We start from the raw sequence: 57,671 nt of genomic DNA, 5'->3' as shown, positions 1-57,671 counted from the left end.
TCTGCGCTCACCCTGACAGCTAGCTATTTATTTGCAGTGCTTTCGCCCTGTCGGCGACATCCTTTCTTTTACCAGAAAAGAAAGGATGCAAAGAAACTGGCCACCGGAGCACTTTCTTATCCAAACGCTAATTGCCTTTCTTAACGCACCAGTTCATACAGCACATCCATGTGCTGAATGAACTTACAGCAAACGTCCTGTTTGCTGTTGCTGAAAGTCATTTATCGCTTGGGAAAGCTTTACGGTGGGGAAGTTGTAGCCACATTAAGCATCGTTTTTCTTGGGATTTGGTGGAAAGTTTTTTAAAAGTCAAAAAGCAAGGTTTGGCCCTTTTATAAAAACCGAGTTATTCTACAGCCTCAACGCTCTGTTTTAGCATCTGATTTCAACGCCTTGTTAGTTTTTCCTACGCAACGATCTACTTTGACGGACTTTATTCAGTCGAAAGAAGCTAAACGAATTAAGACTAAAGTTTCCACTTCCTAGGCTTTTAGCAAACACAATTAGGTTGTTATTCTCTTGTTTTTTTGTCGTCATTTTTAGACAACAATGAAATTGATCTGTGTCTACAGAAATCAGCGTGAAAATAAATGAATAGGTTTGATTATGAGAAAATATTGAAGTATCAGTTTTACAAATAAATTCTTCAATTTCACCAGGTTTTAAAAGCTTTTGTATATCTACTCTTTTACTTTCAACGTTAATGGAAGTGTCATTGCCTTTGTTTATAAAGAGCTTATCAATATATAGATTTTTATTCCCTGAGCATGAAATGAAAAATTTACTCTCGCAGAAGTTATCATCGTTTTCAATTTTCCAACTAAACGAAACTAAGCGACAATTAAATTTAAACGAATTCCAAATATGGGTTTTAAATATACTGAATAGTGACAAAATAAATGCGGACATTGATATTAATACAGCCCAACTTTTTGCATCCATGTAAATCCCTTTTGAAAATTGATTCCCAACGTCTACGATAAATTAACGGGGTTAACGAGGCTGTAGAATTTCTCTTTTTTCAGAAAAACATACTTTATAGTATTCCTAAATATACTTATACATAAGAATATTAAAGCACTTGTAATTACCCACTAAGAACGCTAATCAGAATATTTTGATTAATATCCATGAAACTCTCCAGGGTAAGATAGCATCACGTTAAGTGGCCTAAAATAGTTGGTTATTATTGTGTGAGGAACGAAAAAACCAAACTATTTTTTGTCCGATTTAAAGTCCTTGTTATAAGCCTACTTCCACTTTACAACAGCATCTGCTTGGCATGAAGTGATACCAGAAAAACCATTACGCCCCATAGAAATACGAATACGTTGCTCATTCATAGGTTGAATTTCTTTACCTATTTTATCTGAGTGTTCCCAAGCAATGGCAGTTAGTTGACTTTTACAAGCAGTAGCCACTGCATCGCTTTCTGGAATAAATTGGTATCTAGAATAGTAAACTGTAACTCCAAAGCCATCATCTCGTTTTTCTATACCATACTCAGTATCTTTATCGTACGTAGACAAGGCTATATTGGTGTGACTTACTGGTGTTGCACACCCTAACAATAAAAGACTTAAAATTATTAAAATAGTAAATTTCATCGTAACTCCTTTTTAGGCTTATACAGCACGATTAAGTAGAATAATTCCAGATTTTGCCAGAAATACGGAATATGTTAATTTGTTAAAAATTCTTTCAACGATACGTTGCTGCAACTATAAATCAAACAATTAAAGTGACCAATAGACAAAAGTCAAATATTAATCATGTTGATATATAGAATAATTTGGTATTAACAACGGAAAGGCAAAATAACGTTAATTTATTTAGCGTTAACCTAGTTTTAAGCGCCTGTTATTCGACAAGCAATGCGGCTACATCAATTTCCCATTTTTTTCTGAATCAATCACTGCCTTTAGCAAGGTAAGGCAGCGAATTATACGACAGTATTGTGTTATGAACAGGCGTTGCTAGTTCAGATCGCCACAGGGATGTGGCGTATGAACGGTGTGTTAAGAAGGCAGTTATTGATTCAGATTAAAAAAACGATATGGGCGAGTTTCTTTTGGTTCTGTTTTCTTTGTTCGTATAAAGAAAATGAACACGCCGACAGGGCGGAACACCAAATTACAATTATTCATTAAGCTAAGTTGAGCGCAGACGAGTTCTGATGCTAATTAAATAGGACCTAAATTTGAAAAAAGCACACTGTTGTTGCGACAACAAAAAGGCCATCTATATTTCTATAGACAGCCCACTAATTTATCACCTATTTCAGCTTTAGACCTTTTAGCGACCTAAAACTAAACCCAAAACTAAGCTACTTGCTCAGCTTGAAGATAATTCACTAAATCATCAATACTCATTACTGGAATATCATGCTGTTGCGCAAACTTCACCACTTCTGGTAAACGTGCCATTGAGCCATCTTCATTGCTTAACTCACAAATCACACCTGCGGGAGCAAACCCTGCTAATGTTGCTAAATCAACTGCAGCTTCCGTATGTCCTCTTCGCACTAATACACCGCCTGCAACGGCTTGTAGCGGGAAAACATGACCTGGTCGAGATAGATCATCTGCTGTTGCATTGGGTGCGACTGCGGCTTTAATAGTAGTCACACGGTCTGCAGCTGAAACGCCTGTTGTCACACCATGCTTTGCTTCAATACTGACAGTATAAGCGGTGGTATTTTGGCTAGTGTTGTTGCTGACCATTTGGGGAAGTTGAAGCTTTTGCGTGGTTTTTGTAGGTAAGCATAAACACACTATACCACTGCCTTCACGGATCATCATCGCCATTTGTGGGGTTGTTAATGTTTCAGCAGCAAAAATAAAGTCACCTTCATTTTCCCTGTCTTCATCATCTACAACTAACACACCTGAACCGTTTTGGATTGATTGAATGGCATTTAATACACGAGAATGTGCATCACCGAATAAACTTAATAGAGACTGACTCATGGTATTTCCTTTGAATAGTTACCAGAATCAGGGCATTGAGAATCACATCATCCAATTATTAGATGATGTAAATTAGCACTACACATGCAGCACTTTGGTTTCTCTTTCATCCGGACTTTAACCGTCGGCTCTGGAATTAAACCAGATCTGCTGACCTTTATTGCTACTATTACTACGTTAAATAATCAATAAAGCGCTCGCGGGCTCACCTATTAGGTTTACCGCCGGTGGGGAATTTCGCCCCGCCCTGAGAATTGCTAAGTTAAATTAGCGTGCGGATTTTAACCCTTACTCATTGAGGAAGATAGTTGAAAAAGAAGATAGTTGGAAAAATTGAGATAAGACGAAACTCAATGCGACTACGACTCCTCATCGTTGAGTTTCCTCAAGCAATTAATTCATTTTAGTAAAACCAAACAGGATGTTTGGGTTAGTTGAGACTAGTGCATGGAGCGATTTATGCGACAGCATAGTTATATGAGCGGGCTAAGCTCTGCGTGCCCTTTGCCGTTATTAGCTCAGTGTAGAAGACATCATATAAACGGTACGTTTAAAATGCGTTGATTGTTTGGATAAGAAAGCGACTCGGTGCCAGTCTTTTTGCCTACTTTATTCTTCTGGTAAGAAAAAGTAGAGTCGCCGACAGGGCGAAACCAAAGTTAATAAATATCAAACAGCCTCAATGAGCGTAGACGAATCTTACTTTACTAAAATACAAACTAAATCCAAAAACACCAGTTGTTGCGACAGAAAAAAAGGCCACCTATATCGCTATAGATGGCCTTTTTAATCGTTACTTAACAGCAGTGATTAAAGTTCGATAGTCACTACTTCGCCATCAATTGTTAGCTCTAATGTATTACCCACTAATTTATAGCTAACATCCGTTTTAGGACCATTGATTTTGCTTGGCACTAACAGCGTTAAAATATTATGCTCTTTCTTCGCTTTAAATTTAGCTTCAACATGGCGGTGAACTTCAAGGTCTGCAAATTCAGAAGGGTCAACTTCTCCAAAGCCTTCAACATTTTCAATGGATAAAAGATCATTCTTACTCTCATTGATAAATGACACGTCTAATAGCGCGATGTCACCGATGATTTGGAATGAGTCTTGAGCCGTTTCTGTTTTGAATGTGGTGTGTAATAACCAAGTCAGATCTTGCTCTGTTGTTAACGTCGCGGTATCACGCATTACAAAGACTTTACCTTTAGCAAACCAAATTTTACGTTTGTAAGATTCTAAATCAGGGTTATGGAATTGGTACGATGTTGATGCATCGCCTTCCACAAATAATACGTCAGATTCTGTATCGTAATCACTTATTTTTCCGCCTGCTTCAACACAGTAACGATCTTGGTGAACACCTTCAAACTTAGTGGTAGTGTTTTCTGCGTACTGACCTTTACCACCAAATAGCGGTAAGTTTTTAGAAAAGGTACGACGACGCCATTTGATATGCATATCAACACCAAAACCACCGTAATAACCTGTGATTGCGGCTAAAGTATCGCCAAAGGCATGTAATGTGTAAGCATTTTGGTCACCGTGTGAATGGCTGATAGAACCAAATGGACTACATTTATAAACCATGTGAATGTGTTCTTCACGGTTAGTCATGTTACAGTGAAATGCTGCCCAGCCTGTGGTTGGGAATACTTTAAGTAATGGTTTATCTGAAGGTTTAACCTCAGGCATGTCATTCCATAGGTAATCAAAACGTAGGTCATCGTAACCAAAGTCCCACCAACCAAAGTTGTAGAATTTAGTATGCGCTTCAGTATCACGTGCTTTTAATTGGTTGTAGTACCAGATGTACTCAGGTTTGTTGTTAACACCGGCAAAATGTTTGATGTTGTAAGCGAGTTTAAGGCCTGGGAAATCGCCAATACTTGATTGGTCACAAAAGCTTGCTCGTTTTGAGTGAACAGGCATGCAATACAGCGGGAAATCACCGGTATTTTTATAGAACTCTTTATTAAACATATTGATAGAGGTGTAGCTTTTCAGTAAATCAAAAGACTCACCGAGGAATGCCATTTGCGTGTTCCAGTAATCAGGGCCTTCTGCCCATGCGCCATCTTTGCCGCCCCATGGTGGGTAATGCACTGCGTAATATTCAATACCGTATTCAATATACTCGCGCGCTTTAGGGTATTCATTGTAAAGCGCAATACAAGTAGGAATAACTGCTGAACTGATACTACGCACACCGTGACTATTTAGTGGGTTCGCCAATAGGTCAACGGTGACTTGGAGGTGATGCATGATCTCTTCTAAACGCACAATTAATGCCGCTTTTACAATTTCACGCTCTTCTTCTGAGAAGTAAGCGTGTAGCCAGTCATAACCCCAAGCCATTGCTGCGATAACACGGAATGCCGCTTCATCGTTATAACCGCGAGACGTTACACCTTCAGGGGCGTAAGAAGCTAATTGTAATGTCCACGCTTTTGCTTTTGCGATCATCGCTTGGTCTTCTAACACTACACCAGCAATTGAAAGATTGCGGGTTGCATTGAACGCTTCTTGACAGCTAACGTACATTTGACGCCAGTAAGGACGCCATAAAGAGGCCTTGCCTACGGTTTCTTCCGGATAAGCTTTTGGCTCTGAATAGGGTGTTGTCTCTAGGAACTTGTTTGTTGAGTTATTCAGGAATGCATCAAATTTACAGTAACCAGCGTCATTTTTAAGTTTAGTTCTGAATGCTGGAAGGTCTTTGCTTTGAACTAATAGACGAGGGTGCTCAACACTTAAATTATCAAGGAAAGACAGGTCAATATCTGCTTTTTGAACTTGAACTGGCATTACATCAAGTAGATTGCCAGCAGACTTGTCATTCTCTAGTTTGATCGCTTTTATTGCATCAAAAGACTTGTTAGACATTTAATACCTCTAATTTATGAAATTAATAAATCTATGTAATAGCCTCGTTCAATGTCACTTATTTACTGTGCTGAGCAAGGTATGTTAAATAATGCCAATGCTTTTAAGTCGCTTTATTATCTCGCAGGTTAATCGCGTTGAGCTAAAATATTGAGCTGAAATAAGGTAAATCATTCATTTGTAATGATTTCACCGTTTTATCACTCATTAGTATTGGTTGTATTGCAAGTGTGAGAGTTATTCAACACTTCATAGTCTGTATTTTATATCATTTGTATTACTTAATTACAATATGACTAGGTCGGCAGGGTGTTAATTTTAGGGCTAGCTCACAAGCTATAAAAGTCATTTAACAAATTGAGTGTTGATTAAAAGGGAGTAGGCAATAAAAAAGCGACGGGATAAGCGTCGCTTGTGGTTTTTAGCGTTAAGACTGTGTAGCAATAAGTTGTTGCTTTGTTATTTTGTAACTACTCAGGCCGTTGCTATTTAAGCCTATTTCTTCGTTGAAAAATGCTCATTTAAACCACTAAACTGCGCTTTTTCGCCTTGAACTAAGCATAAATAGCTTAGCCCTGAGCATTTACGTTTTTATTTTGGTAAAAAGCACTCAGTTTTAATGGGGGCTGAGTAGTTACGTTATTTTTACGTAAGGTTTATAGCTTTTCTATTTTTTTCTCAATCTCTGATATTTTGCTATCTACCACTAATTGTAAATGTTTTAGATCCGACAAAATTTGTTGTTTAAGCTCTTTTTCTGAACTCTCTTGTAGGCTAAGGCTATCTAGCTCTTGAATAATTTTATGTAATGTTGGATTGATTTCAGATAAGTCAGTAAACCTTTCTGTATTCTGGCCTCCACTCACTCTTTTAACTTGGCGCTGAAATTTAAATTTACTGCTTCGACCGATTAACATACCGCTATGTTTACGGAAATATACTTTTAAAATATCTTTTTCACCTTCCTGACGTAATGAATAGCGTTTGATATTCTCTGGATTACGGATGCCGACATCTTTAAGATTTGGGTACATTTTTTCTCCTTTCAGGCTAATGCTAATAGTATTTAAAATATCATGACTTTCAGTGTGGACTATCGAAAAAAAAGATCAATTCATATTATCTCTAATTGTTTAGTTATCCCGATCCAAGTCAATTTATAATTTTTACTATTGGTTTTATCTTTTATACTTGAAAGTTATTAGTAAAGTTTATTTACAGTTTGAGTGGCAGTGCGAGAAAAGTATTCATTGAAGGAGGGAGTTAAAAGTACTGAGAGAGAAAATAAACAGCTCCAAAATAAGGACTTATTTTGGAGCTGTTATAGATTTGAGCTTGTTATAGCCTTGTATCTGCCATAAAAGCTACTTTATTTTTTTACTTCCCAAACACCTGGTTCGATTTTTTTATCTAATTCAGGCAGTTTAGTGCGATCAAAAGTAGGTATTTTTCCGGCATCAAGTTGCTGGTTGTAATCTTTTGCTAATTTAATCACTTCATTTGAAAGCAATAGAATAGCAATCAAGTTGACGATTGCCATTAACCCCATTGAAACATCTGCTAAAGACCAAATAACGCTATTACTTTGCGTCGCACCAAATAGGATCATGGCCAATACCGTAATACGTAAAACAATCAAACCGCGTGTATTTTTATGCTGTAAAAATACAAGGTTGGTTTCTGCGTAAGAGTAATTCGCAATAATAGAAGTAAAGGCAAAGAACAATAAAGCAATGGCCACAAACGAACCACCCCAATCACCTACTTGTATATCCAGCGCGCGTTGTGTTATTTCTACGCCACCCATGCCAGTGAATGATTCTAATCCACCTGATAATAGGATGATTGATGCCGTTGCTGTACAAATGATGATGGTGTCGATAAACACACCTAACATTTGTACATAACCTTGTGATGCTGGGTGTGGTGGGTAAGGAGATGCGGTTGCTGCTGCATTAGCTGCACTACCCATACCCGCTTCATTAGAGAATAAACCACGTTGTACACCGGTCATGATCATTGCACCAAAAGCACCACCTGCCGCTTCCTGCCATCCAAAAGCAGAGTCGATAATGAGACCAATGATTGCAGGTAACTGAGTTATATTAGTCACCACAACAAACAATGCGATCAATAAGTATACAAAAGCCATCGCAGGTACAATTCTTTCTGCTACTTTAGCAATACCACGAATACCGGTAAAAATAACCGCACCAGAAATAATGGCTAAGACGATACCAACTGTTAATTTATCAAACTGGAATGATTCATGTAATGCGGCGGTGATAGAGTTTGCTTGTACGGCGTTAAAGACTAAACCAAAGGCAATAATGAGGAAAATAGCAAATAGGCTACCCATCCAACGTGCATTTAACCCTCGTTCCATATAATAAGCTGGCCCACCTCGAAAGTTGCCATCTTCATCGTGCACTTTATAAGCTTGAGCGAGTGTACTTTCGGCGAAACTGGTTGCCATCCCCAATAAGGCGATCACCCACATCCAAAAAATAGCACCGGGACCACCAACAGTGATCGCGATTGCAACACCTGCTAAGTTACCTGTTCCCACACGTGCGGCTAAACTGGTTGATAATGCTTGAAAAGAAGAAATACCTTCTTTGTCTGATTTACGGCTGCCTTTCATGACAGTGAAGGTATGAAAGAAATGACGGAATTGGATAAAACCTAATCGTATAGTGAAGTAAACCCCTGTACCGATCAGTAAATAAACGAGGATTTGTCCCCATAATAAACCATTGATGGCGTTAAGTAGCGTTAACATAAAGATACCTTTTTAATAGATTGCGCCGATCCTTTTAAATAATTAACACGCAATAGGGTGATGTATAAGGGCGGGATATTATCAAATATTAGTTTTCTTTTCTTATTTTTATGAACTGGCTTGCAGCTTTCAAAAAAATGCTTATTTTTTCTTCAGTTTTAGCGTGTTGTGCCGATAACGCTTTACATTATTTAGATTGATGAAGGTGTCTATGCAAATTAATTCGCGTCAAGCTTATGTTGAAGTTGAACAGAGTGATAAAAACCCTAAAAATGAATCTGTAGCGGCTAACAATGAACCGGCTAGTACTGAAAGCTTACAACAAATTAATAAAAAGCAGCTCAATGCAGCGATATTACAAAGTGCCATTGATCAGTCTAATAAGACGAGTAGTAGTATCAAAGATCAACCCTTAGCCCTTGTTTTAAAAACCGCATTACAAGGTATTAATGATGCATTAAAAGAGATTGAGCCAGCTCAATCACTGCAACAAAGTTATGAGTCTGAAGTCGACTTTAGTCCCGAGGCAACGGCAGAACGTATTGTGACTTTTAGTACTAATTTTTTTAATGCTTATCAAGAGCAACATCCAGAATTAGATCCACAGCAGGCTCGTGATACGTTTGCTGATTTAATGTTAGAAGGTGTTGAGGAAGGAATTGGCGAAGCAAAAGATATCTTAAAAGCATTGTCGGTGCTAGAGGGCGATGTTGAACAAGATATCGACCTAACCATGTCATTCATTCTAGAAGGATTTGAAAAATTTAGAAACCCTGAGCCTGCGGTAGAAAGCGAAGCTGCCGAAAGTAAGGTCGTTTAAGGTAAGGTAATTTAAGGTGGTGTCCGGAATGTAGATTCCAGTCATTTGATGAATGCTGGGATTTTCGCTCGCCCCTGTTAATAAGAATCTGTAAATAAGCCCCTGTAAATAAGCCCCTGTAAATAACTCTGCTAGTTAGCCTATAACTAATTTATTGAGTATAGCTTTCTCATTTTCCTTACCTCTCCTGAAGCCCTGTCAATCCTGGCAGGAGTATTTTTTTATTGCTTTTTAAAGAAATAATTCACAATACTTTTATCAATTAAATTAATGTTGTCATAAAACTGTAACGTAACACGAATTTTGACTATCTACTTTCTTCTATTGCATCGAATCTGTTTATATTTCTTGCATAATATGAGTTAATATAGGGCTGTTTTTATTTATTGTTGATGTAGTCAATTGCGTTAACCTTTTTCAGATTGAGCGTATATATGGCCCGGCATGATTTTTTTCGTAAGTTAACCTTTTTTCATCTGTTTTCTTCTGTACTTTGTTTTTATTTATTAATGACTAGTTTTGCTTTTGCAATTGAAAATGAACAGTCGATTATCGATCCTGAAAAATTACATATAGGCCTGACTTTAGAGCCTACTTCATTAGATCCGACCACAGATGCTTCCGCCGTTATTCAACGTATTACCTATCAAAATATTTTTGAAGGCTTAACTCAGATTAATCAGAAAGGGCAAGTTTTACCTAGTTTGGCAAAAAGTTGGGTGGTCAGTGATGATGGCTTAACTTATACCTTTCTATTGCATGAGAATGTGTATTTTCATAATGGTGTTTTGCTTACTGCTGATATTGTTCGATCCTCTTTATTACGTCTAACGAGTAAGGATAGTAAAAACTCCATCAAGCATAAATTTACGCATATCAATACTATTACTGTAAATAATGACAATGAAGTAGAGGTGCAACTGCAATGGCCAGACATCCATTTTTTGTTTAACTTAGGTTTGGGTTGTGCGGTAATTCAAGAGCCAACGAGTTATTCGACTAATAGCCAAAAACCAACGGGGACTGGACCTTATATTTTTCAGGAATGGGAAAAAGGAAATTTTCTAAAGCTTAGGGCTAACCCTAATTATTGGCAAACCTTACCCTCCATCAAACAAGTGCTTATTACTTTTGCGCCTACACGCTCAGAAGTCGTTGAGTTATTAGCGCAGAGTACAATTGATGGTTATGACAATATGTCGGAAATTAATTTTTTACAGACCTTGAGTACACAATCTCGTTATCAGCAAGTGTTTGGGCAGACGCAAGGTGAAATTATTATCGCCTTTAATCATGCTAATAAAATGTTAGCTTCTTTGCCGATCCGCAAAGCCATTAGTTATGCGATAGATAAAAATAAAATAAAATCTAATTTGTATTTTGGTGAAAGTGAATTGATTAGTAGTTTTTTTCCTGCTTCTCACGAAGCTAGTTTACATTTGTCTGAAGGGTATTCATTCAATTTAGATAAAGCAAAATCGTTAATGGGAGGCAATAAAGTAGCGATAAAACCATTACGTTTAATTATTCCACCAACCACCTACGCACGTTACATAGGGGTATATATTCCACAAATGTTAGAACAGATTAATATTCCAGTGACTGTGGAGTCGTTGACTTGGGAGGAATGGACAAAAAGAGTGTATATTGACAAAGACTATGATTTGTCAGTCGTTGCACATACGGAAGCGAATGACTTAGAGATTTTTGCTAAAGACAATTATTATTTTAATTATAGTAATGTTGAATATAAGCAGCTTATGAAAAAGTTAATGCAAACAACGCAGCAGTTACAGCGCAACCCTCTGCTGAAAAAGGCACAAAGGTTATTAATTGAAGATGCCGCTAGTGTTTTTTTAATGATGTTGCCGAAAACAGGTATTTGGGATAGTCGTTTGCAGGGATATTGGATAGATGAGCCATTACCGGCTCTGATTTTTTCACAAATTTCTTGGAGAAGTAAGACCATGAATGTAGTAGTGCAATAATAATATGGTACGCATACGAGACAGACTAAGTTTACGCGTCATTACCTTGACCATCGTTTTAGCTGCAATGAGTGGCATTGTTGGGGTTTCTGGCATTCTCTCGCTGCAAGAGTTCAAAGAGGATTATCAAAAAGTAAAAGATGATCACTTTGAAACACTACTCGATATAACAGAGTTAAAAGGCCAAGCTAATGAGATGTTAAGAACTACCAGTGGTATGTTTTTGGCTGAAAATAAAAATGATCTGCAATGGGATGTTTTGCATGTCACGGATAAAAAACAATGGACGGAAAAATTATTTAAAAAAATTGCTGATGCAACCGATAATTACCAAGACTTAGATAAACTGAAACGTAGTCTGTATGAGCAGACTGATGATACCTTGGCTGCGATGTTGAATAAGTATGATATAGCCGATGATTTTTATATCCAATATACAAAAGTAGAAGCCTACAAGCATCAAAAAATGCAGCAAGGTGACCATACGTTAGTGAGTACGACTGAAAATATCCTATCTCTTTTTAACCCTATGAATAATAAAAATTTAGCCATAGAACAAACGGTGAAGTTGGATGATGTCAGCGCACTGATTAATGAAATTAAAGATAAGATACCAGAGCAAGAGTATGCCCAGTTAACGGCTTTATTTATTGCCGATGATTCGCTTTTTTCTATCTATTCAAGCTATGTTGCGCAACTTGAACGTATCAAAAAATTACGTTTGGATAATAGACAGTTGAGTTATTTAATTGCCTCTGTCACCGGTAAGAGCATTTTATCAATACAGAAAAAATTCCTGATTAATCTCCATAAAATAGAAGAAGAAATAGCAGTACGTAAAACGCGTTTGTATATTCTATTATTTATTTGTTTTTCAACGGCATTGGTTTTAGCTTTATTACAAATTGGATTTTTAAAACGCGTAGAGCTGATCCGTAAAGTGATTAACGCAGGATATAATAATACCCAGCATGAAATCCCAATTAAAGGTAAAGATGAGTTCAGTGAAATGGCTATTGCCGTTAAAAGTTATATCGATGAGCTGTTAAAAAAAGAACATGAAATATCTGAGAATAATAAAAAATTAAAACATTTAGCAACCCATGATGGTTTAACTAATATCTATAATCGTCGTTATTTTGATGCGAATTTTTTGAAGGAGCATGTACGTTATTTACGCTACAAAGAGGCTTATTGTTTAGCAATGTTCGACTTAGACCATTTTAAGCATATTAATGATGTTCATGGTCATGATATCGGAGATAGGGTGCTAATTGAGTTTACTAAGCGAGTATCTGAAAAAATGCGTAAAACAGATATATTTGCGCGTTTTGGTGGTGAGGAGTTTGCATTATTAATGCCACGTACTAATAAGCATAATGCGACGATATTAATGCAACGCATCATTGAAGAGACTAATTCTACACCCTGTATTATTGGTAAGTTAAAAATTAGCTTTACGACCAGTATCGGGTTAGTAGAAGTGCAAAAAATCGAAGATATTCAAGATGCATCAAAACAATTGATATTTGCCGATAAAGCACTTTATCAAGCTAAGCAGACTGGGCGTAATAAACTTTGTGTGTACAGTCCTGACATTGAGGATAATGAGTAGCGGTTGTTTATGGCATGAATTCATAACACACTTTATGACATGCGAGCATTCAGGTCGCATGTCACTGTCTTATTCTACTGCTTTGCTTTTAAATTTTCTTTAAAAGCATTTAGCGTTTTAAACAATAATTCAATCTTAACCACAATCGCTGGCAATTGGGTCTTGTAGTGTTCTTCGTTATCCGTTTGAATAGCTTGTAAGTCTGCCGCTAATTCTTCTACGTAGGGTAAAAAAGTATCTGAGTGGTTAGTAAACGGCGTATCATTAGTGAAAATATGAGCAAATCCCGCTGTTTTTTGTTTACGTAATTCAGCTAGCGCTTTATCTGCATCTACTGCGCGGTGATAAATGATTTTAATATTCTCTTGAAGCTGTGCTTGTACGTTTTCTTTGCTCATCAGATTCTCCTGTGTGAACTTGTCGATATCAAAATCGATCTTATTGAGTGTTATTAATTCGTTGTGATTAATTCGTTGTTATTAATTCATTGTTATTAATTCATTGTTATTAATTCATTGTTATTATTTATTATAACGAATGTATTAACGTTTTACTTTGTTGTCCTGCAATTTCTCTGCTTAAGCGCGGTACTAAATAACCGGGTAGCTCTACTTGCATCGCATTATGTAGCTTTTGTGCATCTATTTCATCAATATCAAAATGTGCTGCACCTTGTACCTTATCTAATAAAAACAAATAATAAGGCAAGATATTGACGGAAAATAGTGCTTCGCTCAATGCCACTAATTGACTTGCGTGATCATTCACACCTTTTAATAGAACGCTTTGATTTAATAGGTGTATGCCTGCCTGATGACAACGCTGCATTGCATTTGCAAAGTCTGCATCAATCTCTTGCTGGTGGTTGATATGTAATACCAAAACGATGTTAAAGCGGCTTTTTTGTAAACGAGTCACTAGGCCTTGCGTGATACGAGATGGGATCACCACGGGTAAACGAGTGTGTATACGTAAACGTGTTAACTGTGGCAAGGCTTCAAGTTGATCAAATAACTCAAATAGCTGTTTATCCTTAGTCATTAACGGATCTCCACCACTGAGAATGACTTCATTCACATCAGGATTATTTTGGATATAAGCAATAATATTAGCTAGCTCTGATTTGTTAATGCTATTTTCAGCATAAGGGAAATGTCGTCTAAAGCAATATCGGCAATTTACCGCACAACCTGTTTTTAAAATGAGTAAAACACGGCTTTTATATTTATGTAATAGCCCTTGCTGTTGATTATTTTGCTCCACCAATGGGTCGGTAGTAAATCCCTTAACAGTCAATTCTTCATCGCTAATGGGTAATACTTGCTTTAATAAAGGATCATTAATATTGCCTTTTTGCATCTTCTTTACAAAGGGCATGGGCACCAGCATCGGGAATTGTTTTCTCGCAAGTTGACTGATTAGGTCATTTTCCTGCTCAATCTCCAATATTTCTAACAGTTGTTGCGGATTTTTCACTGCTTCTGCTAGTTCCTTTTGCCATGTTGGCAAGTCAGCGGTATTATTCACGTTAATAATTTTGGGCATTTTTTATCAGTTTAGTAATAGAGGTTATAATGGCAACATATAGTACCAGTGATTTTAAAGGCGGGCTAAAATTCATGCTCGATAATGAACCATGTGTGATCATGGAAAATGAATATGTTAAACCTGGTAAAGGCCAAGCATTCAGTCGAGTTAAATACCGCAAACTTATTTCAGGTAAGGTAGTGGATAAAACATTTAAGTCAAATGAAACAGTAGAATCTGCTGATGTAATGGACTTTGATCTTGCTTACTTATACAACGACGGTGAATTTTTCCACTTTATGGATAACAACACATTTGAACAAATCGCTGCAGATGTTAATGCAGTAGGAGATATGGACAAATGGTTAGTAGAACAAAATATTTGTACTATCACTACGTGGAATGATTCACCGATTGCGGTTATGCCTCCTAACTTTGTTGAATTAGAAGTGACTGAAACAGATCCTGGCTTAAAGGGCGATACGGCTGGAACTGGTGGTAAACCTGCAACGTTGTCAACTGGCGCGGTTGTACGTGTGCCTTTATTCATTCAGATTGGCGAAACAATTAAAGTGGATACGCGTAGCGGTGAATACGTTGGTCGTGTTAAAAAATAAGCGATTGAATGTATTGAATATTTAGCGTTGTTCATACTACGTTTAAACAAAAAAACCAGCATCTGCTGGTTTTTTTATAGCTTTAATTAAAGTAATAATAAGCCCAAATTAAACACTATTAAATAGTATTACAGACTGAGCATTTGTAATAATAAAGTAAAAACAAATACACTGACCGCAAATGCAAACCCATAACAAATTACCTGTTGCCAATCTCGACCACGTTTAATACCTAGGTCATGTAATGAATGGAAGATACGGTGTAGGGTATGCCACAAAGGTAGTGCCACTAATACCAATACGATTGGTGCGCCATACCAACTGCTTACAAACTGATGCAGTTTTTCATAGCTTAGATGCTCAGCATCAATCAGTCCTAGTGGTATTAATAGCCCTGTGACTAATACCATCACAGGTGTTAAGAAGGCCGTTAACATGCCTCCCGCGCCAAATAATCCCCAAAATATCGGTTCATGGGAGCGAATATATTTTTTCTCTGGTAATTGATTCGTTGTTGTTTGTTGAGCGTTCATGAAACCCCCTCTAGAGCATGATCAGCACTAGGCAAAAGATAGTGACAATAATGAATGAAATGTAATGACCCGCAACAATGAATTTTGCATCGAGTGGTTTACCTTTGATGTAGAGATCCACGGCTTTAGGCGCTAATGAGAACCAAGTAATGGTGTGGTAAAGGGCAATCAATAAAACCAATAAATGGAATATGATTGAAATAGGGTGTTGTAAGGCACTTAACCATGCGTTGAATGCCTCTTCACCTTGGCTCAAGCGAAACACTCCCCAAGCTAAAATAAGGCTGTATACAGTAATTAAAATACTGCTGCCTTCGCGGATCATATATTTGCTATAGAAGGCATTCTTTAACCACCAGTCATTGTTCATTTCACGTTGATACGGTTTACGTTTACTCATTTTACTTACTCCAAAATAACTGATAGCAAACTTACTGTGATCGGCATGAATATTAATACGAGTCGATATAAATAGTTTGCTATGACCTGATCAATGTTTTGTATCGTGTCTTTAGTCCGGTTTAAACATACCAATTAAGTAATCTTTACTACTTTCCACTTTTAATAGCTGGATAGCCGCTGCAGGGTCCACGCCTTTAGGGCAAACCACGGAACAATAACCAACAAACGTACAAGACCATACACCTTCTTCTTGATTGACTATTTTCATACGTTCAGCGCTACCTGCATCACGGCTATCTCGGTTATATCGCGCTAATAATGCGAGTGCCGCAGGACCGGTGAACTTACTATCAAGGCCATACTGAGGGCATGCTGCATAACATAAGCCACAATTGATACACATCGAGTATTGTTTATATTTTTCCATTTGTTCTGGGGTTTGTTTGTAAGTACCTTCCGACAAGCATTTATCATCAGTTGCAGGAATAATATAAGGTTTAATCTCTTCTAACTTTTTAATGAAGTCACCCATATCGACTACTAAATCACGCTCGATAGGAAAGTTAGCTAATGCTTCAAGTTTTATTTTTTGTGGATAATAGTCTCGTAGGAAAGCTTTACAGCCGAGTTTAGGGACATTGTTAACCATTAACCCACAACTGCCACAAATTGCCATTCGGCATGACCATCTAAAACTGACGGTACTATCAAGATGATCTTTAATATATTGCAGTGCCTCTAAGATTGACATATCAGGGCTATAAGGCACTTCAAACAATTGTGGAAATGGCTTTTCATCTTGCTCTGGACGATAACGAAGGATCTCGACTTCTATTACTTTATCTGACACTGCTTGTTGAGTAGGCATAGTTTGCGCTGACATAATCATTTCTCCTTCGCTTCAGAAGCTGCACCATACACTCGTTCTGCTGGTTGGCTTTTGGTGATAGTGACATCTGCATATTTAATCACCGGTGCTTTATCTGCTTGGTAATAAGCTAGTGAATGTTTTAAAAAGTTGATGTCATCACGGGTTTGGAAGTCATCAATTCGTTGATGTGAGCCGCGTGACTCTTGGCGTAAAATCGCACTATGCGCCATTGCTTCTGCGGTATCTAATAAGTAGCCTAGTTCAATCGCATATAAAAATTCAGTATTGAATACACTGGATTTATCATTGATTTGAATGTGTTTGTAGCGTTCTTTTAACTCCGCTAATTTATCAATAGTTTGCTGCATTGATTCCTGTGTTCGGTAAATCCCAACACCTTGCTCCATACAGTCGCCCATTTCTTGGCGAATATCTGCCATTTTTTCTGTGCCATTACTGTTTAATAATGCTTCGGTGCGGGCAATGACTTGCTCTGCTTGTTCGCGTAGTGGGGCGATATCTTGGTGTGTGGTTTGTTGTGCATACTGCGCTGCCTGTTGGCCTGCTAATTGGCCAAATACCGCGAGTTCACTTAAAGAGTTTGAGCCTAAACGATTAGCGCCGTGTAATCCTACCGATGCACATTCTCCAATCGCATATAAACCCGTTAAGCTAGTGGCTGTTTTGGCGTCGGTAGCAATGCCACCCATGGTATAATGCACGGTTGGGCGTACTGGAATCGGTTCGTGCACTGGGTCAACACCAACATAAGCTTTAGCAAGTTCTCTAATGAAAGGCAAACGTTCGTTGATTTTCGCTTCACCTAAGTGGCGTAGATCTAAATGCACCACATCACCTCGATCACCACTGATCACATTACCTTTTTGTTGTTCTTGCCAAAAACATTGGCTAATTTTATCGCGCGGACCGAGCTCCATATGTTTATTTTTAGGCTGACCAATCGGTGTCTCAGGTCCAAGCCCATAATCTTGAAGATAACGGTAACCATCTTTATTGATTAATACACCTCCCTCACCACGACAACCTTCGGTCATTAAGATGCCAGAACCAGGTAAGCCTGTTGGATGGTATTGTATAAACTCCATATCACGTAATGCCACACCATGGCGGTAGGCTAGTGACATTCCATCACCAGTTACTATGCCACCGTTGGTATTATAAGTATAAACACGTGCTGCACCACCAGTGGCCATGATCACTGATTTAGCTTGAATAAGTTTCGCTTCGCCTTCTGAGATATCTAAAATCACAACGCCTTGTATTTTGTTATCTTCAACAATTAAATCTAGACAAAAGTGTTCATCGAATCGTGTGATCTTAGGATGTTTAATGGAAGTTTGAAAAAGCGTATGAAGAATATGAAACCCGCTTTTATCGGCAGCGAACCAAGTGCGTTCTTTTTTCATACCGCCGAAGGCACGTACGTTAATGCTACCGTCTTCTTTGCGGCTCCAAGGGCAACCCCAATGCTCTAATTGTGTTAATTGCTTGGCTGCATTTTCAACAAAGTATTGCACCACATCTTGTTCACATAACCAGTCTCCGCCAGAGACAGTGTCATCGAAATGTTGATCTAATGAATCACTATCTTGAACGACACCGGCAGCGCCACCTTCTGCGGCAACGGTGTGACTGCGCATGGGATAAACTTTTGAGATCAGGGCTATCTCAAGTTGGGGGTGATTTTCTGCAATTTCGATGGCCGCTCTTAACCCTGAACCGCCTGCACCAATAATTGCAACGTCTGTTTTGATTATCTGCATAAAACTCTCCAACAAAATGAAATATTTGTTCGAAAATCAGTCTATCAGTTTGATCCTTAAAAACATTGATCGAAACATGGTTAATTAACGTGAAATTAATATAAAAACAATGTATTAAAAATACGTCTTAAAAAACCTAATAAATGAGTTTAAATTGTTTATAAAAGTGTGTGCTTGGTAATATCTTTTTCGTAAAATTTATGAGCTTGTTTTTATGAATGGCAAGATCAAAATCAAGCCATGTTGATAAACGTTAATCGCTTTAATCTTTCTTATAATTGTTTCCTTTTTAATGTTTTTAAAGCACTATTTATGAGTCTCATTACTATCAAGCTTGCGCTCAAAAAAGGAAACAAAATGAATTGGTTACCAAGTGCCTCATTAGCACAATTACAGGCACGTGCCGATATGCTAAAAACAATCAGAGAGTTTTTTAGCGAACGGCAAGTATTGGAAGTTGAAACTCCTTCTTTAAGCCAAGCAGGCGTTACGGATGTACATTTACAATGTTTTAAAACAAAGTTTGTAGGCCGTAATATTAGTGATAAACCTCTGGTTGATGGTGGCGTGGCTTTGTATTTACAAACATCACCCGAGTTTCATATGAAACGCTTACTTGCTGCTGGTAGTGGCTGTATTTATCAGATCTCAAAAGTTTATAGAAATGAAGAATCGGGACGTTTTCATAACCCTGAATTCTCTTTATTAGAATGGTACCGAGTTGGCTTTGATCACCATCAGTTGATGGATGAAATGTCTATCTTGCTCAGTGGTATTTTACACTGTGACACGCCGCTACGTTGCACTTATCAACAAGCCTTTTTAACGCATTTAAATGTAGACCCTTTAACGGCAACAATTACCGAACTTAAATCTGCTGGGGCGCATCTGCAACTAGGTGAAGTACTGGATAATGAAACCGATAAAGATACCATTTTACAATTGTTATTTTGTATTGCCATCGAATGTAAAATAGGCCAAGAGGTGCCATGTTTTGTTTATGACTTTCCTGCTTCACAGGCTGCATTAGCAAGAATTAATAAAAAAGATCCACGTGTTGCTGATCGTTTTGAGGTGTATTATAAAAGTGTTGAACTCGCGAATGGTTTTTATGAGTTAAATAGTAGCAAAGAGCAACTAAGCCGTTTTCAAGCTGATAACCAATTACGACAACAAATGAAGTTAGCTGAAATGCCGATCGATCATAAATTTGTTGCTTGCTTAGATCATTTGCCTGACTGTGCCGGAGTGGCGTTAGGGTTAGATAGGTTGTTAATGTTATCGAGCAAACAATCTCATATTAATGATGTATTGAGCTTTAGCGTTGATAATGCTTAATCTTAAAGCACAAAATAGCTTGAACAAAATACAGGGAATAAAAAATGGCAAAGTTATGGTTAACCGATAAGAGCTATCCTATTTGGTCTTATCTGTTACGTATTATTTATTGGTTACTTGCTATTTATCTATCGAGCTTATTTTTACAGGCTTATGGTCAGGAAAGTTGGTCTAAAGTAGGGCTTATTGTGTTAAGTATTCTGTTTGTGATCATCTTTTTAGTATTTGCTCGTTTGATTGACCATTTTTTAAAGGTGACGGTAAAGGACTGATGCTACACTGAAAATAAGTCCTGTATTTATCTATTATTGAAAAAGAGGTGTCTATGCCAATTAAAAAAGTGCAATCCGAATTTGATAAATTGTCAGAAGTCTTAGCTGATGGTGTGGTGGCTGACGAATGTACGGCCGGTGAATTACAAAAAGTACATGACCAATTACAATTAGCTATCCGCTCTCGTGATCCTGCACAATTAATCAGAGATAAAAAAATAACTGAACAATTACTTATGTTTGAAGAAACTAATCCAGTGGTAGGTAAAGTGGTTAAAGATTTAATTAATGCTTTATCAGGAATGGGTATTTAATCAAACTCTGTGGTTACTCGGCACGTAAATAAAAGTGAGTAAAATTTACTAAGATAAAGAGTGAATGCTCAGGGCTAATTTATTTATATAAGTACTCGTGTAAATTATTTATGCGAGTTATTTATGTTTAGCTCAGGTGAAAGAGGGCAATTTAGTTGTTTAAATGAGCATGATACGAATTTTAGTTATAAAAAAACCGACACTAGGTCGGTTTTTTAATAAGCTTCATAAAGAGCTAATTCTTAAATAAGAATTAAAGCGCTTTAATTTTAGCAGAAAGACGACTTTTCTTACGAGCAGCCATGTTTTTGCTGATCAGACCTTTAGTTGCGTAAGCATCTAAAACTGATTGTAATTTAACGAACTCAGCCGTAGCTAGTTCTTTGTTTGCAGCTTCGATTGCAACAACAACTTTCTTGATGAAAGTACGCATCATTGTACGACGACTTGCATTATGTTTACGGCTTTTTTCAGATAATAAAGCACGTTTTTTAGCAGACTTGATATTAGCCAAGACCTTAACTCCTAAATTCTGTATAACAAGGGATAATCAAAGGTCGTGGAATATGCCCTGTAACACGTATATTGTCAAATGGTTTTTTATTAACCAATAAAAGAACTGGCAACAAACCAGGTGGATGGTTAAACTGCGCGCATTTTATACTCAACCAATTACAGATGCAAATTTAGAGTCGCATGATTGCTTGATATATCGGCAGTTAACGCTATTAAATTTAATTAAAAGGTGTATTTTAGCACCCTCATTAACATCTCTTAATTAAATGAGTTATATCTCATCCAAGCGCGTAGGAATTAAAGTGTGAGTAAAAAGCTAATAAAATCAGGCATGATCGTCAGTTCAATGACATTAATTTCGCGAGTTTTGGGGTTAGTCCGAGACATCGTAATAGCTAATTTAATGGGCGCGGGTGCAGCCGCTGATTTATTTTTCTTCGCGAATAAAATTCCAAACTTTTTACGTCGTTTATTTGCAGAGGGTGCATTTGCACAAGCTTTTGTTCCGGTATTAACTGAATATGAAAAAACACAATCACGTGATCAAGTAAAAGATCTAATTTCAGCAGTTTCAGGTACTTTAGGCACAATTGTTACCGTTATTACTATTTTAGGTGTTTTAGGTTCCTCTGTTATCACTGCGTTGTTTGGTTTTGGTTGGTTTCTAGAGTGGTGGAACGGTGGCGCAGATGCGTTTAAGTTTGAACTTGCCTCCGATATGCTAAAAATTACTTTTCCATATTTATGGTTCATTACTTTTACTGCACTTTCTGGTGCCATCCTGAATACGCTTGGTAAATTTGCGGTGGCCGCTTTTACACCGGTATTTTTAAATATCGCTATTATTGGCTGTGCTATTTTCCTTTCTCCACAACTTCAACAACCTGAAATCGGTTTAGCGGTTGGTGTGTTATTAGGTGGCGCGATTCAGTTTTTCTTCCAAATTCCATTCTTGAAAAAAGAAAAATTATTAGTTAAACCTAGTTGGCAATGGCACCATCCTGGGGTGGTTAAAATAAGAACTTTGATGATACCTGCTTTGTTCGGGGTGTCTGTTAGCCAAATTAACTTATTATTAGATACTTTTATCGCCAGTTTTTTACAAACAGGCTCCATCAGTTGGTTATATTATTCAGACCGTCTATTAGAATTTCCATTGGGTTTATTTGGGATCGCCATTGCAACGGTAATATTACCGAGTTTATCTTCCTCGCATGTTAATCAATCACCACAAGCTTTTGCTAAAACCATCGATTGGGGGATCCGCAGTGTATGTTTCTTAGGTTTTCCTGCCATGTTGGGCTTAATGATACTCGCTGAGCCTATGTTGCGTGTTTTATTTATGCGCGGTGAATTTGATATACAAGATGTCAGTATGTCGGCGATGAGTTTGTGGGCTTATGCTAGTGGCTTATTAAGTTTTATGCTCGTTAAAGTCCTCGCGCCAGGTTATTACTCTCGCCAAGATACAAAAACGCCGGTTAAATTCGGTATTATTGCGATGGTCAGTAATATGGTATTAAATGTTATTTTTGCAGTACCTTTTGGCTATGTTGGGTTAGCCATCGCAACCTCATTATCTGCTACGTTAAATGCAGGATTATTATGGTTTGGTTTATATAAAAGCGGCGTCTATCAAGTGCAAAAAGGCAGTGTTGCTGTATTAATACGAATTATAGCGTCAGGTTTAGTGATGGTTGCAGGTTTGCTGTATATGACGCCTAGTCTTGTCATGTGGGCTGACTTTGGTTTACTTGAGTCAGCAATGCAACTAATCGCATTAATTTTAGGAGGTGCAGCGCTTTATTTAGTGAGCAACTTTATTTTTGGATTACGACTCCATCATTTTAAAGTAAGTCGCTAGATTTAATGCTAAATCGCTAAAATGAAAGCTGATTACTTTGCAACCTTAATATATAATCAGCTCTTTTATATTTTCAACGCTATTTTTGGCAATTAATTATGACATTATCATGGAATTAATACGCGGAATTCATAATCTACAACATCAACCACAAGGTTGTGTGTTGAGCATTGGCAACTTCGATGGCATCCATCTTGGACACCATGCTGTTTTATCTCGTTTGTTAAAAGAAGCTAAACGTTTACAAGTGCCTGCCACTGTCATGACCTTTGAGCCGCAGCCCGCTGAATTATTTGCAGGTAAAAATGCCCCAGGTCGATTAAGTCGTTTACGTGATAAATTCGTACAGCTTGAAAAATTAGACTTAGATAGTTTACTGTGTGTGTCCTTTACACATGAATTTGCTAATCTCAGTGCGAATGATTTTATTGAGCAGTTATTAATTAAAAAACTCAATGTTAAGTTCTTAGTGATTGGCGATGATTTTCATTTTGGTTATCAACGCTTAGGTGATTTTGCATTACTAAAAGAAGCTGGCGAGAAATATGGCTTTGAAGTCGTTGATACAAGAAGTCTGTCACAAGATGCTTGTCGTGTTAGTAGCACGCGGATACGTAGCGCATTAGCAAAAGGCCAATTACAACAAGTAGAGCAAATGCTAGGCAGGAAATATAGTATTGCTGGTCGTGTTGGACATGGTAAAAAGTTGGGCCGTACAATCGGGGTGCCGACTGCTAATTTATTTTTAAAACGCCGTGTTTCACCCGTATCGGGTGTGTTTGTTGTGTCAGTACTTGGTGTGAATGTAGAAGGCACTGATCAACAAGTTTATCGAGGTGTCGCAAATATTGGTTGTCGTCCCACTGTGAATGGTGAAAGACAGCAATTAGAAGTACATATATTTGATTTTGAAGGTGACTTATACGGTCGTCACCTTGAAGTGTTACTTGAGAAAAAATTACGCGATGAAGTTCGTTTTGATTCATTCGCAGAACTAAAAATACAGATTGATAAAGATATTCAGCAAGCTAGAGCATGGCATCAGCTTAATTAATAAATCGTTAGATGGAATAAAAACCGATGAGTGATTACAAAAGTACATTAAATTTACCAAAAACTGGTTTCCCGATGCGTGCAAACTTGGCTAATCGTGAGCCTAACATGCTTAAAAATTGGTACAAACAGGATCTTTACGGCAAGATTCGTGCTGCCAAGAAAGGTAAAAAGACATTTATTCTGCATGATGGACCTCCCTATGCAAATGGCGATATTCATATCGGTCACTCGGTTAATAAAATTCTAAAAGATATTATTGTTAAATCTAAAACATTATCTGATTTCGATGCACCCTACATTCCTGGTTGGGATTGTCATGGTTTACCTATCGAACTTAAAGTTGAGCAAAAGCACGGTAAGCCAGGTAAAAAGCTAACGGCTGCTGAGTTCCGTGTTAAGTGTCGTGAATACGCTGCGCGTCAGGTCGACGGCCAACGTAAAGACTTTAAACGTTTAGGTGTATTAGGTGAGTGGGATAACCCATACCTAACCATGAACTTTAAAACAGAAGCAAATATTGTTCGTGCGCTAGCGAATATCATTAAAAATGATCATCTACACAAAGGCTCAAAACCTGTTCATTGGTGTACAGATTGTGGATCTGCCTTAGCAGAAGCAGAAGTTGAGTATGAAGATAAATTATCGCCAGCAATCGACGTTGCCTTTAATGCGGTTGATGTTGATGCAGTTTTAGCGTGTTTTGAAAAGCAAGCCGATGACTTTGGTCATGGCGATATTTCTGCTGTTATTTGGACAACAACACCTTGGACACTGCCAGCTAACCGTGCCATTGCACTTGCTGCAAAAGTTGAATACTCATTAGTACAAGCCGGCGAACGTCGTTTGATCTTAGCGACCGATTTAGTGGCTGACTGTATGGCACGTTACGGTATCGAAAACTTTACTACGTTAGCTATCACTAAAGGCGCTGAGCTAGAGAAACAGTTATTCCAACATCCGTTCTTAGCATTACAAGTGCCAGCCATTGTTGCTGACCACGTGACTATCGATGCGGGTACTGGTTGTGTTCATACAGCTCCTGGACATGGTCAAGACGATTATTCTGCGGGTTTAAAATACGAACTAGAAGTTGCTAATCCTGTTGGTGACAATGGTGTTTTCCGTGAAGACACTGAATTCTTTGCTGGTTTGCATGTATTTAAAGCCAACGATAAAGTATTGGAAGTCTTAACTGAACGTAATGCATTAATCCATCATGTTAATATTAAGCATAGCTACCCGCATTGTTGGAGACATAAAACACCAATCATCTTCCGAGCGACACCTCAATGGTTTATCTCTATGGATCAAAAAGGCTTACGTGATAGCGCATTATCAGAAATTAAAGACGTTAAATGGATCCCAAGCTGGGGCCAAAACCGTATTGAAAAAATGATTGAAGGACGTCCTGACTGGTGTGTTTCACGCCAACGCACTTGGGGTGTACCAATCACTTTATTTGTTAATAAAGAAACCGATGAATTGCACGAGAACTCTATTGAAATGATGGAGTTGATTGCACAAAAAATCGAAAAAGAAGGTATTCAAGCTTGGTTCGATTTAGAGCCAGAATCTATTTTGGGTTTTGAAGCAGAGCAGTTCCGTAAAGTGACTGATACGTTAGATGTTTGGTTTGACTCTGGCACTACACATGCGTCAGTTGTCGGTGTACGCGAAGAATATACACAACCAGATGGTTCTCAAGCTACGGCTGATTTGTATTTAGAAGGTTCAGATCAACATCGTGGTTGGTTCCAATCTTCATTGTTAACCAGTACTGCAATCAACGGCGTAGCGCCATATAAAGAAGTATTAACACATGGTTTTGTGGTTGATGGCGATGGTAAGAAAATGTCTAAATCATTGGGCAACGTTATGTCTCCACAAACGGTGATGAATGACCTAGGTGCTGATATTTTACGTTTATGGGTTGCTTCTACGGATTACACTGGCGAAATTACCGTTTCTGATGAAATACTGAACCGTAGTGCAGATAGTTACCGCCGTATTCGTAATACATCACGTTTCTTATTATCGAACTTGAATGGTTTTGATCCGCAAACTGATTTAGTGGCGCCAGAAGAGATGGTTGCGTTGGATCGTTGGATTGTTGCTAAAGCCTTAACGTTACAAAATGAAGTAATTGAAGCTTACGACAATTACAACCTACATGTTGTTTATCAAAAACTAATGCACTTCTGTTCAATTGACTTAGGTAGTTTCTACTTAGACATTATTAAAGATCGCCAGTACACAGCTAAAACAGGCAGTAATGCTCATTTAAGCTGTCAAACTGCGCTGTATCATATTGTTGAATCTCTAGTGCGTTTGATTGCGCCAATTCTAAGCTTCACTGCTGATGAAATCTGGGGCCGTTTACCGGGTGAGCGTAATGAATTTGTATTTACTGAAACTTGGTATGAAGGTTTGTTTGGTTTATCTGATAGCGAAGTGATCAGTAATGATAAATGGACTCAGTTGATTGCGATTCGTGCTGAAGCGAATAAAGCTTTAGAGCTTGCACGTAAAGAAGCAGTGATTGGCGGTGGGTTAGAAGCTGAAGTCACTTTATATGCTTCAGATGAAATCAGTGCGTTACTGAATACCTTAGAAGACGAATTACGTTTTGTACTAATTACTTCACAAGCTACAGTTAAACCTTTTTCTGATGCGCCTGCTGATGCGGTTGCAACAGAATTAAAAGGCTTATCGGTACAAGTACAAAAAAGTGCTGCGGCTAAGTGTGATCGTTGTTGGCATCATCGTGAAGAAGTTGGTCAAGATGAGAAACACCCTGAGTTATGTGGACGTTGTATTACCAACGTTGACGGTGAAGGTGAAACTCGCCAATTTGCTTAATAGGCAATAACATACATTAATGCGTTTATATTAAATGCATTTTGACTAAACGCCTTGGTTATGAAAATGATTTGAGGCGTTTTTTTTAATCTTTGCCATCACCATTATTTGGGAATATCAATGACACAGAAATCAACATCCTCTAACGTTAGTTTACGTTCTGGTTTATCTTGTTTATGGTTAACTGTTGTGGTTTTAATTATTGATCAAGTGACTAAATATTTGACGATACAAATGTTAGATTTGTATGAATCCTATGAGGTTTTATCCTTCTTTAATTTTACCTATGCACGTAACTATGGTGCCGCTTTTAGTTTCTTAGGTGATGCGGGAGGTTGGCAGAAGTACTTATTCACAGCGATTGCTTTTGTAGTTTCTGCTTATCTTTTGTATTCAATGAAAACCACAAGTGCAACTCACCGTTGGATGAATAGTGCATATGCTCTTATTTTATCTGGTGCGATAGGCAATGTAATGGACCGTTTAATGTTTGGTTATGTGGTCGACTTTTTAGATTTTGATTTAGGTTTTTATCGTTGGCCAACATTTAATGTGGCGGATATTGCTATTTTTATTGGTGCTGCAATGATTATTATCGATGCACTACTGTGGGCCGAAAAGCGTGAAAAACAAGCAAACGAGAACAAATAAGGAATAATAGTAATGACAGTAAAAATGGCCAATGAAACAGTCAAGAATAGCAAAGTGATCACTGCAGATAGTGAAGTTTTAATGCACTTTTCAATTAAGCTTACAGATGGTTCTGCCGTTGATAGTACTAAGGTCGATAATAAGCCGGCTAAATTTGTAATGGGTGACGGTAGCTTAACACCCGGTTTTGAAGAGTGTCTGTTAGGTTTGACGGAAGGGGATTCGCAGAGTTTTACGCTTGCGCCTGAGTCTGCTTTTGGATTACCGAATCCAGATAACTTTCATTATATTGAGCTCAGCAAATTCTCTTCCGATGTGCCTGCAGAAATAGGGACCATCATTAGCTTTACGCAGCCGGACGGTAATGAAATTCCAGGTATTATTCGTGAAATAGTGGCGGATAGTGTGACTGTTGATTTTAACCACCCACTCGCAGGACAAACAGTAACTTTTGACGTTGACGTCTTAGAAGTTTTATAAATAACTGAAATATTGAGAGCATTATGAAAATTATTTTAGCTAATCCTCGTGGTTTTTGTGCAGGAGTACACCGTGCGATCAATATTGTTGAACGTGCGTTAGAGCTTTTTCCTGCCCCTATCTATGTGCGCCATGAAGTTGTTCATAATCAATATGTGGTTGATGATTTAAAAGCGCGTGGTGCGGTCTTTGTTGAAGAACTTGATGAAGTACCCGACAATAATATTGTTATTTTCAGTGCGCACGGTGTGGCGCAAAGTGTACGCGAAGAAGCAAAACGTCGTGCATTAAAAGTATTTGATGCGACTTGCCCATTAGTGACTAAAGTACATATGGAGGTCACACGAGCTAGTCGTCGTCATCAAGAGTGTATTTTGATTGGTCATCAAGGCCATCCAGAAGTTATCGGTACGATGGGGCAATACGATAGTGAGGAAGGTGGTATTTATCTTGTGGAGTCACCTGAAGATGTGGCTTTACTGGAAGTAAAAAATCCAGCTAGCTTGTGCTATAGCTCTCAAACGACTTTATCAGTTGATGATACTGCGCATGTTATTGATGCATTGCGGGTTAAATTTCCAAGTATCGAAGGCCCTCGAAAAAATGATATTTGCTATGCGACTCAAAACCGACAGGATGCAGTTAAAGATCTCGCTGATAAAACAGATCTAGTCCTAGTTGTTGGCTCGACTAATTCATCTAATTCCAATCGTTTGCGTGAAAAATCAGCCAGTGTTGGTGTCACATCATACTTAATTGATAATGAATTTGGTATTAAAGATGAATGGTTTGAGAATGTACAAACAGTAGGCGTAACGGCTGGCGCATCTGCTCCGGATGTACTAGTACAAGCGGTTATTCGAAAGTTACAAAAAATAGGTGGTGATGTGGTTATTGAAAATCCCGGTGTTGAAGAAAACACGGTATTTGAAGTACCAGCTGAATTACGTATTAAACAAGTAGATTAATATTTTTGCATATTTTTTTAATAATTAAATAACATCGCATTTTTGCTAACACTTTTTAGGTATTTTTAAGTATTTAGACTAGTATAAATAATGACCTTGATTGAGGTCATTATGTTCATCTATTTATTTTTATACTAAGGGTGTTATGACGCGTTTTACTACCCACAAAAAAGACCAAGGTTTTACCTTAGTTGAGCTCATTATAACCATTGCAATCGCTGCGATTCTATTAAGTATTGTTGTGCCTTCGTTTGCTAATTTGATTGAATCAAGTAAAACACGTGCCACACGTGATGCATTAGTGAGCTCGATTTATAGCGCGAAAGAAAAAGCACAAAGCGAAGGTTTTATTGTCTATCTCTGCCCAACATCTGACGGTAGCAGTTGTACTAATACCACCGATTGGGGAAATAACTGGCTAGTTTATGAAGATAAAGATGCAAGTTTAGATCTAAGTAATGGCGATATCATTATTGCCCATCTCACTTCTAAGACCGATTCAATGAAAAGTGATGTTGCTCAAGTTAGGTTTTCTCCGACGGGGCATGCAACAGCTAACACATTTCAAATCTGTAGTAACCTCGATAATTCAGTAGTGTATCAAATTCAACTCAGTGTAATGGGCCGTGTTAGCTTTGCTAATGCCACGGGGAGTTGCTCATGAGTAGTTATAAAGGTTTCACACTGATTGAGGTTTTGATTGCACTCATTATTGTTGCCGTAGGCGTACTTGGTCACGCTAAAATGCAGGCAAAATCAATGGACATGGCACAACGAGCTAGTTTTACACAAACGGCCAATATAGCACTAACAGACTTAGCGCAAAGATTAAGAGCAAACGCTGATCTTGCTCCTAGTTTTATTAAAGATAACCTTGCTGGCAATGTCATTGTTACCGCTAAAAATTGTTCTTTAGTCACCTGTTCCGATAACGAATTTGCAACGGCTGAACTAGCAGAATGGTTTAATCATTTACGAGGTAGTTTACCTTCTCCCAGTTTCTCTATTGTTAATAATGGTAGTGTTTACACCTTAACTTTAATTTGGGATGCCGCAAAAACAGGTGCAAGCAGCACAGTGTGCGATGCTGGAAATCCTAATTCATATCAATGTGGTAGTCTAAGTATATGGATCCCTTAAGAAAATATAATCAAGGTTTTAGCTTAATTGAGCTGATGATCGCTATGGTCATCTCATTGCTTATTGTAGCTGGGCTTTTTTATTCGGTGATGGGCGATATGCGCGCCTATGAATCTGTGCGCAGTACTCAAGCGTTAACGGCAAAAAGTAGAATGGCGGTGCAAACAATGCGTCTTTACATCCAACAAGCTGGATTTAGAGATATCGCAACACTACGAAATAGCTCACCGTTTGGCGTCGGACTTTCTTCTGCTGGTGTGAATTGGATTTCAAGGCAAACGATACAAGGAATGACCGCTTCAACTGTGCTTACCGATGAAAAGGCGGGGTCTGATATTTTAGTATTACGTTTTTTAGGATCTGCACAAAGTGGTGTTATTTCCTGTAATGGCAGTGATGTTGGTAATAGTACTCTTCACGAGATCACTCTCTATGTAAATACTAATAATCAATTAGTCTGTCAGGATAACGCTAATGCAGCGATTATATTAGATGAAAATGTAGAGTTCTTAGAGTTGCTGTATGGCACAACAGATAACAACACGCGTTATTTTACGGCTGCAACAATGACCGATTGGAATGATATTGATCGCATTAAAATTGGCTTACTTTTATCACAAAATGTATCTGCTCATGGCTTAATTAATAGCAACGCTTATAAGCTTTTTAATCAAACGATCAGTGCTGCCAATGATACTAATTATCGATCTGTGGTGATGGAAACTGTGCTTATTAGAAATAAAGGCAATTAATATGAATGGTATGTCGAAAAGAGGCCAATATGGCGCCGCGTTAATTACGTCATTATTGATGGTGTTAGTGATATCTATATTGGGAGTGGCTGTTAGCAAGCAAGTGATTGCCTTAAGAAGAGTAAGCTCTGTTAATTACGATCATATATCGAGTGTTAATAATGCAGAGTCCGCTCTTTCAGAGGCGCATAAATTTATTCTATTTAACTATCTAGAACCAGAGAATCTCAAAGGGAACCTTGTTACTGATACCACGAGATCTGATAATTGGTGGCATCAAGAGAGCAATTGGCAAAATCAAAAAATAGTTAGCATAGGTCTAGAAGGTTCCCCTGTTTATCTTCTGCAGGACGATGGTCTCGATGAAAGTTTAATGTTAGGCACAAATGCAATTCAACGACGATTTTACCGTGTGACTGCAAAAGCACAGGGTAAAGGGCAAGCAGTCGCTTATTTACAAAGTTATTACGCAATACTGGAGTAATTAACAATGACAAAACACAATACAAGGCGTAATACAAAGCTTAATAAAAAATCAAGTGCAGGCTTTACTTTACTTGAATTGATGGTGGTAATGGCGATTGTGGGTATTCTGGCGTCTATTGCTTACCCTAGTTATACCGGTGTTATGCAGAAAACTCGGCGCCAAGAGGCAGTACGCACATTACTAGAAGCTTCACAAATGATGGAAAGCGCTTACGCAATGAATTTTAATTACACTAGCGTAGTATCTGGTGCTGCTCTCACCTCATTTACCACCTCAGATGACTTTAGCCAATACTATAATTTAAGCGCATCGTCGAGTAGCACTACATTCACATTATCTGCAATACCTAAAAGCACACAAGCCAACGACACATGTGGCACATTAAAAATCACACAAACGGGCAGTACAACGGCAAGTACAAGCGGGTGTTGGTAATGAATAAGGACATTATGATGAATAAATTATTAAACGGAAATATACCACCAGCAACGCAGTTGTTGTCGTCAACCTTGCTAGTGTCATCAGCACTGCTACTGATGGTAACGTCAGTCAATGCAGCTGATTTAGATTTAGCGACTAAGCCTCTTTATACGGGCACGACAGAATCACCAATGATGATGCTAGTGATGGGCAGAGACCATACACTTTATTATGAAGCTTATAATGATGCATCCGACTTGGATGGTGATGGCACTCTCGATATTAAGTTTATGCCTGATTATGCCTATGAAGGATATTTTGATTCTAGGTATTGTTATAAACCTGAGTCTAAGGTATTTGTTCCGCAAAGAGTTGCCGATACCTGTACAGCGTCTGAAGAATGGAGTGGTAACTTTCTTAATTACCTAACCATGACACGCATGGATGTACTGAGAAAAGTACTTTATGGTGGCACTCGAAGTACTGATACTGAAGGTGAAACAGTATTAGAACGTGTATTTATTCCACAAGATGCACATAGTTGGGCTAAAGCCTACACCTCAATAGAGGTCGATGGGTATGATATTGCTGATTACGCGCCTTTGTCAGTGCCAAGTTCAGGTAAGCAGCACTTTTTTGGTTCTGTTACTTATAACAGTTTAACTGACGCACCAATTTTACGAGTACGCCAAAATGCAAGTTATGGAGGTAGTGACCCAGGTATTTGGAATTGGGCATCGACAGAAGGTCCTGTTCTTCGTTCGAGTGGTGGAACACAGTCTAAGGTTGACAGTTATGTGGTGAGGGTTGAAGTTTGTAAAAGTGGCTTTACAGATGGAAATAATTGTAGGGTTTATCCAGAAGGTAATCCAAATGGTAACTTTAAACCGACTGGGCTATTACATGACTATGGTGAAAAAAACCAAATGCTATTTGGTTTATTAACAGGGAGTTATAACAAAAATTTATCGGGTGGTGTACTTAGAAAAGCAATTAGTCAATTTTCCACGGAAGTTAATGTAAATACTGGGCAATTCACATCAGTTTCTGATGGGATAGTAGCAACTATTAATAAATTAAGAGTTCATGGTTTTAGGTATAGCGATCAATCTTATAGGACCAGATGCGGGTGGATAACAACTCGTGCGATCAATGAAGGTGAGTGTGCTTCTTGGGGGAATCCAATAGGTGAAATGCTTTATGAAACCATGCGTTATTTCTCTGGAGTTGGAACTGCTAGCGGCAGTTATGACTATGCAGACTCTGAACTAGGTTATGATGAAAGTCTTTCATTATCTACATCAGATTGGGACGACCCCTATGATGACAAAGGGACCTGTTCTCGCCCAAATGCCTTACTAATCAGTGATATTAATCCTTCCTATGATTCCGATCAATTGCCTGGTGTCTACAGCGAGTTTTACGCTACTTACGATGGCACTACACTGCCTGATTTTAGTGTAAGTAATTTATTAGATATTATTTCTTCGACTGAAAATAAAACCAGCGGGCAATTTTTTATCGGGCAATCAGGTACAAATAATGATGGTGTGCCTACGGCCAAAGAGATTACAGGGTTGGCTTATGTACGAGGACTCGCACCTGCTGAACCCACTAAAAAAGGTAGTTATAGCTCTGCGGCCGTTGCTTATTATGGCCACAAAAATGATATCCATACAAGTAAAGCCAATGACCAAAAAGTCACCTCTATGGTGGTGGCTTTAGCTTCAAACTTACCTGAAATTAAAGTGAACATTGATGACGATATTATTAAAATAATTCCATTTGCAAAATCGGTTGGTGGAAACAGTATTAAGAAAGGTAAAAATGAGTTTCAACCGACAAATACAATTGTAGATTGGTATATTGAATCGATTAGCTCTAGCAAAGGTATATTTCGTATCAACTTTGAAGATGTTGAACAAGGTGCTGATCATGATATGGATATGATTGTTAAGTATACCTATGAAGTAAAAGATAATCTTTGTAAAACATACAGCAATGATACTTGTAGCGAGACAGCTAAAGGGGTTGAAATTACACTAGACTCTACTTATGCGGCAGGTGGGATAGACCAGCATGCTGGGTATGTTATTTCTGGTACAACCAATGATAACACCTTTTTAGAAGTTAAAGATCGAGGTGGTCGTGAAGTAGAATATTATCTAGATACACCTGATAGCCTTAATTATGATAATAGGGATATAAGCGATAGTGATACAAAGTTGGGATATACTGCAACAAGGGTTTTCTTTCCAAGTGATACAAAAGCCGCTGACTTTTTACCTTCGCCACTTTGGTATGCGGCTAAGTGGGGAGGGTTTTCAGATATTAATCATAACCAAAAACCAGACCTTATCAGTGAATGGGATGCGGATCAAAATGGTGACCCTGATAACTATTTCCCTGTTACCAATGCTGGCCAATTACAGTATCAATTAGCTGCTGCCTTTGATTTAGCCTATGACGGCAATGTGGCTAGTACCTCTCCTGTTTTTTCGTCTAACTTCTTAAGGGTAGGCAGTTTGGTGTATCAAACTTCCTTTGAAGAATCTGCTTGGAGTGGTGATGTTGAAGCTTATATTGCAAACACCAGTGGAGAGTATCCGTCAACTGCCTCATGGAGTGCTGCTGAGCAGTTAGATGCGATGGATATTGGTACTCGTAACATATTCTCTCGTCGTGACGATGCTGCGGCTGGAGCGCAAGGGACGGTATTTGAATTTAAAGCGCCTGATACTGAACTAGGTAGTTTATTTACTACGGACCAAGCGAGTCTGTTGTTAAGTCACTTTAATAGTACGGGAAATATTGAGCAAGAGGATACTGAACAAGACAACAATGGTAACAATGGTAACAATGGCAACAATGGCAACAATGGTAACAATGGTAACAATGGCAACAATGGCAACAATGGTAACAATGGCAACAATGGTAACAATGGCAACAATGGTAACAATGGCAACAATGGTAACAATGGCAACAATGGTAACAATGGCAACAATGGTAACAATGGTAACAATGGTAACAATGGTAACAACGGAAATAATAGTAATGAAAACGAAATTGAAACTGATAGTGATGTAGCCAGTCAAGAATTTGCTTATATGCAAGCCGCTATTAATTATATTCGTGGTGTACGAACACATGAAGCAGAAGACACTGCTTATGAGTTTAGAGAGCGTAATAGCAGACTAGGAGATATCATCTATTCCGCCCCTTATAATGTTTCTATCGGTAAAGGACATGAGGTTGAAGATGAAGTTTTAGTTTATGGTGCTAATGATGGCATGGTACATGTTGTTGATGCTAACAATGGTGAAGAGCTTGTGGCGTATATACCAAGTGGTGTTTATAGTGCTCTAGGTAATTTAGTGCACACTAGTTATACCCATGAATACTCTGTTGATGGTGGAATTACTGCTTACTCAGATGATGCCGACAAGATTGAGCTTACGATTGATGGCGAGACCAAAGAAGTGGGTCGTACGACAATAGTCGGAAGATTAGGTCTTGGTGTTGAAGGGCTTTACGCAATTGATGTATCTAAAGTTAAGTCATCAAATGGCAACATGATGAAGTGGGAAATTACTACCGATTCCACTGGTTTTGCAGGGATCGGCAAGAGCATTGCTTCTCCCACTATTGTTAAACTGCATAACGGGGAAAAAGGTGTTATTTTTGAGAATGGCTTCAACTCAACGGATCCAAATGGGGCTATCTATATTGCTAATTTGACCACGGGAGCTTTAATCAAAAAACTCAGTGTGGGTAGTCAAATCGATCCAACGGGGGCTGGTAGACCTAATGCATTAGCACAACCCGCTATCATTGATAATGATGGTGATAGTATTGCTGATTATATTTATGCGGGGGATCTATTTGGTAATATGTGGGTGTTTGATATTAGTAATGAAAGCGTTACCGAGTGGGGTAATAAAAAAGTTAATAATAGTCCGCTGTTTACCGCATATAGTCCAACTATGGATGGTATTAAATATCAGCCTCAAGCTATTACTACACGCCCCTCTGTTGCTAGGCATCCAAGTGGTAGTGGTGTGATAGTTGCATTTGGTACGGGTAAGTATATTGAAAATGACGACACGGATATTGAAAATCAGGCAACACAAAGTTTTTATGCTATTGCCGATCAGTTAGATACTGCGGTTGTGAATGCAACAAGAACGTTAGGTGTATTTAGCGCATTACAAAATCAAACAATTATAAAAGAAACGAGTACTAATCGAATATTATCAAGCAATCCAGTCGATTGGACTACTGTGAATGGATTTTATTTAGACCTGATTAATACCGAAGATGATGAATCAGGTGTTGCTAATACTAATAACTATGGTGAAAGGCTGATTGGGAATAGCTTAGTGTTTGCTAACAAAGTCAGTTTCACTACCTTAATGCCCAATCCTGATGTGTGTTCAGCTGGAGGAACAGGTTGGTACATGGAGTTAAACTTATATACAGGGCAAACTTGGAACTTAGGCACGACTAAGGTCGATGACCCTTTAACTGCAGAAGATGAATCGATTCCCGATGATAGCTCTAATCAGTTTTTAGATGGAGTAAGTAATGGTATGACGTCCGTAGTGTCTCCTAATATAGTCATTATTGAAAATGAAGATGGCACGACTAAAGAAGTGATGGGTTCTGATGAGGTTGCTTTGAAAACCTGTATTACATTAAGTACAGGTAAAGTTATTTGTTTTGACGACACAGCGATAGCAACAGGTCGCTTAAGTTGGAGACATTTATACTAACTTTAATGGTTATGCTTTAGCTGGGGAAAGCCTAGCTAAAGTAGGATTTAGGTTAAAAGTATTTTGATGGCATGTTTAATTTTGGGAGAGGCTTATCATAGAAGATAAGCTCTACCATTAGCTGGCTAATTTTAAATACAGTGAGGCAAGTTATATTCACGGTAAAAGTTTGTTTTTTATTGATTTATAATTAGTGTAATATCAATAGTGATATTAGCCTGTAGATTATTGGTGGAAATGAAAGTAAGTCAGCCATAACATGATGACTGTTGCTTTAGCGATTGGCTTGATTATTAACGTGAATTTTAATAATCAAATACTCTACTTTCATCCATTGTACTTTGAAATCAACCTTAAGAGTTTATTATGAAAAAAATAGAAGCAATTATTAAACCATTCAAAATGGACGATGTACGTGAAGCACTTGCAGAGATTGATGTGACAGGTATGACAGTATCAGAAGTAAAAGGTTTTGGCCGCCAAAAAGGGCATACTGAATTATACCGTGGTGCTGAGTACATGGTGGACTTTTTACCAAAAGTTAAAATTGAATTAGTAGTTAGAAAAGAAGATGTTGAGCGTTGTATTGAAGCGATCATGAGCACGGCTCAAACGGGTAAAATTGGTGACGGTAAGATTTTTGTTACTCCTGTAGAGCGAGTTATTCGTATCCGTACCGGTGAAGAAGACGGCGAAGCAGTTTAAACGATTTTTAAGTAATCGTTGATATAGCCGTTATGACAGTATTAAACTGATTTCTGTTAAATAACAAACAATAAAAAAGGAGAACTAAGTTCTCCTTTTTTATTGTTTGGACCCTATAAATAATCCTATATTACGCTGATTATTTACAAAGATTATTACCAGTCAAATACGCTCCAGCTTTCTGTGCGTTTTACCACTCGGCTATTTGGGTAATTAAGCTTTAATACCGCTAATGCATTCTTTTCTGGTTCTACTAACCCTAACTCTCTATAGGCAATGATCATGATCTCTAGGGCATCTTTTACAGATTCTGTATCAGGGTAATTATTGAGAACAGTTTTACCACGATTGATTGCTGCTATATAAGCTTCACGTTTGATATACCATTCAGCAATTGATATTTCATAGCGTGCGACTCTATCTTTGATAAACACCATACGTTGGCGAGCATCTTTTGCATATTGGCTATTAGGGTAATACTTTAGAATGTGATTAAAGTCTTTAAAAGCACGTTGTGCATAACTTTGGTCACGATTAAAACGGTCCACACCAAATAGATTTTGGAAAAAGTGATCGTCAGAAGATAAGTTAGTTAGTCCACGCATATAATAAAGATAATCTAAATCTTTATGGGTTGGATTTAAACGAATAAACTTATCAATATTAGCTAATGCAAGCGCCATTTCATTACGTTTGTAATAAGCGTAAATAAGGTCTAATTGCACCTGTTCTGAGTGAGGTCCAAAAGGGTAGCGGCTATCTAGCGCTTCTAAAATGTCAGTGGCTTTTTCAAAGTTCGCTGTTTCTAGCGCTACAGAAGCCTCTTGATATAAAATGACAGGAGGTTTGTCAGCAATCTTTGGTTTATTGCTTTTTTTCGATGAACAGCCAGTAATAAAAATGGCAATGAAAAAACTGGTCGTTATTAGTCTAAGGATCTTATTCATAAGTGTTATAATGTCGGCCAATATTAAAAAGTACAGTATCGGCTATCGCCGAAAGAAATAAAAGTAAAAAAAGATAAAATGTGACAAGATAAGTCTGTCTGACAAAATACTTTTTAAAAATCAATTACAACAGCACAAAATTACAAGAAGAGAGCATTATGAGCCAAGCATTAAACCTATCTGCAGAAGTAACAGATGAACAGTTAGGATTTCGATTAGACCAAGCGGTTGCCGCATTGTTCCCAGATTATTCGCGTTCTCGTATAAAAGAATGGATATTAGCGGGCCTGGTACAAATTGATGGCACTGTCTCTTCTACTCCTCGTGAAAAAGTATTTACGGGTCAGATGCTAGAAGTTAACGCAGTATTAAAAGATGAAGTGACCTTTGTTGCACAAAAAATTGAAATTGATATCGTTTATGAAGACGAAGATATTTTAGTGATCAATAAACCTGCTGGGTTAGTTGTTCACCCGGGTGCAGGTAATGCAAGTGGCACATTATTAAATGCATTATTGTACCATTACCCAAGTATTGCTGAAGTACCACGTGCTGGTATCGTACATCGATTAGATAAAGAAACATCAGGATTGATGGTAGTAGCAAAAAATGTTCCTGCACAAACTCATTTAGTGATGAACTTGCAAGCACGCCAGATGACACGTGAATATGATGCGATTGCCTCGGGATGCTTTACCGCTGGTGGTAAAGTAGATGCGCCTATTGGTCGTGATAAAGTACACCGTACTAAAATGGCCGTTAACCATACGGGAGGCAAAGATGCGATCACGCATTATCGTATTGCTGAAAAGTATCGTGCACATACACGTTTACGTTTGCGTTTAGAAACTGGACGTACTCACCAAATTCGTGTGCATATGATGTCTATCGGCCATGTATTGGCGGGTGACCCTGTCTATGGTGGTCGTCCTCGTCCACCTAAAGGCGCTTCTGAAAAATTAAGTGAAGCATTGCGTGGATTTAGACGCCAAGCACTACATGCGACTATGTTACGTCTTGAGCATCCAATTACCGGTGAAGAGATGGAATGGCACGCTGAACCACCTGAAGATTTTAAAGTGTTAGCGGCTGCGTTACGTGCGGATACTATTTCGCATGAAAACGAATTAGATTTATAGTTTATTATAGTTTACTTAGATGCAATTAATTAAACCTAATTGGGCAGCTCCTGCCCATATTCATGCATACTCAACTACTCGCTTAGGTGGGATCAGTGAAGGTGAATTTTTAGGTTTGAATCTGGCTACTCACGTTGCGGATATTGAGCTACATGTATTAAAAAATCGTGCATTACTCACAGAATATTTACTCGTTAATGAACAACTACACGCTCCTGATTTTTGTTGGTTAAATCAGACTCATAGTCATGATTTAATAAAATTATCAGCCACAACAGCGCAAGCAATTAATGCCGATGCAAGTTGGACTAATGATAATGAAAGAACTTGTGTGGTGATGACTGCGGATTGTTTACCTGTGCTAGTGACAGATAAGCAAGGCAGTTTTGTTGCGGCTATCCATGCCGGATGGCGTGGATTATGTGATGGTATTATTGAAAACAGTATTGAACATATTTGCAATACGTTATCAGTCAAACCCGATCAACTATTAGTATGGTTAGGTCCCTGTATTGGGCCTACTGCCTTTGAAGTTGGTGATGAAGTTCGAGCGCAGTTTGTTCAACAAAATACACAAGCAAGTGAAGCTTTTGTTGCGTCTAACGATAAATGGTTAGCTAATCTGCATCTCCTAGCCAAGTTACGTTTAACAAAATTTACAGGTATTACTATTACAGAAAGTGATTTGTGTACCTTTAACGATGCAGAGTTATTTTACTCATATCGTCGAGATGGCAGAACAGGTCGTCTTGCTTCTTTTATCTGGATTGATTAAAACTAAAAATAGTTGCGATGCTTTTATCGAGCTGTAGTTATTGAAGCTTCATTTATTGCAACTTTTGTTATTGAAACTAGAGCTATTCACCCTCAGTTTTATATCTAATCTTAAATTCCCTAATCTACTCTTAGAAATAACCCTCTTATAATTAATTCTCTAACATTTAATTTATAAATATATTCTTTTTTATTTATTATTTTATCTTTCCTACCTTGAAATAATTCTCTTTACCCCCATCTTTTATAGGGTAAACATTTCAGGAGAATCATCATGCGTTTAGATAAATTAACTAGCAAATTTCAATTGGCATTATCCGATGCTCAATCTATTGCTTTAGGCCGTGATCACCAATATATCGAAGCGACACATGTCTTGTTAGCAATGCTTAATCAAGACGGTGGCGCAATCCGCGGTATTTTGTCTGATCTTGAAATTAACATTAACCTAATGCGTTCACAGCTATCTGCAATGTTAGATAGAATGCCCAAAGTATCTGGTATTGGAGGCGAAATACAGCTCTCTAATCAGTTGGGTATTACCTTTAATTTATGTGATAAGTATGCGCAAAAAGCAAAAGATAAATTTATTTCATCGGAAATTTTCTTAGTCGCCGTTTGTGAAGATAAAGGTGAACTAGGAAAAGTGTTAAATAAACTTGGCTTAACAAAAAGCAAAGTTGAAAGTTCTTTAAAGAAAATTCGTCAAGGTCAAACTGTTAATGACGTTAATGGTGACGGCCCTGAACAAGCCCTAGAAAAATATACCATCGATTTAACCGAGCGTGCTGCGGCAGGTAAACTGGACCCAGTAATTGGACGTGACGATGAAGTACGTCGCATGGTACAAGTGCTACAGCGTAGAACTAAAAATAACCCCGTGATCATCGGTGAGCCAGGTGTCGGTAAAACGGCTATTGTTGAAGGTTTAGCGCAACGTATTGTGAACGGTGAAGTACCGGAAGGTTTGAAAAATAAACGTGTATTATCATTGGATATGGGCTCGCTTATTGCGGGTGCCAAATACCGAGGTGAGTTTGAAGAACGTTTAAAAGCAGTGTTAGCGGAGCTAAATAAAGAAGAAGGGCAAATCATCTTATTTATCGACGAATTGCATACTATGGTAGGTGCTGGTAAAGGCGATGGCGCTATGGATGCGAGTAATATGCTTAAGCCTGCGTTAGCTCGAGGAGAGCTTCATTGTGTTGGCGCGACTACGTTAAATGAGTATCGTCAGTATATTGAAAAAGATGCGGCACTAGAGCGTCGTTTCCAAAAAGTACAAGTTGATGAACCAACGGTTGAAGATACGATCGCGATATTACGTGGTTTAAAAGAGCGTTACGAATTACATCATCAAGTTGAAATAACGGATCCTGCGATTGTGGCTGCGGCAACGTTATCACATCGTTATATTTCTGACCGCCAATTACCCGATAAAGCCATTGATTTAATTGATGAAGCTGCGTCTAGCATTCGCTTACAAATGGACTCTAAACCTGAAAGTTTAGATAAATTAGGGCGTAAAATTATTCAACTAACCGTAGAGCAAAAGTCACTGCAGAATGCTACCGATGAAGCCAGTGTGAAACGGTTAAATGATATAGAGCAGACCTTAAGAATTAAAGGCAAAGAATATAAGTCTTTAGATGAAGTGTGGAAAACAGAAAAAGCCGCGCTATCTGGTACGCAAAATATCAAGCAAGCTTTAGAGCAAGCGCGTATGGATTTAGAAGTCGCTAGCCGCGCGGCTGATTTAACACGTATGTCTGAACTTCAATATGGACGTATTCCGGATTTAGAAAAACAATTAGATTTAGCGTCTCAAGCTGAAATGCAAGAGATGACATTGTTAAAACACTCTGTCACAGAGAATGAAATTGCAGATATTCTATCGCACTGGACCGGCATTCCTGTATCTAAAATGTTAGAGGGCGAGCGGGATAAATTATTGAAAATGGAAAAACATCTTCATTCTCAAGTAGTTGGGCAAAATGAGGCGATTGACGCTATTGCAAATGCAATCAGACGTAGCCGTGCTGGGTTAAGTGATCCTGACCGTCCTATTGGGTCTTTCTTGTTCTTAGGTCCTACTGGGGTCGGTAAAACCGAATCTTGTAAGGCGCTTGCTAACTTCTTATTTGATAGTGTCGATAATATGGTGCGTATTGATATGTCCGAGTTTATGGAGAAACACTCTGTATCTCGTTTAGTCGGTGCTCCTCCAGGTTACGTGGGGTATGAAGAGGGCGGTTACTTAACTGAAGCGGTACGCCGTAAACCTTACTCTGTTATTTTATTGGATGAAATAGAGAAAGCACATCCTGATGTCTTTAATATTTTATTACAGGTGCTGGATGATGGGCGTTTAACTGATGGGCAAGGACGAACCGTTGATTTCCGTAATACGGTGATCATCATGACCTCCAACATAGGTTCTGAGATCATTCAAGAAGCGTTCCCTCGTGCTTCCTATGACGAAGTTAAAAATACTTTGCTAGGTGTGTTAGCGAAACAATTTAAACCAGAGTTTTTGAATCGTATTGATGAAACGGTCGTGTTCCACCCATTAAGTGAAAAACACATTAAATCAATAGCAACGATTCAATTACATGCATTACAGACGCGTCTTAAAGCAAGGGATTACCATCTAACGTTTAATGATGCTTCTATTGAATTTTTGGTTAGCGCTGGATATGACCCTGCCTACGGTGCTCGTCCGTTAAAAAGAGCTGTGCAGCAGTTACTAGAGAATGCATTAGCACAGAAAATATTATCGGGAGAGTTAACCACGGGTAGTAACATATTGGCAGATGTTGAAGAGGGGAAAATAGTGTTTGTGCAACAATAATGTGCTGTCATTATTTTTACTGAGCTAACTCATATTGAACGACATTGCTCAATGAAAGCTCTGTTAATGTACAATGACTGAAAGCAAAATAGCCAAAGGCCAATGATTAATGTCGTTGGCCTTTTTATTTGCAGAAAGTGATTAACTATTTTAAGTGGAGAAAGCTGTTAAGCTTTTTATGTAAAGAAAGCAGCTAAGCTTTTTATATGAAAAACAGTTAGACCTTGATCCTTTGTAATAAATCACCTTCATAAATCGCCTGCTTAATTAAAGCAAAAGCAGCAATGGTTAAATCGGGTTTTAACTCAGTTGAAGTGACGATCAGTTGATCATGAAAATTTGGCAGGGTTTGTTGTTTAATGCAATCTGCAATGGTAGAAAATAAAACTTCACCAGCTTGTAGTATTTTACCTGTGATCACTATTTTTTCGGGGCTTAATAGATTCACTAATATGGCAATATTTTTCCCCAAGTAGTGGGCTGCTTGTTGAGTGATTGTATAACATAATTTATCACCACTTGCCGCGGCTAGATAAATATCATCAATGTTCATGGTATTCACATTCAAGACGCAATCACTACCAGCATTAATCGCTTCTTTAACTTTGTCGTAAATCACCAGATCGCTGACCTCTGTTTCTAAACAACCAATATTGCCACAATGACAGCGCTTACCTGCAGGGTTTGTTTGGACATGACCTATTTCCCCTATATTACAACTTTTACCTAGTAGCTCTTTATTTTCGATAATAACACCTGAACCAACGCCGTGATGAACACTGATAAGCACTGAATCTTGTGTGTTCTTGGTGGCACCAAAGTAATTTTCAGCTAATGCAAGGCAGCGTGTATGATTGCCGATAAAGGTAGGAATATTAAATGTACTTTCAATTTTATTCACTAAAGAGTAGTCATCTAAAGGATAAGTTGGCGTATAAACCACGATGCCTTTTTTAGGATCAACCAAACCAGAAAGGGTAATTGAAATAGCAGATATTTTTTCATTAATTAACAGTGGCTGAGTCATAAACTTTGCAATTTCAGCAATCAAAAATTCAATTAAAAAAGCACTGCTCGCAATCTTAGGAATAGTGATTTGTTTACTCACTAACTTAATGCCAGATAAATTATAATGCGCGATAGACAATAATTTTTGGCCTAATTTAATGGCAATTACATTTACCGCATCAGAATTTGGCGCTAAAGAAATGGCTCTTCGTCCACCCGTAGATGCTTGTAATTCAACTTCTGCAATCAATCCATTTTCGATTAGTTGACGTGTTATTTTGGTCACACTTGCTGGGGCTAATCTACTTATCTTTGCTGTTTTAACACGAGAAATAGGGGCGTATTGCTCAATAATTTTATAAATGATGGCACTATTTAATTGCTTGATTTGTTCGATATTAGCAATGGTTGTTTGCATCGCATCGTGATTGACTGTGTTCATTAAGTGAATACCTACCGTGGTGTTTATCTCGCCGCAATGATAGCAGATTTTTTTAGGTCACAGATGAGGTTTAATCAAAAGGCATTAACTTTAAAAAAGTATGCCGATTGACCAGAATAATTGTTATGCGGAGCTGGTAATGACAATCGATCATGTCATTAGTGTTCATCCATTAAACGTTATATTAAACTTTTGTTATTCAGTGGCTTCATAACAACCGTTAACAACGGTCCCGGTGACTTGATAATCATTGTTAAAAATTGCTAAGTTGGCAATTTTACCCACTTCAATGCTGCCTAGTTTATTATCTACGGAAATCGCTTTCGCAGGATAAATAGTCGCCATACGAATAGCTTCTTCTAAACCAATGCCTACAAATTTTACACATTGTTCAATGGACTCTATTAAGGTGACTGCAGAGCCCCCTAAAGTACCATCTTTGCCCACACATTTTCCCTGTTTGTAATAAACAGTCGTGCCTACAAAATCAAACTCACTAATATCTGCCCCTGCAGGCGCCGTTGCATCGGTCACTAGTATTAATTTATCACCCAAGATTCTTTTTGATAAACGTACATTTTCGTAAGCCACATGAAAACCATCGACGATAATGCCTGCGTAGATATTATTATCGTAAATTGCACCTACTACGCCAGGCTCTCGTCCGGTAATAGATGTCATTGCATTGAATAGATGCGTGGCAGAAGATGCGCCGTGTTGAATCGCTTCAGTAGCCTGTTGATAAGTGCCATTGCTGTGCCCTAAAGAAACCACAATACCTGCATTAGCCAGCTGTTCAATAAACTTGTTCGGCGTTTTTTCCGGTGCCATGGTTATTTGGCTGACGACATCACTATTTGCACAGATCAAATCAATCATTTCAGGATCGGGTTGGCGTATAAATTCCTGGCGGTGGATACCTTTTTTCTGCACGTTAATATAAGGGCCTTCGAGATGTAATCCGAGTACTTCATTAGGCTTTTTTTGCATATATTCGCGTGTTACATGCAATGCTTTCTTAATGCCTTGGTCGGTGTCAGTAATAAAGGTTGGAAGGTAGCTGGTGGTCCCTGATTTCAGATTAGCAGCTTGCATTGTTGCTAGTGTTTGCTCTGTTACTGCGCCATTAAACATAACACCACCACAACCATTTAATTGTAAATCAATAAATCCAGGTGTTAAATTCTGACCCTGTAGGTCAATACGATCAATATCATTGGTTAATGCAGTGATGGGAATAATAGCGCTGATTTTTTGATCTTCAATAACGACTGCATGATCAATAAGAATCGATTGAGTTGTATAAATAGTGCAATTGGTAAGTGCATACATTATAAATCTCTCCTAGGCATACTTTATTAGACAAATGGATGCGTTTAATCTAAGTGATAAATCAGGCCTAACTGTATGTCTGTTCCGTTAAACCTGATGTGAAGTGATTATAGGAAGCGAATGTTTTCTGCTTCTAGTTCCGTGAAGTACTTAAGTGTTTTAACTTTAAGCTCCATCGTTGATGCTGAATCACATACGATAATTGCTTTTTGATGTAGTTGTAATGCGGTAACAGTCCAGAGATGGTTGACGCTGCCTTCTACAGCAGTTTGCAATGCTAACGCTTTATGGTGGCCAGTGACAAGAGTTAATACTTCTTCTGCCTCTAATAATGTACCTACACCGATAGTCAGCGCTAACTTAGGCACTTTATTAATATCATCATCGAAAAAACGTGAGTTAGCAAGGCGAGTGTCGGGTGTTAATGTTTTAACACGAGTGCGTGATGCTAATGATGAACCTGGCTCATTAAAAGCAATATGACCATCACTACCTACGCCGCCCATAAATAGATTAATTTTGCCGTAGCTTTTTATTTTATCTTCATAGCGTTGGCACTCTGCGCTCAGATCATCAGCTAGACCATTTAATAAATTGATATTTTGTACCTGAATATCGACATGGTTGAAAAAGTTATTATGCATAAAGCTATGGTAACTTTCAGGATGAGCAGGCTCCAAGCCAACATATTCATCCATATTAAAGGTAACAACATGTTTAAAGCTGACCTTTCCTGCTTTATGTAACTCAATTAGGTGTTGATATGTGGCCAAGGGCGTACTGCCTGTGGGCAAGCCTAAAATAAAAGGTCGATCCGCAGTGGGGTTAAATTTATTAATTTTATTAACGATGTATTGAGCAGACCATAAACCAACATCGGCTAAGTTGTTAAGTGGAATCAGGCGCATTTTAATCTCCAGGTAATGAATATCTCTACTTAATTCTCATCGTAAATTAAGTTTGGGTTTAATGCCACTCATTTTCACTTATTAGGTCAAATATAAGTGATTTAAGTCACAGAATAGGGTGATTGCATTTGCGCGATTTAAGAAACTCTTTAGAGTCATAGCCTAGACATGTTGATGAAAGGCGTTCTATTGAACCCACGTTATAACAACAGGTTTTAATCATAATAATCAATGCGAATTAAGTCGCTGTTTCAAGGAGAGTAAAATAGTGAATATTTTAGGATATATGCAAAAAGTGGGCAGGGCCTTAATGGTTCCAGTGGCAGTATTACCCGCTGCAGCAATTTTAATGGGGATTGGTTATTGGATTGATCCAAATGGCTGGGGTGGTGATTCTCAACTAGCGGCTTTTTTAATTAAAGCGGGTGCTGCAGTAATTGACAACATGGCGCTATTATTTGCCGTGGGTGTTGCTTATGGCATGTCTAAAGATAAAGATGGTGCTGCTGCGTTATCTGGTTTAGTAGGTTGGCTAGTGGTTACTACACTACTGGCACCTGGTGCGGTTGAGCAAATTACTGGAGAAGCTGCTAATGCTTCTTTTGGACGAATTGAAAATCAATTTGTTGGTATCTTAGTCGGTATTATTTCTGCTGAGTTATATAACAAGTTTTCAGAAGTCGAATTACACAATACATTGGCGTTTTTCTCTGGTCGTAGATTAGTGCCTATCATCGTTTCTGTAGTAATGATTGTTGTATCATTTATTTTAATGGCAGTTTGGCCAATTATTTTCTCAGGTTTACAGCATTTTGGTGAAACGATTTCAGGTATGGGCGATATTGGAGCTGGTATTTATGCATTCTTTAACCGTCTATTGATTCCTGTTGGACTTCACCATGCGTTAAATTCAGTATTTTGGTTTGATGTGGCGGGCATTAATGATATCCCTAACTTTTTAGCTGGTCAGGATACGATCACTAAATTCGCTGCTGAAGGTAAAAATGCAATCGGTACTGTTGGTATGTATCAAGCTGGTTTCTTCCCTATTATGATGTTTGGTTTGCCTGGTGCTGCATTAGCAATTTATACGACAGCAAAAGCAGAGCATAAGCAAAAAGTGGCTTCTATTATGTTAGCTGCTGCATTAGCTTCATTCTTTACTGGTGTGACAGAGCCTTTAGAGTTTTCATTTATGTTTGTAGCGCCGTTATTGTATGTCGTGCATGCAGTATTAACAGGTGTTTCAGTATTTATTGCCGCTAATATGGAATGGATGGCTGGTTTTGGCTTCTCTGCTGGTTTAGTGGATATGGTACTCTCTTCACAAAACCCACTCGCTAAACAATGGTATATGCTGTTAGTTCAGGGTGTTGTCTTCTTTGGTATTTATTATTTTGTATTTTTAACATTAATTAAAACACTTAATCTTAAAACACCAGGTCGCGAAGATAACGAGACGGAAGTAGTTAATACCGCTACTAAAGCTGTTGAAGGTAATGACCAATTAGCCATTAGTTATGTTGCTGCACTAGGTGGCGCTGATAATATCGAAGTGATTGATGCCTGTATTACTCGATTACGTTTGACCTTAAAAAACCGTAGCATTATAAAAGAATCAGAACTGAAGGCGTTAGGTGCAATGGGTGTTGTGAAACTAGGAGATAATAATCTTCAAGTGATCATTGGGCCGCAAGCTGAAAGCATTGCTAATAGAATGAAGTTGCTAAAATAAACGGCAATTAATTTTTCAATAGGCACTCAATGAGTGCCTATTTTCGTTTTGGTAGAGGGTTGTTGTTTAAACCTGTTCTTCGCAATAAAGCTGGCATTAGGCAAAAATTTCAATTGCTAGCGGGTATATTTTCATCTTTATGGCGACAATCTACTCACCTCAGAAGATACTGATTTTTGCATCTTAAAGTCACATCGATGTAGATATCACCGTGAACCTTTCATTTACCATTATTTCACTTGAGCTTAAGGCTAGAATATACGATGATTGCCCCTTTATGAATCATGTATTTTAGAGGTCACAATGTCTGAACTGGAAACACGCCCAAGTAATTTTATTCGCACCATTATTGAAAACGACCTTGAGAGTGGTAAACACCAGACAATCCATACACGTTTCCCGCCTGAACCAAACGGTTATTTACATATTGGTCATGCAAAATCTATCTGTTTAAACTTTGGTTTAGCGCGTGATTATCCTAATGCTGCTTGTAACTTGCGTTTTGATGACACTAACCCGGTTAAAGAAGATGCTGATTACGTTGCAGCGATTGAAAAAGATGTCTCTTGGTTAGGATTTGAATGGCAAGGTGATGTACGTTATTCATCTAATTATTTTGAACAACTTTTTGATTATGCTGTTGAGTTAATCGAAAATAACAAAGCTTATGTTTGTGAATTAAATGCAGAGCAAACACGTGAATACCGCGGTACGTTGACGTCTCCTGGTAAAGATAGCCCATATAGAAATCGCCCGATCGAAGAAAGCTTAGATCTATTTAAACGTATGCGTGCAGGTGAGTTTGAAGAAGGGGCGATGATGCTGCGTGCTAAAATCGATATGGCTTCTCCAAATATGAAAATGCGTGATCCGGTTATTTACCGTATTCGTTTTGCACACCATCACCAAACTGGTGACAAATGGTGCATCTACCCTATGTACGATTTTACACATTGTATTTCGGATGCGATTGAGGGGATTACTCATAGTTTATGTACGTTAGAGTTTGAAGATCACCGTCCATTATACGACTGGGTATTAGCTAATATCAGCATCGAGTGTAAACCACGTCAAATAGAGTTTTCGCGCTTAAACTTGCAATACACATTAACGTCTAAGCGTAAATTAAATGCATTAATTGAAGAAAACATCGTCACTGGTTGGGATGATCCTCGTATGCCTACTATTTCTGGTATGCGTCGTCGTGGTTACCCTGCTGCATCATTACGCGAATTTTCAAAACGAATTGGCGTAACAAAGCAGGAAAATACCGTTGAGTTTGCTTCATTAGAAGCTTGTGTTCGTGAAGATCTAGAAGCTAATGGCGCACGAGCGATGGCTGTGCTTGATCCAATCAAAGTAACGATAACAAATTATGAGCAAGGTAAGTTAGAGCAGTTAATCGCACCAGCTCACCCTAAAGATGAAAGCATGGGAACGCGTACTGTGCCATTCTCACGTGAGTTATATATTGATGCTGCTGATTTCCGAGAAGAAGCGAATAAAAAATATAAGCGCTTGGTATTAGGTAAAGAAGTGCGTTTACGTAATGCTTATATGATTAAAGCTGAAGAGGTTATTAAGGATCAAGAAGGCAATATTACTGAAATTCTTTGTTCTTACGACCCAACTACATTAGGTAAAAATCCTGAAGACGGACGTAAGCCTAAAGGGGTTATCCATTGGGTAAGTGCTGAGTCAAATCATCCTGCTGAATTCCGTATTTATGACCGTTTATTTACGGTAGAAAATCCTGCGGCAGTGGAAGATATCCATAGTGTAATTTACCCTGATTCATTAGTTGTAAAACATGGTTTTGTTGAAAACAGCTTAGTGGACGCACAACCTGAAGTCGCTTATCAATTTGAGCGTGAAGGATACTTCTGTGCTGATAATAAAGATTCAAGTGCTGATAAGTTAGTGTTTAACCGAACGGTTGCATTACGTGACTCATGGGCTGGTTAATATAACTATAAATATAACTATAAATATGTGACTAAAAAGGTCTGCTCAAAGCAGACCTTTTTATTGCTGCTTAACTATTTTCTTTAATAACCCTTTCCAACCATTCATACTTTCCAACTATTAATACTTTTTAATGACTCCTAAAGTTGCAGACTCAATAATTTATCTTGATTAAAAAATATCTAACATCTAATACCAACTCTGTAAGATCAATAAGTTCTAATGCTTGTTTAGTAACTGTTGCAGCGTGACTTTATCTATGCCGCCCATTTTACTTAATTGGGCTAGTAATAATTCAGCACAAGCTAAAGCATCGGTTAATGCATTATGTGCGTTATAAATAGGCAAATTATAACGCTCTCTACAGGCATTTAAACGCAAGCTACTGGTGTTTAAAGATTGATGTTTACGTAGTTCTCTTTTTTTATCTATCAGTAATGTATCAATAGCAAATAGTGCAAAAGATTGTTTTTCCGCACCTACTAATGATTGCTGTAAAAACTGTAAATCTAGGCTAGCATAATGAGCAACGATGACTTTATCTTTACACTGCTCAAATAACCATTGCAGCACCTCTTGTAAGGGGAGCGCATTGGTCAGATGCCTATCTAAAACACCATGAATAACGGCACTTTGTCCTACGGTTCCTTGTATTTTAATGAGCTTATATTGTGCAAGTTTAGGCTGGATCTTGGCATTGATGATAGGGATCACTCCAATACTCACCATTTGATCTTTTTTGCTGTCTAAGCCTGTCATTTCAATATCTAATGCTAATAGCTTAATGTCTGAAATAGGACTATCTAGTTGGCTTAATAAATATTGATAATGATCTTGTAGGGCATTCAGCTTGCTATTTTTAACCAAGCGTTTTAATTGATACTGTAACCACCATCGTTGAAACATTAAAATTGCCTTAAGAACTTTAACCTAATTGTGCCTTGTGCTTCATGAATCACTTTAAAGGCATCCTTTAATTGATGGCGAACTAATGAAGACAGACTATCGGGTAAAATATAGTTAGAAACAGGTTGTGTATTATTAAATTGTTGTCCTTGATTGGTAAGACGTTTATGGGCAATAAACTCCCAAGCATCCAACAAATTCATCGCAACTTCTTTATCTATTTTAGATTTTTCGATTAAACTTTCTAAACGTTTGCTAGTATTTACTTCTTCTATACCTGCTGCTAGTGCGTAGGTTCTAACGATATCATTGATTAAAGCATTACCTTTATGCTTTAAATCTATTCCTTTTACTTCGCTACCATCTCGTTCAATGACAAAGCTTCTGAAGAATCCTAATGGCGCTGTTGATTGCAGTGCATTTTGACTCAGCGCTGCAAGAAATATGTCGTTTCCCTTGGTCTTGTTTAATACTGTTGTTTGCAAGGTTGTGAATAAACTTAAATCTCCGTAAATACCGCGCATATCAAAGAAGATAGTCGCGTTTAATAATGCACTGGGCTGAGGAGTATTGACCCATTTTGAAAATTGTTGTTGCCACTGTTGTAGTGTTAATTGCCACTGTGGATTCTGCGCCATGATATTACCGGGACAAAATGGAAAACCACACTCATTCAAAGCACTACAAACAAATTCAGAAAGTTGCTTAAAATAACATTTATCTTGTTCAGAAGGCGTCTTCTCTAAAATCAATGCACTATCTTGGTCTGACCCTGCCATTTGATCTTGGCGACCCTGTGAGCCAAATGCCAGCCAACAGAATGCCATTGGAGCAGGGCCAAGTTGTTTTTGTTTTAATACTATTAAACGACGTGTTAATGAGTCGGTAACAGAGGTAAGAATACGGCCTATTTCAATGGCTTTAGCATCGCTACTAATCAGGTTATGTAATAGGTCTGGTATCTTTTGGCTAACTTGTATCAGTGCTTCTAAGCTATTTTGACGTTCTATTTGGCCAATTAGTAATAACGGCTGAGAGCTTTGACTACGGATTAAATCTGTACTAGTAATGATCGCGATTGGTCTTTCTTGGTCGACCACGGGTAAATGATGAATATTATTTTCACTCATTTTTAACATCGCTTCGAAGATCAGTGCATTTGGTTCGATAACAGTTGGTTCTTTGGTCATTATTTGTTCGACTAGTAGGTCACCGCCCAGTCCTTTTGCTAAGACACGATTACGTAAGTCGCGATCGGTTAAGATTCCGCATAATTTATCTTGGTTAACAACAACAAGAGAGGAGAGACGTTTCTTAGACATTAGCTGTGCAGCTTCATGAATGGTGGCATCGGCTGTGATGGTGGTGAGATCTCTGGACATAATGTGAGTAATACGGGCTGTACTGATGTGGCTATGCTGCAATGACCCTTGGTTGCGTAATCGTTTGGCAAAGGCTTGATTAAAAAAACGATCGAACGAATGGCTATTGGCGCGTAATTGATCAAACATTTTAGCTGAAAGGTGGTAAACCAGTGCATCCTCTAAAATATGTACTTGATTGACAACTTTTTCACCCGAAAGCATGCCGCTAAAACCAAAATATTCGCCTTCTGCGACTCTATCAATGAGCTCTCCTTGTTGTGTGGTTACTTCAAATGCACCACTGCGAACAATATATAATTGGGGCTCGTCACTATCTACATTGACTAACTTTTGTTGTTTGCTGTAGTAGGAAATAGTTAATTCCTGACAACATTTTTTTATAGTTTGTTCATGTAAAGAATCAAAAGGAGCTAATCTGCGCATGAAATCAAAAATGGGTTGTAACTCACTGTTATCCATAAGCACCTAGCTATAAGTTGTGGGAAATTTTGAGGTTAAAAGATCTAAAAAAGCGCCGAAGCGCTTTTAAATTAGAGATTATTTTAATGATCGTGTGCTTCGCCTGCTCCTTTAGGGAAACGAATTGATTCAACCATATCGACTACTGCTTGCGGCGTTGGCGCAGTCATTTTGCAGACTATAATGGCAACTGCAAAGTTGATCACCATACCTAGCATGCCAATACCTTCTGGCGATACACCAAACAACCAGTTTTCAGACATATTCGCAGCTGGGTTTACAAATTTAAAATAAACAATGTAAGCCGTTGTAAATGATAAACCTGCAAGCATACCTGCGATAGCACCTTCCTTATTCATTTTCGTAGAGAAAATGCCCATCGTAATCGCTGGGAATAAAGAGGAAGCGGCCAGACCAAAGGCGATGGCGACCACGGCGGCTACAAATCCTGGTGGGTTAATACCAAAGTAACCTGCCATGATGATGCCGGCACCGGATGCCATTCGCGCATACATTAACTCCTTTTTATCGGAGATATTGGGCATTAAGTTCTTTTTCAGTAAATCATGAGAAACAGAAGTTGAAATAACTAACAATAGACCTGCTGATGTAGATAGTGCAGCAGCTAGACCACCTGCAGCCATCAATGCAATAACCCATGCAGGTAAATTTGCCATCTCTGGTGTTGCTAATACGATGATGTCACGGTCAACATTCATTTCATTTGTTTCAGTATTTGAATAGAACATTCTGCCGTCATTGTTCTTATCTTCCCATTTGATTAAACCTGTTTTTTCCCAGTTCTCAATCCACATAGGGGCTTCGGCATGAGGTACACCTTGGCTTTCTGGACCATTAATAGACTGGATCATGTTTACTCGGGAAAATGAAGCAAGTGCAGGGATAGTCGTGTACATAATGGCAATGAACAATAATGTCCAACCAGCAGAGCTACGCGCATCCTTCACTCTTGGTACGGTGAAAAAGCGAACGATTACGTGTGGTAAACCCGCAGTACCAAACATTAATGCACCAGTAATAAATAGCACATCAATCATGTCTTTAGAGCCTTGGGTATATAATGAGAACCCTAAATCTGTAGAAAGTCCATCCAGTTTATCCATTAAATAAACACCTGAACTATTACCCGTTGCATCCAATAATTCTGCACCGAATCCTAATTGAGGGAAGATATGACCTGTCATCATGATTGAAAGGAAAACAGCAGGTACCATGAAAGCAAAAATCATGACACAGTATTGTGCTACTTGAGTGTAAGTGATCCCTTTCATACCGCCTAAAACAGCATAGAAAAATACTACACACATACCGATATAAACGCCGGTATCAACTTCTACTTCTAGGAAGCGAGAAAATACAACACCTACACCACGCATTTGACCAGCAATATAAGTAAAGCTGATGAAGATGGCACAGACAACCGCCACGGTACGAGCAGATTGTGAATAGTAACGGTCACCAATGAAGTCTGGCACGGTGAATTTACCAAATTTACGAAGGTAAGGAACCATCAACAGAGCAAGCAGTACATAACCACCTGTCCAACCCATAATGTAAACACTACCGTCATAACCAACGAAAGAAACAATACCCGCTAGTGATATAAATGAAGCGGCTGACATCCAGTCCGCTGCTGTTGCCATACCGTTTAAAATAGGTGGTACACCACCGCCTGCTACATAGAACTCTTTTGTTGAACCCGCTCGTGTTTTAATTGCAATGCCAATGTACATGGCAAATGTAACCCCAACCACTATATAGGTTAATGTTTGAACATCCATTTTTACTACTCCCTGTTATTCGTCAACACCATATTTTTTGTCAAGTGTGTTTGATTTTTTTACATATACAAAAATCAGTATTAAAAAGACATAAATTGAACCTTGTTGAGCGAACCAAAATCCTAATTTAAAGCCCATAAAACTGAATTGATTTAATATATCAACGAGTAATACGCCGCAACCAAATGAGACAAAAGCCCAAATAGCCAATAATTTAATCACTAGTTTTAGATTTTCATTCCAATATCCCTTTGCTTTTTCTGCGTCTTCAAAACTCACTGTCATTCTCCTTAATGGTCTTAACGAAGAAGAGATTTAAAAGTGAAAACAGGCTTTTTGTGTTTAATTTAAACATTAATCAAACAAAAAATAAGCATTCACTTTCTAGCTCTTATCTAACGACTTAAAAAATAATTTCCTTATCAAATAAGCGTGCGTTAATAGTATGTTAAATTCACTATTTTAGTACGCCGAGACAAAGAGCTAGATCATATTTTATCGAATGAAAATTGAGCAGTTCGTCACATAAGGAATCTATAGTATTGTTTTTGTGATTAAAGTTCACATAGTGAAGATGAGTATTTAGTATGACTTTAGGAAGATGAATTGCTTTATAGAAAAGATAAAAAATTAAAAAATGAATTTTTATGCACTTTGATTAACATTTAATTCACATTTAAGTTCGCTTTTTAGGCTTATATTGAGTGGATTATAAATACTGCTGATGTTGACACACGTAAATGCTATTTTTGGTGTAATAAAATAAGCAGAATAATTAGTAAATAAATAAAAAAATGTAATTCAAGACTATAATCAATGCAATTTAAAATTAATAGGTTAGTAGAGAAGTTATGGAATTTGAAAAAATGTTACACGAACTTGCAACTAGGGATGGTTCAGACCTTTACTTAGCTACTGGGGCGCCACCTTCTGGAAAATTTGAGGGAAAATTAATACCTCTGATAGAGACTACTTTAAAACCTGGTGAAGTGAGTGACATCGCATATCAAATAATGGATGGAGAACAAAAAGCTGAATTTGAACAAACATTAGAGATGAATCTTGCTATCTCATTAAGTGGTGTTGGTCGTTTTCGTATTAACATATTTAAACAACGCAATGAAATTTCTATCGTCGCGCGTAATATTAAATTAGATATTCCCAAGTTCGATGATTTACGACTACCTGCAGTACTTAAAGAAGTGATTATGATGAAGCGTGGTTTAGCTTTATTTGTAGGTGGGACTGGGTCGGGTAAATCAACATCTTTAGCGGCGTTAATCGATCATCGAAACGAAAACTCATCTGGCCATATTATCACTATTGAAGATCCCGTTGAATTTGTGCATCGGCATAAAAAAAGTATTATTAATCAAAGGGAAGTAGGTGTTGATACGCGAAGTTTTCATGCTGCATTAAAAAACACCTTACGCCAGGCGCCGGATGTTATTTTAATTGGAGAAATTCGTGATAAAGAAACCATGGAGCATGCATTATCCTTTGCTGAAACAGGACATTTAGTTATTTCAACATTGCATGCTAATAATGCCAATCAAGCAATCGACCGTATTATTAACTTTTTCTCTGAAGATCGACGTATTCAATTATTAAATGATTTAGGTAATAACTTGAAAGCTTTTGTTTCACAACGTCTGATTCAAACTGTAGATGGAAAGCGTTGTGCCGCAGTAGAAGTCATGATGGGCACATTAACCATTCGCGATATGATTAAACGTGGTCAATTTGAGTTATTAAAGGAAGTAATGGAAAAATCGAAGTCGCTTGGTATGCAAACATTTGATAGTGCATTATTTGATTTAGTAAAAGAAGGGCGCATTAGCGAAGAGGAAGCGATAAAAAATTCAGACTCGCCAACTAACTTAGCACTTAAATTTAAACTCGATAAAGGCAATATTGCCGATTTAGAAGAAGATAGCAGTAAAAAAAGTGGTGGTTTGACCCTTGAACCAAAAAGCGATGATGAGCTCAGCTTTTCGTAAATAAAAAGTTATTCATTTAAGAGTTGAATCTGCCAATTATTCCCATCAAGCGCTTCGGCGCTTTTTTCATGGGTATTCCCTAACTAACCACTAACTTCACTCATTTATTGAACCCAAGACTTTAAAGCCATCGAAAAGTAACTTTTATACACTATTGCCGGAGCGGATGGAGTTTGAATACATGAACTCTAGCGAGGGATACCCCGCATTCTTATAAATGAGGAGCCTAATAAAGAGTCAACCAACTGAACTGCTACTTACTGAAGTAGTATTTTTATAAGGAATGTACTATTAGATTTTATCTGGAAGTAAACGTTTATACACTATTGGCGGAGTGAACTGGGCTTGATTACGTGTGATCTGGCGAGACAGGTCGAGTGCTCTAATAAAGAGTCAACCAACTGAACTATTATTACTCATTAGAGTAATAATAGTTTAATTTTCTATAGGTTTTTTTCAAGAATTAATTATTAGAATGTATCTGGAAGTAAACGTTTATAAACTATTGGCGGAGTTGATGAGATTTGAATACGTGAACCCTGACGAGATAGGTCGCGTGTTCTAATAAAGAGTCAACCAACTGAACTACTGCAGATGAGAGTATAAGAATATTTTTAGTGAAATTTA

47 protein-coding genes and 1 riboswitch are annotated in these 57,671 nt (G+C 38.0%); of the genes, 26 read left to right on the top strand and 21 right to left on the bottom strand.

The window, feature by feature from the left end; genetic code table 11:
• Window positions 1-396: 396 nt before the first annotated feature.
• The 6 genes from MT391_RS14775 to MT391_RS14750 all read right to left on the bottom strand — a co-directional run bounded on the left by MT391_RS14775 (window position 397) and on the right by MT391_RS14750 (window position 8,640).
• A complete protein-coding gene (locus MT391_RS14775; protein WP_166371746.1) occupies window positions 397-942 on the bottom strand; it encodes a hypothetical protein in 546 nt (181 codons plus the stop codon).
• 308 nt (window positions 943-1,250) lie between these two features.
• Entirely contained in the window at window positions 1,251-1,607 is a 357-nt protein-coding gene (locus tag MT391_RS14770; RefSeq protein WP_166371747.1) for a hypothetical protein, read from the bottom strand.
• 714 nt (window positions 1,608-2,321) lie between these two features.
• On the bottom strand, window positions 2,322-2,969 hold the full coding sequence (gene ribB, locus MT391_RS14765) for a 3,4-dihydroxy-2-butanone-4-phosphate synthase (RefSeq protein ID WP_166371748.1): 648 nt from the start codon (window positions 2,967-2,969) through the stop codon (window positions 2,322-2,324).
• A 94-nt stretch (window positions 2,970-3,063) separates the two neighbouring features.
• Window positions 3,064-3,228, bottom strand: a riboswitch (FMN riboswitch).
• 551 nt (window positions 3,229-3,779) lie between these two features.
• Window positions 3,780-5,858, bottom strand: a complete 2,079-nt coding sequence (locus tag MT391_RS14760) for a DUF4962 domain-containing protein (RefSeq protein ID WP_499498768.1) — start codon at window positions 5,856-5,858, stop codon at window positions 3,780-3,782.
• Window positions 5,859-6,514: 656 nt separating this feature from the next.
• Window positions 6,515-6,892: a DUF3461 family protein gene (locus tag MT391_RS14755; RefSeq protein WP_166371750.1), complete on the bottom strand. Its 378-nt coding sequence runs from the start codon at window positions 6,890-6,892 to the stop codon at window positions 6,515-6,517.
• Between the two features lie 335 nt (window positions 6,893-7,227).
• Window positions 7,228-8,640 carry an alanine/glycine:cation symporter family protein gene (locus MT391_RS14750; protein WP_166371751.1) on the bottom strand — a complete coding sequence of 471 codons (1,413 nt, stop codon included), beginning with the start codon at window positions 8,638-8,640 and terminating at the stop codon, window positions 7,228-7,230.
• A gap of 211 nt (window positions 8,641-8,851) precedes the next feature.
• Between MT391_RS14750 and MT391_RS14745 the strand changes: the two genes are divergently transcribed.
• The 3 genes from MT391_RS14745 (at window position 8,852) to MT391_RS14735 (ending at window position 13,063) form a co-directional block, all read left to right on the top strand.
• A complete protein-coding gene (locus tag MT391_RS14745; protein WP_499498766.1) occupies window positions 8,852-9,460 on the top strand; it encodes a DUF5610 domain-containing protein in 609 nt (202 codons plus the stop codon).
• Window positions 9,461-9,894: 434 nt separating this feature from the next.
• Window positions 9,895-11,448: an ABC transporter substrate-binding protein gene (locus MT391_RS14740; protein WP_499498764.1), complete on the top strand. Its 1,554-nt coding sequence runs from the start codon at window positions 9,895-9,897 to the stop codon at window positions 11,446-11,448.
• Window positions 11,449-11,452: 4 nt separating this feature from the next.
• On the top strand, window positions 11,453-13,063 hold the full coding sequence (locus tag MT391_RS14735; RefSeq protein WP_499441209.1) for a diguanylate cyclase: 1,611 nt from the start codon (window positions 11,453-11,455) through the stop codon (window positions 13,061-13,063).
• 74 nt (window positions 13,064-13,137) lie between these two features.
• Here MT391_RS14735 and MT391_RS14730 read toward each other — a convergent pair whose 3' ends face one another.
• Together MT391_RS14730 and epmB are read right to left on the bottom strand one after the other, a co-directional pair.
• Entirely contained in the window at window positions 13,138-13,461 is a 324-nt protein-coding gene (locus MT391_RS14730) for a hypothetical protein (RefSeq protein ID WP_299664470.1), read from the bottom strand.
• Between the two features lie 130 nt (window positions 13,462-13,591).
• Window positions 13,592-14,608 carry an EF-P beta-lysylation protein EpmB gene (gene epmB / locus MT391_RS14725; RefSeq protein ID WP_499498762.1) on the bottom strand — a complete coding sequence of 339 codons (1,017 nt, stop codon included), beginning with the start codon at window positions 14,606-14,608 and terminating at the stop codon, window positions 13,592-13,594.
• 29 nt (window positions 14,609-14,637) lie between these two features.
• On the opposite strand from epmB, the gene efp reads away from it, so the two are divergent.
• Window positions 14,638-15,207, top strand: coding sequence for an elongation factor P (efp, locus tag MT391_RS14720; RefSeq protein WP_166371757.1), 570 nt, complete (start codon window positions 14,638-14,640; stop codon window positions 15,205-15,207).
• A 128-nt stretch (window positions 15,208-15,335) separates the two neighbouring features.
• Here the strand turns inward: efp and frdD are convergent, their stop codons facing one another.
• The 4 genes from frdD to frdA form a co-directional block, all read right to left on the bottom strand.
• A complete protein-coding gene (frdD, locus tag MT391_RS14715) occupies window positions 15,336-15,740 on the bottom strand; it encodes a fumarate reductase subunit FrdD (RefSeq protein WP_051368907.1) in 405 nt (134 codons plus the stop codon).
• Window positions 15,741-15,750: 10 nt separating this feature from the next.
• Window positions 15,751-16,140 carry a fumarate reductase subunit C gene (locus MT391_RS14710; RefSeq protein ID WP_166371758.1) on the bottom strand — a complete coding sequence of 130 codons (390 nt, stop codon included), beginning with the start codon at window positions 16,138-16,140 and terminating at the stop codon, window positions 15,751-15,753.
• A 111-nt stretch (window positions 16,141-16,251) separates the two neighbouring features.
• A complete protein-coding gene (locus MT391_RS14705; RefSeq protein WP_166371783.1) occupies window positions 16,252-17,010 on the bottom strand; it encodes a succinate dehydrogenase/fumarate reductase iron-sulfur subunit in 759 nt (252 codons plus the stop codon).
• A gap of 17 nt (window positions 17,011-17,027) precedes the next feature.
• A complete protein-coding gene (gene frdA / locus MT391_RS14700; protein WP_299664484.1) occupies window positions 17,028-18,797 on the bottom strand; it encodes a fumarate reductase (quinol) flavoprotein subunit in 1,770 nt (589 codons plus the stop codon).
• A 357-nt stretch (window positions 18,798-19,154) separates the two neighbouring features.
• Here frdA and epmA point away from each other — a divergent pair, with 357 nt between their 5' ends.
• The 3 genes from epmA to MT391_RS14685 are packed head-to-tail and all read left to right on the top strand — an operon-like array spanning window position 19,155 to window position 20,721.
• A complete protein-coding gene (gene epmA / locus MT391_RS14695) occupies window positions 19,155-20,135 on the top strand; it encodes an elongation factor P--(R)-beta-lysine ligase (RefSeq protein WP_499498760.1) in 981 nt (326 codons plus the stop codon).
• Between the two features lie 44 nt (window positions 20,136-20,179).
• On the top strand, window positions 20,180-20,407 hold the full coding sequence (locus tag MT391_RS14690) for a hypothetical protein (RefSeq protein WP_299664490.1): 228 nt from the start codon (window positions 20,180-20,182) through the stop codon (window positions 20,405-20,407).
• Between the two features lie 53 nt (window positions 20,408-20,460).
• Entirely contained in the window at window positions 20,461-20,721 is a 261-nt protein-coding gene (locus MT391_RS14685; protein ID WP_028867308.1) for a DUF4404 family protein, read from the top strand.
• Between the two features lie 253 nt (window positions 20,722-20,974).
• Here MT391_RS14685 and rpsT read toward each other — a convergent pair whose 3' ends face one another.
• Window positions 20,975-21,235: a 30S ribosomal protein S20 gene (gene rpsT, locus MT391_RS14680; protein WP_028867309.1), complete on the bottom strand. Its 261-nt coding sequence runs from the start codon at window positions 21,233-21,235 to the stop codon at window positions 20,975-20,977.
• Window positions 21,236-21,541: 306 nt separating this feature from the next.
• Between rpsT and murJ the strand changes: the two genes are divergently transcribed.
• From murJ to MT391_RS14615, 13 genes are all read left to right on the top strand, one after another.
• A complete protein-coding gene (gene murJ, locus MT391_RS14675; RefSeq protein ID WP_499498758.1) occupies window positions 21,542-23,101 on the top strand; it encodes a murein biosynthesis integral membrane protein MurJ in 1,560 nt (519 codons plus the stop codon).
• Between the two features lie 109 nt (window positions 23,102-23,210).
• Window positions 23,211-24,155 (top strand): bifunctional riboflavin kinase/FAD synthetase, encoded by a 945-nt coding sequence (gene ribF, locus MT391_RS14670; protein WP_499498756.1) that lies wholly within the window; start codon window positions 23,211-23,213, stop codon window positions 24,153-24,155.
• A 26-nt stretch (window positions 24,156-24,181) separates the two neighbouring features.
• On the top strand, window positions 24,182-27,016 hold the full coding sequence (ileS, locus tag MT391_RS14665; protein ID WP_499498754.1) for an isoleucine--tRNA ligase: 2,835 nt from the start codon (window positions 24,182-24,184) through the stop codon (window positions 27,014-27,016).
• Between the two features lie 120 nt (window positions 27,017-27,136).
• On the top strand, window positions 27,137-27,667 hold the full coding sequence (gene lspA / locus MT391_RS14660; RefSeq protein ID WP_166371765.1) for a signal peptidase II: 531 nt from the start codon (window positions 27,137-27,139) through the stop codon (window positions 27,665-27,667).
• Between the two features lie 12 nt (window positions 27,668-27,679).
• Window positions 27,680-28,147 (top strand): FKBP-type peptidyl-prolyl cis-trans isomerase, encoded by a 468-nt coding sequence (fkpB, locus tag MT391_RS14655; protein WP_299664506.1) that lies wholly within the window; start codon window positions 27,680-27,682, stop codon window positions 28,145-28,147.
• A gap of 23 nt (window positions 28,148-28,170) precedes the next feature.
• Complete coding sequence (gene ispH / locus MT391_RS14650) at window positions 28,171-29,115, top strand: 4-hydroxy-3-methylbut-2-enyl diphosphate reductase (RefSeq protein ID WP_499498753.1); 945 nt, start codon at window positions 28,171-28,173, stop codon at window positions 29,113-29,115.
• 145 nt (window positions 29,116-29,260) lie between these two features.
• Window positions 29,261-29,779 carry a GspH/FimT family pseudopilin gene (locus MT391_RS14645; protein ID WP_499498751.1) on the top strand — a complete coding sequence of 173 codons (519 nt, stop codon included), beginning with the start codon at window positions 29,261-29,263 and terminating at the stop codon, window positions 29,777-29,779.
• The gene (gene pilV / locus MT391_RS14640) at window positions 29,776-30,255 is read left to right on the top strand and encodes a type IV pilus modification protein PilV (RefSeq protein ID WP_499498750.1); all 480 of its coding nucleotides are present in this window, start codon (window positions 29,776-29,778) and stop codon (window positions 30,253-30,255) included. The genes MT391_RS14645 and pilV overlap by 4 nt, the downstream gene beginning before the upstream one ends.
• On the top strand, window positions 30,243-31,007 hold the full coding sequence (locus MT391_RS14635; protein WP_499498748.1) for a PilW family protein: 765 nt from the start codon (window positions 30,243-30,245) through the stop codon (window positions 31,005-31,007). The genes pilV and MT391_RS14635 overlap by 13 nt, the downstream gene beginning before the upstream one ends.
• Window position 31,008: 1 nt before the next feature.
• Entirely contained in the window at window positions 31,009-31,491 is a 483-nt protein-coding gene (locus tag MT391_RS14630; RefSeq protein ID WP_499498747.1) for a pilus assembly PilX family protein, read from the top strand.
• Between the two features lie 6 nt (window positions 31,492-31,497).
• Window positions 31,498-31,929 carry a type IV pilin protein gene (locus MT391_RS14625; protein WP_499498745.1) on the top strand — a complete coding sequence of 144 codons (432 nt, stop codon included), beginning with the start codon at window positions 31,498-31,500 and terminating at the stop codon, window positions 31,927-31,929.
• Window positions 31,929-36,686, top strand: coding sequence for a pilus assembly protein (locus MT391_RS14620; protein WP_499498743.1), 4,758 nt, complete (start codon window positions 31,929-31,931; stop codon window positions 36,684-36,686). The genes MT391_RS14625 and MT391_RS14620 overlap by 1 nt, the downstream gene beginning before the upstream one ends.
• A gap of 366 nt (window positions 36,687-37,052) precedes the next feature.
• Window positions 37,053-37,391 (top strand): P-II family nitrogen regulator, encoded by a 339-nt coding sequence (locus tag MT391_RS14615; protein WP_028867321.1) that lies wholly within the window; start codon window positions 37,053-37,055, stop codon window positions 37,389-37,391.
• A gap of 155 nt (window positions 37,392-37,546) precedes the next feature.
• Here the strand turns inward: MT391_RS14615 and MT391_RS14610 are convergent, their stop codons facing one another.
• Entirely contained in the window at window positions 37,547-38,338 is a 792-nt protein-coding gene (locus MT391_RS14610; RefSeq protein WP_028867322.1) for an outer membrane protein assembly factor BamD, read from the bottom strand.
• A gap of 158 nt (window positions 38,339-38,496) precedes the next feature.
• Between MT391_RS14610 and rluD the strand changes: the two genes are divergently transcribed.
• From rluD to clpB, 3 genes are all read left to right on the top strand, one after another.
• On the top strand, window positions 38,497-39,477 hold the full coding sequence (gene rluD, locus MT391_RS14605) for a 23S rRNA pseudouridine(1911/1915/1917) synthase RluD (protein ID WP_028867323.1): 981 nt from the start codon (window positions 38,497-38,499) through the stop codon (window positions 39,475-39,477).
• Window positions 39,478-39,496: 19 nt separating this feature from the next.
• Window positions 39,497-40,252: a peptidoglycan editing factor PgeF gene (pgeF, locus tag MT391_RS14600; protein WP_499498741.1), complete on the top strand. Its 756-nt coding sequence runs from the start codon at window positions 39,497-39,499 to the stop codon at window positions 40,250-40,252.
• A gap of 273 nt (window positions 40,253-40,525) precedes the next feature.
• Entirely contained in the window at window positions 40,526-43,102 is a 2,577-nt protein-coding gene (gene clpB, locus MT391_RS14595) for an ATP-dependent chaperone ClpB (protein ID WP_499498739.1), read from the top strand.
• A 217-nt stretch (window positions 43,103-43,319) separates the two neighbouring features.
• Here clpB and MT391_RS14590 read toward each other — a convergent pair whose 3' ends face one another.
• The 3 genes from MT391_RS14590 to nagB form a co-directional block, all read right to left on the bottom strand.
• Window positions 43,320-44,552 (bottom strand): ROK family protein, encoded by a 1,233-nt coding sequence (locus tag MT391_RS14590; RefSeq protein ID WP_499498738.1) that lies wholly within the window; start codon window positions 44,550-44,552, stop codon window positions 43,320-43,322.
• A gap of 195 nt (window positions 44,553-44,747) precedes the next feature.
• Complete coding sequence (nagA, locus tag MT391_RS14585; protein ID WP_499498736.1) at window positions 44,748-45,884, bottom strand: N-acetylglucosamine-6-phosphate deacetylase; 1,137 nt, start codon at window positions 45,882-45,884, stop codon at window positions 44,748-44,750.
• A 107-nt stretch (window positions 45,885-45,991) separates the two neighbouring features.
• A complete protein-coding gene (gene nagB / locus MT391_RS14580) occupies window positions 45,992-46,792 on the bottom strand; it encodes a glucosamine-6-phosphate deaminase (protein ID WP_028867328.1) in 801 nt (266 codons plus the stop codon).
• A gap of 268 nt (window positions 46,793-47,060) precedes the next feature.
• Here nagB and nagE point away from each other — a divergent pair, with 268 nt between their 5' ends.
• Both nagE and glnS read left to right on the top strand, forming a co-directional pair.
• Window positions 47,061-48,527 (top strand): N-acetylglucosamine-specific PTS transporter subunit IIBC, encoded by a 1,467-nt coding sequence (gene nagE, locus MT391_RS14575; protein WP_499498734.1) that lies wholly within the window; start codon window positions 47,061-47,063, stop codon window positions 48,525-48,527.
• A gap of 303 nt (window positions 48,528-48,830) precedes the next feature.
• On the top strand, window positions 48,831-50,492 hold the full coding sequence (gene glnS, locus MT391_RS14570) for a glutamine--tRNA ligase (RefSeq protein WP_499498732.1): 1,662 nt from the start codon (window positions 48,831-48,833) through the stop codon (window positions 50,490-50,492).
• Between the two features lie 219 nt (window positions 50,493-50,711).
• On the opposite strand, the gene MT391_RS14565 is transcribed toward glnS, so the two are convergent.
• The 4 genes from MT391_RS14565 to MT391_RS14550 form a co-directional block, all read right to left on the bottom strand.
• Complete coding sequence (locus MT391_RS14565; protein ID WP_028867331.1) at window positions 50,712-51,398, bottom strand: exonuclease domain-containing protein; 687 nt, start codon at window positions 51,396-51,398, stop codon at window positions 50,712-50,714.
• Window positions 51,398-53,242: a DUF294 nucleotidyltransferase-like domain-containing protein gene (locus MT391_RS14560; protein ID WP_028867332.1), complete on the bottom strand. Its 1,845-nt coding sequence runs from the start codon at window positions 53,240-53,242 to the stop codon at window positions 51,398-51,400. The genes MT391_RS14565 and MT391_RS14560 overlap by 1 nt, the downstream gene beginning before the upstream one ends.
• 83 nt (window positions 53,243-53,325) lie before the next feature.
• Complete coding sequence (locus MT391_RS14555; protein WP_028867333.1) at window positions 53,326-55,044, bottom strand: sodium:solute symporter family protein; 1,719 nt, start codon at window positions 55,042-55,044, stop codon at window positions 53,326-53,328.
• Between the two features lie 15 nt (window positions 55,045-55,059).
• On the bottom strand, window positions 55,060-55,329 hold the full coding sequence (locus MT391_RS14550) for a DUF4212 domain-containing protein (RefSeq protein WP_205963034.1): 270 nt from the start codon (window positions 55,327-55,329) through the stop codon (window positions 55,060-55,062).
• A 566-nt stretch (window positions 55,330-55,895) separates the two neighbouring features.
• On the opposite strand from MT391_RS14550, the gene MT391_RS14545 reads away from it, so the two are divergent.
• Entirely contained in the window at window positions 55,896-57,044 is a 1,149-nt protein-coding gene (locus MT391_RS14545; RefSeq protein WP_166371777.1) for a PilT/PilU family type 4a pilus ATPase, read from the top strand.
• Window positions 57,045-57,671 lie beyond the last annotated feature (627 nt).

The sequence above is a fragment of the Vibrio sp. 1-Bac 57 genome, from assembly GCF_037546855.1.
Classification (GTDB): Bacteria; Pseudomonadota; Gammaproteobacteria; order Enterobacterales; family Psychromonadaceae; genus Psychromonas.
Note: the sequence above shows the minus strand (reverse complement) of the source record. Positions and strands in the feature narration are given on the sequence as shown.

Excerpts from the sequence above, each read along its gene's own strand:
- MT391_RS14775 (WP_166371746.1), bottom strand. The coding sequence starts at position 942 with ATGGATGCAAAAAGTTGGGCTGTATTAATATCAATGTCCGCATTTATT.
- MT391_RS14770 (WP_166371747.1), bottom strand. The coding sequence starts at position 1,607 with ATGAAATTTACTATTTTAATAATTTTAAGTCTTTTATTGTTAGGGTGT.
- ribB (WP_166371748.1), bottom strand. The coding sequence starts at position 2,969 with ATGAGTCAGTCTCTATTAAGTTTATTCGGTGATGCACATTCTCGTGTA.
- MT391_RS14760 (WP_499498768.1), bottom strand. The coding sequence starts at position 5,858 with ATGTCTAACAAGTCTTTTGATGCAATAAAAGCGATCAAACTAGAGAAT.
- MT391_RS14755 (WP_166371750.1), bottom strand. The coding sequence starts at position 6,892 with ATGTACCCAAATCTTAAAGATGTCGGCATCCGTAATCCAGAGAATATC.
- MT391_RS14750 (WP_166371751.1), bottom strand. The coding sequence starts at position 8,640 with ATGTTAACGCTACTTAACGCCATCAATGGTTTATTATGGGGACAAATC.
- MT391_RS14745 (WP_499498766.1), top strand. The coding sequence starts at position 8,852 with ATGCAAATTAATTCGCGTCAAGCTTATGTTGAAGTTGAACAGAGTGAT.
- MT391_RS14740 (WP_499498764.1), top strand. The coding sequence starts at position 9,895 with ATGGCCCGGCATGATTTTTTTCGTAAGTTAACCTTTTTTCATCTGTTT.
- MT391_RS14735 (WP_499441209.1), top strand. The coding sequence starts at position 11,453 with ATGGTACGCATACGAGACAGACTAAGTTTACGCGTCATTACCTTGACC.
- MT391_RS14730 (WP_299664470.1), bottom strand. The coding sequence starts at position 13,461 with ATGAGCAAAGAAAACGTACAAGCACAGCTTCAAGAGAATATTAAAATC.
- epmB (WP_499498762.1), bottom strand. The coding sequence starts at position 14,608 with ATGCCCAAAATTATTAACGTGAATAATACCGCTGACTTGCCAACATGG.
- efp (WP_166371757.1), top strand. The coding sequence starts at position 14,638 with ATGGCAACATATAGTACCAGTGATTTTAAAGGCGGGCTAAAATTCATG.
- frdD (WP_051368907.1), bottom strand. The coding sequence starts at position 15,740 with ATGAACGCTCAACAAACAACAACGAATCAATTACCAGAGAAAAAATAT.
- MT391_RS14710 (WP_166371758.1), bottom strand. The coding sequence starts at position 16,140 with ATGAGTAAACGTAAACCGTATCAACGTGAAATGAACAATGACTGGTGG.
- MT391_RS14705 (WP_166371783.1), bottom strand. The coding sequence starts at position 17,010 with ATGCCTACTCAACAAGCAGTGTCAGATAAAGTAATAGAAGTCGAGATC.
- frdA (WP_299664484.1), bottom strand. The coding sequence starts at position 18,797 with ATGCAGATAATCAAAACAGACGTTGCAATTATTGGTGCAGGCGGTTCA.
- epmA (WP_499498760.1), top strand. The coding sequence starts at position 19,155 with ATGAATTGGTTACCAAGTGCCTCATTAGCACAATTACAGGCACGTGCC.
- MT391_RS14690 (WP_299664490.1), top strand. The coding sequence starts at position 20,180 with ATGGCAAAGTTATGGTTAACCGATAAGAGCTATCCTATTTGGTCTTAT.
- MT391_RS14685 (WP_028867308.1), top strand. The coding sequence starts at position 20,461 with ATGCCAATTAAAAAAGTGCAATCCGAATTTGATAAATTGTCAGAAGTC.
- ribF (WP_499498756.1), top strand. The coding sequence starts at position 23,211 with ATGGAATTAATACGCGGAATTCATAATCTACAACATCAACCACAAGGT.
- ileS (WP_499498754.1), top strand. The coding sequence starts at position 24,182 with ATGAGTGATTACAAAAGTACATTAAATTTACCAAAAACTGGTTTCCCG.
- lspA (WP_166371765.1), top strand. The coding sequence starts at position 27,137 with ATGACACAGAAATCAACATCCTCTAACGTTAGTTTACGTTCTGGTTTA.
- fkpB (WP_299664506.1), top strand. The coding sequence starts at position 27,680 with ATGACAGTAAAAATGGCCAATGAAACAGTCAAGAATAGCAAAGTGATC.
- ispH (WP_499498753.1), top strand. The coding sequence starts at position 28,171 with ATGAAAATTATTTTAGCTAATCCTCGTGGTTTTTGTGCAGGAGTACAC.
- MT391_RS14645 (WP_499498751.1), top strand. The coding sequence starts at position 29,261 with ATGACGCGTTTTACTACCCACAAAAAAGACCAAGGTTTTACCTTAGTT.
- pilV (WP_499498750.1), top strand. The coding sequence starts at position 29,776 with ATGAGTAGTTATAAAGGTTTCACACTGATTGAGGTTTTGATTGCACTC.
- MT391_RS14635 (WP_499498748.1), top strand. The coding sequence starts at position 30,243 with ATGGATCCCTTAAGAAAATATAATCAAGGTTTTAGCTTAATTGAGCTG.
- MT391_RS14630 (WP_499498747.1), top strand. The coding sequence starts at position 31,009 with ATGAATGGTATGTCGAAAAGAGGCCAATATGGCGCCGCGTTAATTACG.
- MT391_RS14625 (WP_499498745.1), top strand. The coding sequence starts at position 31,498 with ATGACAAAACACAATACAAGGCGTAATACAAAGCTTAATAAAAAATCA.
- MT391_RS14620 (WP_499498743.1), top strand. The coding sequence starts at position 31,929 with ATGAATAAGGACATTATGATGAATAAATTATTAAACGGAAATATACCA.
- MT391_RS14615 (WP_028867321.1), top strand. The coding sequence starts at position 37,053 with ATGAAAAAAATAGAAGCAATTATTAAACCATTCAAAATGGACGATGTA.
- MT391_RS14610 (WP_028867322.1), bottom strand. The coding sequence starts at position 38,338 with ATGAATAAGATCCTTAGACTAATAACGACCAGTTTTTTCATTGCCATT.
- rluD (WP_028867323.1), top strand. The coding sequence starts at position 38,497 with ATGAGCCAAGCATTAAACCTATCTGCAGAAGTAACAGATGAACAGTTA.
- pgeF (WP_499498741.1), top strand. The coding sequence starts at position 39,497 with ATGCAATTAATTAAACCTAATTGGGCAGCTCCTGCCCATATTCATGCA.
- clpB (WP_499498739.1), top strand. The coding sequence starts at position 40,526 with ATGCGTTTAGATAAATTAACTAGCAAATTTCAATTGGCATTATCCGAT.
- MT391_RS14590 (WP_499498738.1), bottom strand. The coding sequence starts at position 44,552 with ATGAACACAGTCAATCACGATGCGATGCAAACAACCATTGCTAATATC.
- nagA (WP_499498736.1), bottom strand. The coding sequence starts at position 45,884 with ATGTATGCACTTACCAATTGCACTATTTATACAACTCAATCGATTCTT.
- nagB (WP_028867328.1), bottom strand. The coding sequence starts at position 46,792 with ATGCGCCTGATTCCACTTAACAACTTAGCCGATGTTGGTTTATGGTCT.
- glnS (WP_499498732.1), top strand. The coding sequence starts at position 48,831 with ATGTCTGAACTGGAAACACGCCCAAGTAATTTTATTCGCACCATTATT.
- MT391_RS14565 (WP_028867331.1), bottom strand. The coding sequence starts at position 51,398 with ATGTTTCAACGATGGTGGTTACAGTATCAATTAAAACGCTTGGTTAAA.
- MT391_RS14560 (WP_028867332.1), bottom strand. The coding sequence starts at position 53,242 with ATGGATAACAGTGAGTTACAACCCATTTTTGATTTCATGCGCAGATTA.
- MT391_RS14555 (WP_028867333.1), bottom strand. The coding sequence starts at position 55,044 with ATGGATGTTCAAACATTAACCTATATAGTGGTTGGGGTTACATTTGCC.
- MT391_RS14550 (WP_205963034.1), bottom strand. The coding sequence starts at position 55,329 with ATGACAGTGAGTTTTGAAGACGCAGAAAAAGCAAAGGGATATTGGAAT.
- MT391_RS14545 (WP_166371777.1), top strand. The coding sequence starts at position 55,896 with ATGGAATTTGAAAAAATGTTACACGAACTTGCAACTAGGGATGGTTCA.